Raw genomic sequence first — 57,671 nt, 5'->3', positions numbered from 1 at the left:
AAAGAATTCCTGCATTATGAGGTAAATGATAATTCATTCCGGTTTAACCGTTTGGCAGGCCCATGGCTGTTTGCAGACAATAGTACCGTTTCTTCTCCCAAACAGATCCGCCACTTTATTTTTGATAATAACACCATTACAAAATATGGAAATGGCACATGGGGAGGTCAGACCTTTATTTTGCAGGGAAAGAATGGTACCGGTATTATTCAGCCGGAGAAAGATGAGATTCATCTGTCTTTGAATAAAAATACATTCACAGGGTGGAATGGTTCAGTCATCACTACTCTGGCAGCTAATAGCCTTGTCATGAGTGATAACAATATAGATGCACCTTTACAGGCCATTGCCAGCACTACTTTCTGTGCAGCCACTTATATGGAAGATATTTCAGGTACCAATAATCAGTTGAAAACACAGTCGTTTGAGCCATCGGATCTCAGGACAAGGAGCTATTTTAAGAAGTCGGATGTTGAATTTATTTTTGACATAAAGGATGGAAAACTGTTGAGTGGTACCGGTATGTGCGTAATGCCGGTAGCCTACAATAAAACTTATATGAGGAAGTTTGAATTAACTTCGGCTGCATATGGTACGAAGACAGCTGAGTACAGTTTGAGCCTGGAATGGGAGGCTGCTACTTCCAGGAACTATCTTTCGTACCAGGATCTGATTACAGGGATAAATCACCGGGTGCTGATGGGGAATCCGACCATATTGGGTAATGGAACGGCTAGTCATAACGTATTAAATATTGCTGGTGTGCAGAATGCCAGGCTGCAATTGCTGGCTAGCCAGGATACGGTATTGCTGCATCTCAGCCTGCCAAAGGGAGATCATCTGGTGAAGATCAGGCAAGTGGAGGCGCTGGTGCCGTGAGAATGAGGAAGAACTCATTGGTGCAGGTATTATTGCTATTATTCGACGCATATTTTGCGTCGAATAATAGCAATAAGCAGATAATCTGCTGTTCATAAATTAATGACTTATGGAAAAGAAAAGGCTTCGGGAGGCCGAAGCTCTAGTGATGTGCTGGCGTGAGGACCATATAAAACGAAGAAACCCACTCATAGAGCGGGCTTCTTCGTTTGTTGCCTGACCTGGATTCGAACCAAGACAAACAGAGTCAGAGTCTGTCGTACTACCGTTATACTATCAGGCAATAGCAATTCAGGACCGCGAAATTAGAACTTTTCACATAATTAACAAATTTTAACCCCCTTTTTTTATAAAAAATTTCAGCGTTAAGTGATTGAATGCAAGCCTGTATTGAGAAATACCTAAAAATTAAACTCTCGCGGCTGTAAATTTACCCGGAAGCCAATTGTATAAAAAAAGGTGCTGCTGTTGGGGGCGCCCGCCACATTGTAGGTACGGTAAGTGGAATTCAGATCAATAAACATATTTTCAAATATCTCCCAGGAGGCGCTCAGGGCGGCGGTGGTACTCTTTACCGGGATACCGCTGCCAATAAAAAAGCCATTATCCCTCGGGCGGCTGTTATAGCTGCGGAACACATCGGCCCCGAAATTAATACCTGCTGAATCCAGGCCCTGTTTATGATACATCAGTTTGCCGGTCAGATAGAGTTTCGGGAGGGGCTGATAGTGTACGATACCGATAAATTCTTTCAGATTGGCGCCCAATGGATGAGCCAGCGGCTGGTTGTAATGCGTAAGATTGGTGGTGCTGTCGAAATTGGTATAGGTAAACGGGCGGATGTAGTTTACTTCTGCCTGCAGGTCCAGGTTGCGGATATGGAAGGCGTCTATATATTTTGCACCCAGCTGTAATGCCTGTTTGTTGGCAAAGTTGCCCCGGCTGTAATGCAATACCTCTTTGGTCACAAATTCATTGATCAGCAGCTGCCCGTAGAGTTGCACCGTTTTTGCAATATTAGCTTTAACATCAAATCCGACATTCGCTTTTCCTGCTGCGCCCAGTTGCTGTTCCACAGACCGGTAAAAGATGACCGGGTTGAGGTAACTCAGTTGCAGACCATACTTTCCTTCTTCCATAATATTTTCGTAGAAGCCGAGATTCAGCCAGTGGGTTACCTGTAGACTGAGATGGTGCATCATCATATAATTCTGTGGCCGCATATCCCTTTTACCATCAAGGCCATAGGGTGGAAAAGGAGCAATGGTTTGTGCAAAAATATTTTCATAATCAAATTTCCAGATACGGGTACTGATGCGCAGATAGAGATAGTTACTGCTGAAATCACTTAAGAAGAGGCTTCTGAAACCGTTGCCGATAAAGAGTTTGTCGTAGGCAAACTGCACATTGAAATATTTGGCCGCGTTAAAGGAAATACCACCACGGGCATCGAAGTAATCGTAACCATTGTTTTGGTAGAATTTGTAAAAGCCGGCACCGGGAACTGCATCATGTTGTGTTACAAAGTTCCGGACGAAAGCGGGATCACGTTCCTGGTTGTCGGTCAGGATGGTATAGAATCCCACTTTGTTGGCAATATTTCCCCGCAGAAAGATGCCTCGTGTGTTCTGGTAAATGCTGCCGGTACCATCGTTGGCGCCACCATATTGGAGATTTAGCAAGGGATTGATGACCAGTTTGAAATCCTTTGTATTAACAGCATAGAGATCTGCCGGTGTTTTATAAAAAGAACGAAAAACCGGGCGAACGTTGAAGGAGTCGGTATAGCCGGTAGTCCATTCCCAGTTATCCATCAGGAGGCGGCGGATATTGTACCTGTCGGTGGATGATAGGCTAAAAGGCAGTGCACCGGCTTTATCCAGGGAATCGATATACTGTACACTGGTGGTTACTTTTCTCCGGTCGTAGGGTTTCACTGTGCTGAAGCCCAGCAGGGAGTCGTGCTGCGTGCGTATATCCAGGCGGTCGATCAGCTGATATTGTTTATTACCTAAGCCGATATAATCAGACTGGGCGAATACCGGGATGGCTACAACGGTGAGCAAAATAATAATGAGGTGTTTCATAATACCGGATGATTGATGGAGGTGCACGAAGGTAATATGGTTGCTGAGAAGGGGAGATTATAATGCCATTAGAAATGAATAACATGGGAGAGGCTAAAAAATCAGGCTACTGAATTCCTGTTTCAGTTGCTTCTTTTATACTTGTATACAGGTATGCGACGCATTGCCAGGAAATGAATAACCCTCAAAAAACTGTTTCCCTCAGGATACAGCGAACACCGCATGAAGTAAAAAGTATCATTATGTTATTATCAGCTACCCCCTCCTTCGCTAGCCCTGCCCCCGGTTTTGGCGCCTTTGTATTTGCCAGCCGCCGCAACCGGCTCTTGCTGGCAGGAGCCCTCTTTGTTGCGATTATGAAGATGGTGGTATTCAAACATTTTTTTCCATACATTGATTTTACTTCAGATACCGGTTCCTATATGGAAACAGCGCTGCAAAACCGGAACTATAACCTTTGGCCCATCGGGTATTCCAAATTTCTGTGGTTGTTTCACCAGTTCTCCCGTTCGGAAACGGCTTTGGCGATTGTGCAGTTTGTATTGCTGGAAACGAGTGCCTTCTTTTTCTATTTCAGTGTATGCTATATCTATCAGCCGCAGAGTTATTTCAGGTATGGGTTTTATGCCTTCCTGCTGATTAACCCGTTATTTCCATTTTTGAGCAATTATTTCATTTCTGATGCGCTGTTTTTGTCGCTCGGACTTACCTGGATCACCTTACTGCTCTGGATCCTGTACAAACCTGCTACCTGGTTGCTGTTGGTACATGGGGTGTTGCTGGGCTATGCTTTTACAGTGCGGTACAATGCAATGTTTTACCCGCTGGTAGCGCTGCTACCAATTATGCTGTCTGCCTGCCGGCCCTGGCAGAAGATATTGGCCATATTGCTACCGGTAGTGCTAATTGCTTCTTTTGTGGTATTTACCCGGCAAAAGACCGCCGAGCATTCCGGTACGAAAATATTCTCTGCTTTTAGCGGCTGGCAGATGATGAATAACGCGATGTACATGATGCAATACCAGCACCTGGACTCAACCGGTGCGCCCGCGCCCTTTACCCGCCTGCATAAGCAGACCTATTATTACCTGACCGCTTTAAAGGCAGGACCACGAAAGATTATTCCTTCGGATGGATCTTATTTTATGTGGGATATGAATGGACCACAGAAGCAATTGATGGGAGAATATGCACAGCAACATCGGGGGATGGATGTATATGCTGCCTGGTGTGGGGTAGCCACCTTGTACGATAATTATGGAAAGTATATGATTGCGCAGCATCCGTGGGACTTCACCCGGTACTACCTGCTGGGCAATGCCAAGCTGTATTTCCTGCCGGAACTGGAGGTGTTGGGCGGCTTCAACCGCCCCATTATTAACCTGGTGAATAAAGATGTGGGTACCTTTTTCAGAGACGGGGAAAAGCCGAAGCCGGCTGGTAAGTACGGTGAGCTACAGGCTACGTTGATGTCGCTGTTTCCCTCGCTGATTGTGATCTGCCATCTGCTGTTTCTGGAAGAAACCATCCGCTACCTGTTGAAAAAAGGGATCCGGAAAACCAGGCGTAAATTTAATATTGCATTATTGTTATGCTGGACCTTTATCGGGCTCAATTTTGCGTTCAGTGTATTTGCTGCGCCCATTGTATTGCGGTACCAGGTATTACTGATCGTATTGCTGCTGGGATATACCCTGTTGCTCACTGAAATAACAGATGCTCCGGCGATATCGGAAGAAGAGGCTGCCAGGGAAGAAGAACACCTGGTACTGGGTATCTGAAAGGTTAACCCCCATAAATAATTTTTTTAGCAGTATCTTAACCACGCAAACGGGTAAGATAACGGTCGTCATGTGATGCCGGCTCCCGCAACAAAATAACGAGCTGTATAATATATGTCTTATGAAGAAGACAACAATAGTCATTGGGAGCGCCTGCGAAAGGGGGATAAACCCGCTTTATTTGCATTGTACAACAGCACTTACTCACACCTCCTTCGGTTTGGCCTCAAAATATGTGGCAACGACGAACTGGTAAAAGATTGTATTACCCAGCTGTTCCTGCAGCTATGGAGCAAACACCGGCAGTTGCCACCAGTAACCAATGTCCCTGCTTATTTATTCACTTCCCTGAAAAGACAACTTCTCGATCAGCTGGCCTATCAGTCAAAGATTCATGCCGCTATACACCGGGACACGGATAAAGACCCCGGGGTAGAGTTATCCTATGAAGAAATAATTATCCAGGTGCAGCACGATGAAGAAATGAAGCGCCGCCTGCAACAGGCCCTTAAAACGTTGACCCCTAGACAAATTGAGTTGGTACAACTGAAATTTTTTGAAGGACTGACCTATGAACAGATTGCTGCACAAACCTCTCAAACCGTGAAAACGGCCTACAATACCATTTATGATGCCATTAAAGCATTAAGAAAGATGCTGAAATAAGCAGATTCCTGTCTCCCGGAAAAAAAAGTTGAAAAACGCTTAGGAAAAATAACCGGTTCTCCCGTCTGTATAATTAAAGGCATTGCCCACATGAATTTCCAGGAATACGAAGTCATTGATTTTGCGTGTGATGAATCTTTCCAGCGTTACTGCCTGGAGGCGGACGACCGCGACCTGCATTTCTGGGAAAACTGGCTGACACAGCATCCGGAGAAACGGTTGACAGTGCAGGAAGCCAGGGAAATAGTGATGATATTATCGGCAAAGCAGGGTAACCGGCTGGAACAGTTAAAGCATCTGGAAGATGGTATTGCGCGGTACGACCTGCTGCAGGAGGCATTGGAAGAAGAGCAGCCACCGGTGGTATTGCGCCGCCGGCACATCTGGAAATACGCCGCTATCGCCACAGGTGTATTGTTGCTGGCCGGCAGCAGCTTCCTGTTTTTCCGGCATACACCGGCGCCCGCAGAAAAGCACCAGCTGGTAACGGCCGGACAGGATCCCCGTAAAACGCTTGTATTACCCGATGGGTCGTCAGTTATACTGCGGCAGCATAGCAGCCTGCAACTGGCGCCCGGCTTTAATAAAGATAACCGTAACCTTACCCTTACGGGAGAAGCTTTCTTTGATGTGACGCAGAATGCACAGCATCCTTTTATGGTACATACCGCCGCCCTGGATATAAAAGTATTGGGTACCGTTTTTAACGTGAGTGCCTACACGAATAGCCGTGAAACGGAAACCGCCTTGTTTAAAGGAAAAATTGAAGTAACACTGCCGGGACAACCGCAACAGAAGATCATATTGCAACCAAATCAAAAGCTGGTCACCCATGCGGCTACCCCTTTTGCGATAGCACCGCTGGATGCAGATCCGGTGAGTCATAAAGCCAGGGAAATAGCCTGGGTACGCAACCGCCTTGAAATTGAGAATGAGCCGCTGGAAGTGATCGCCGGTAAACTGGAGCAGTGGTACGGTATCCGGGTGGTATTTGCCGATGAAACGGTAAAACACTACCGGTATTCCGGCACCTTCGAGAGTGAAACGATTATAAAAGCACTGGATGCCCTGCAGTTATCTTATCCTTTCAGCTTTAAGATGGAACAGGGTGAAATTATTATCAGCAAATAAATAAAGACGTATATATCAACCAAAAAATAAAAGGGGAAGTGCTGGAACACCTCCCCTGGAATTAGGTCTGAAAATGTCAGGTATGATCATTTACTAAACCAACATCAAAGGTATGTTAAAACTTGTATTCCTGGAATGGAAAGGGAAACCTGTTCCCGCCGGCAAACTGCTGCTCACTATGAAATTGACACTTTTCCTTTTTTTAACCTGCCTTCAGGTGCAGGCTATTTGTTTCGCGCAGGAAACCATTACCCTGCAGGTAAAAGAAACAAGTATCAAACAGTTCCTGAAAACGCTGGAACACCAGACGGCTTACCGTTTTGTATTTCACGATAAAACATTGCCGGAAGACAAGAAAGTATCTGTCAACGCTAAAGAGGCGTCTCTTGATGCGGTGCTGACGCAGGCTTTTGCCGCTACCCATCTCGCCTATACGTTAAAAGAAGACGGACTGGTAGTTGTGTACGCTACCAACCCCACCGGGGCGGTTGCAGAAATTACTATCAAAGGAACCGTGCGGGGCGCAGATAATCTTCCTTTACCCGGTGTTACGGTGAGAGCCATGGGCACCAATGCAGGTACCCTAACCAGCGAAGGGGGCACCTATTCCCTGAATGTACCGGAAAATACCAGATCGCTCCAGTTCTCACTGGTAGGATATGTATCCCAGCAGGCAGAAATTGGCGCCAGACGCGAGATCAACATCACCCTCGCCGAAGATATCAAAACACTCAACGCCGTTACCGTTACCGGCTATACGAACTATACCCGCGATAAATCTACCGCCGCCTCCGGCGTGGTAGGCGCCGATAAAATTACCCAGGTTCCCATGGCCACCTTCGAACAGATCCTCCAGGGACGTGTACCCGGACTGGTGGTATCCGCCGGCTCCGGTCAGCCGGGAACCAGTGCATCCGTTACCGTTAGAGGTATCGGTACTATCAATGGTACTTCCTCCGTATTGTATGTAATGGATGGTATCCCCATTGAAGCCAATCAGTTCCAGGGGATCAACCCTTCTGATATTGCTTCCGTAACCGTACTGAAAGACGCCTCTGCCAAGGCGTTGTACGGTTCGCGTGGCTCCAACGGCGTTATCGTGATCACCACCAAAAAAGGACAGGCCGGTAAAATAGGCGTTTCCTATAAATCCCAATACGGATTTTCCAATATGACCACCCCGAAATTCCAGATGATGAACTCCGCAGAACACCTGCAGTTTGAAGAAGAAATCGGGCTGGAAACCGGCGCGGAACTAGGACCCGGTTGGACCTACTCCAAAAAGAACCCCGAATACGCCAATATGTCCCCACAGGAACAGCAGAATGCGGATCATATCCTCGATAGCTTGCGCAATACCAACACCGACTGGAGAAAGATCTTCTTCCAGACCGGTAAGTTCCAGGAACATCAGCTGAGCGCCAGTGGAGGTAATGATAATGTGAGATTTTATAGCTCGGTAAACTACTATGATCAGCAAGGTATCGCCAAACGTTCTGAACTGAAACGTTACAGCTTTAAAAATAACCTCGACTTCAACGCCGGCAGGTTAACCGCCAATATCAACATCGGACTGGCCTATTCGGAATCTTCCTTTATTGAAAGGGAAGCCTCTTCCAATGGCGCCAATACCCTGGCCGCTGTGTATTATGCATTGCCTTACGAATATCCTTATGCCGCCGATGGTACACTGGTTACCAATTATAACGATGACGTATACCCGGTGCTGGATCTCCGCGAAGGAAGTAATGCACTGGAAGCCATGCTGAATACCACCAGTAAAGATAACCAGCTGAAAAGCGTGATCGGTACTTCACTCAATTATACACTGGCAAAAGGCCTGGTAGCGAAAACGCGGTTGGGGATTGATTTCAGGGAAACGACCACAGAAAGATTCATCAACCCGGATTCTTATTCCGGTTATAAGGTAGATAATGGCAGTCGTGGCAGCTTCGGAGAAGGTGTTACCCGCAACGTTACACTGGTGAGTACTTCCGGCTTAACCTGGTCAAAGAATATCGCCGACAAACACGACTTTGAAGTATCCGGTTATTTTGAATTTACCAAAAATAACTACCGCGCCTTTGATTACACCGGCTACGACCTGGATGATCGTTTACCTGCCACACCAGCAGCCATTACACCGGGATCTCCTTACTCGCCACTGTTGGGTGGCTCCAGAACGAAGAGTGCGCTGGCTTCCTATATCGCCATCGGCCGTTATACCTTCAACGAAAAATATACACTGAACGCCAGTTACCGCCGCGATGGCGCCTCTACGGTTCCTGTTAATAACCGCTGGCATGGCTTCTACTCTGTAGGTCTGGGCTGGGAAGTAAAAAGAGAGAACTTCCTGAAAGACGTGAGCTTTGTGGATAACCTGCGCTTCCGCGCCAGCTATGGTACCTCTGCGAATCCTTTCTCTGCACTCGGTCCCTATGCTTATTTCAGAACGTTTAAAACCGACCAGTATGGCGGCGCACCGGCTATTATCCCGCAACAACCCGGCAACCCGGCGTACGACTGGGAATATGCTAAAGAAGCAAATATCGGTTTCGACCTGGGCATGTGGAATAACCGCATCCGCATTGTGACCGATGTGTATAATAAAGTAACCGACAACCTGTTTATTGATCAGCCGCAATCTATTACCTCCGGCTTTTACAGCATGTTCCTCAATTCCGGTTCTATGCGCAACAGGGGTATTGAAATGGATGTTCAGGGAGATGTGGTACGCGTGAAAGACTTTACCTGGACCGTAGGATTCAACTTTGCGTACAACAAAAACGTAATCACAGATCTGGGCGGCGCAGGCGAATTTACGCAAGGCCTGTCCAAGATCGTAAGAGTTGGATTGCCCTACGGTTCCCACTATGCACCCAAATGGGCAGGTGTGAACAAAGAAACAGGCGATCCGCAATACTACGACCGCCAGGGTAAGATCACTACCGATTACAATGAAACCACTTTAAGCGTGGCCGAATTTGGCACCTATATCCCGCCTTTCACCGGTGGCTTTAATACGGGCTTTACCTGGAAAGGATTTTATTTAAATGCCCTCTTCACCTTTGCGGATAAGACCATGCGTTATATGAATGAAGACTACTATAACGAAAATCCAAGCTTTGGCAGCAGTAATCAGTCTAAAAGAATGCTGTACAACCGCTGGAAGAAACCGGGTGATGACGCCATCCTGCCTAAGTTCGACGCCGACAGGAGATATTCTTCCAAAGACATCCAGGACGCATCTTACCTGCGTCTGAGAAACGTAAACCTCGGATATAATTTCCCGAAACAACTGCTTCGTCATATCAAATTTGTACAGGGCATCCAGGTGTTTGCACAGGGGCAGAATCTCTATACCTGGACAAAATGGAAAAGCTTTGATCCGGAAAATAATAACGGAGACGGGATGTTTGACTACCCGAGTGCCCGGACATACACCTTTGGTCTGAATGTTAATTTCTAAAAACTGCAATCATGATGATCCGTCATATAAAATACCTGGCATTGGTTGGCGTTTGCTGTTTATTTGCCTGCAACAAACAACTGGACCTTTCACCCACCGATGATATTATTGATCCGGAGAGAACCTTCCGCAACGTGGCCGACCTCAACGGCGGTCTGCTGGGCGCTTACACCGAACTTACCTACAATACCATTTACAGTGTATCATTGGTAACAGATGAATGTACATTGCCTTCTGAAAACGGTACCGGTGGCGGTGTGGCCACTTACCGCTGGCAGATAGATCCGAGCAGTACCACTATCACGGCGTCTTTTGGTGAATACTATATCACTATCGACCGTGCAAACCGGGTGCTGGCGGCAGCCAACCGCATCACCGCGAAAGGCGATTCCATTGTATTGAAGCAACAGTACCAGGGAGAAGCACTGGCGTTACGCGCCTATTGCCATTTCCAGCTGTTGCAGAGTTATGCGGAAGCTTATGAACCTGCTGCAATGGGGGTACCTTTTATGGATACTTCTAAAATTGGTTTCCCTGCCCGCAATACCTTCGGGGAAGTAATCGCTGCTATTGAGAAAGACCTGCAAACAGCCAGCACATTGATTCCTGCGGATGCAGACGATGATACCCGTATCACACTGCCTGCGGTAGCCGCCATCCGTGCACGGGTAGCGCTGTATGCAAAAAAATGGGATGATGCCATTACCTATTCCACGGAAGCTATCAACGCTTTACCACTGGCCGATAAAGGTGATTTTGCCGGTATCTGGAAAGATACCAAAACATCAGAAGTGATCTGGAAACTGAAACAGGTGGCTGGTAGTAGTGATGATCTGATCGGCAGTATTTATTTCAACCGTCGTGTAGCCTTATACGTACCGTCTTTTGAACTGATTAATCTCTTCGATAAAGCCAATGATGTGCGCTATCCTGCCTACATCCAGTTTGACGATACCCGTGGCAGCGGTAATTCCGAATACCTGGTAAATAAATACGCCGGCAACAGCAGTGGCACCCGTGGTTTGGCAGATATCAAATTATTCCGCACCGGCGAAATGTACCTGATCCGTGCAGAAGCACTGGCGGAAAAGAACCGCGTGGCAGATGGTGGCACCGATCTGAATGATCTCCGGGCAGCCCGTATTAACGGCTACACATCAGAAACATTTACCGATAAAGATGCATTGATCACAGCAGTGTATACCGAACGTTTCAAGGAACTGGCCTTTGAAGGACAGCGCATGTTCGACCTGAGAAGAAGAAGTCTGCCGGTTACACGTAACCCCGAAGATGCGGTGAATGCACTGGGCGCCGTACTGCTGAAACCTGGTCAGAAAGGATATGTATTTCCTATCCCCGACGCAGAAACAAAAGCTAACAAAAACATGAAACAAAATCCTGGTTACTGATGATACGAATAGGAATGAATTGGTTTGCACTAACGGCAACGGCTATCTGTATGAGTGCCTGTACCATGAAATCGGCACCACCCGCTATCCCCGGACGTCCCGCATCTATGGGCTTCATCGGTGATACGGCAGATGTAACTACACCGGTAAAAGGTGGTGTGGTATTGATTGGTGGCGGTGGTAATGTAGACGGTGCTTTTCAATGGATGATAGATCGCAGCGGTGGCGGAGATGTGGTGGTGCTCACCGCCTCCGGCAACTCGGGTTACAATCACGACATCGATTCCCTTGGGAAAGTAAACTCCGTAGAAACCCTGAATATCACGAGCCGGGAACTGGCGAATAATGATACCGTAGCTTACATTATCCGCCACGCGGAAATGCTGTTTATTGCAGGTGGGGATCAGTCGAGGTACATGCAACAATGGCGTGGTACCAAAGTAAACGACGCGATCAATTACCTGCTCAACGAAAAGAAAGTGCCGGTAGGTGGAACCAGCGCAGGTTGCGCCATCCTGAGCGGATTTTACTATAGCGGAGAAGGTGGTAGTGCAGTATCAGACTCCGTGCTGGCTAATCCTTACGACACACTGGTAAAAGTATACAACAACGATTTTCTTCACGCACCTTACCTGTCGTCCGTAATCAGCGATCAACACTACCTGAAGCGTGGACGGGAAGGAAGACATGTCACTTTTATGAGCCGTATCATCGCTGATGACAACGTTTTTCCACGAGGCATTGCACCGGATGAGAAAACAGCGGTGTGTATTGATGAAAACGGTGTAGCGAAAGTGTTTGGTGTGAGTAAGGCCTATTTCATTTTATCGGATAGCCTGAAAAAACCTGAACTTTGTGAAAAGGGAAAGCCCCTGCAATGGAACCATGGGGGCGAAGCATTGAAAGTATATGAAATTCCCGCCACTGCTACCGGCAATGGCAGTTTCCGGCTGTCTGATTTTGATGCGGCTTCCGCCAGCGGCGGTACCTGGTATTGGTGGTGGGTGGAAAACGGACAGTTGAAGAAGAAAGCAATTTGATTATTTGTTAATACAGTAGTTTATGAAAGGTTTTTTATTATCCGGTGTAATTTGGTTACTTTTTGTAGCGCCAGTAATGGCGCAGCAGAAAGCATCTTCCTATGTACTGGTGATCCATGGGGGAGCGGGTACCATTCTGAAAAAGAATATGACTCCTGAGAAAGAAGCGGCTTATAAAGCTTCGCTGAAGGCAGCGCTGGAAACGGGTTATAAGATCCTGCAATCCGGTGGCAGCAGCCTGGATGCGGTGGAGGCCACCGTGCGCGTACTGGAAGATGATTCCCTTTTTAACGCCGGCAAAGGCGCGGTGTTTACCCATGCAGGACGCAATGAACTGGATGCTGCCATCATGAATGGTAAAACAAAAGCGGCAGGTGCAGTGGCAGGTGTAACTACCGTGCGCAACCCGGTGAGTGCGGCAAGGGCAGTAATGGAGAAGTCTGAACACGTGATGATGGTAGGACCGGGAGCGGAACAGTTTGCAAAAGAGGCAGGACTTGAAATTGTAGATCCGTCTTATTTCAGAACGGAACAGCGTTGGAAGGATCTGCAGAATGCTATCCGGGAAGATTCTATCGCAGCGGCTAAATCCAATGCCTATACGAATCCAGGTAAACTCGGAACGATTAACCATGACTATAAATTTGGTACCGTGGGCGCGGTGGCGCTGGATAAGCAGGGAAACCTTGCTGCGGCCACTTCTACCGGTGGTATGACCAACAAGAAATATGGTCGCGTAGGTGATTCTCCTATTATTGGTGCAGGCACTTATGCCAATAACCAGACAGCGGCTATTTCCTGTACAGGCTGGGGGGAATATTATATCCGTAATGTAGTGGCTTATGATCTGTCTGCACTGATGGAGTATAAAGGATTTTCTGTGCAGCAGGCGGGAAATACCGTAATAAAGAAAGTAGGTGATATGGGCGGCGATGGCGGCCTGATTGCGCTGGATAAAAAAGGTAACATGACCATGTCTTTCAATACAGAGGGCATGTACCGGGGCGCGGTAACAAAGGATGGGAAAATTGAAATTGCTATCTACAAAAATTAATCATAACGAACGGATGCAGGGCGTAGTACCGGCATCCGTTCGTATTTTTTCCTCATTCCAAAGGTCTTTTGGGTGAGTCGTCTTCTTCCAGGGCATCTTCGTCTACGTCCTCATCGGTAATATCTTCTTCTTCCAGTAGCTCATCTATTTCTTCATCATCGTCTTCTTCGTCCAGTAATTCGTCGGAGGTATCCGGGCCTTGCCGGGATTGTTCGTCCTGGTTTCCTTTGGGAGACACAGGTTGTTGCTGGTTGCGGATCACGTCGTCCGGTTGGAGATCGTCTTCGCGGAGTGCCCCGGGTGTTTTAGGTTGAGTGCTCATAAGTTAAAGTTTAAGAGCAAGGGCCCAAACATCGCACCATGAAATAATGCCTGATTTACAAGGGGGAAATACAGAAGGCTGCGTAAATAAATACACAGAGCGGGTCAGTAACGGGAATATTTATTCGTTGATCACTTTGCTGTTACGGAAGACTGCGCTCCACTTGCTGACGAAATCTGCCGGCAGCGTTTCAGACTTTTTCGCAATAAACACGGCGTGAAAAGATCGGGGTCCCTGTACAACATAATACAGTTGGGATTCCGGTGTACCGGCCCCAGGTGTTTCCACTTTAAACAGCGCCCAGCGGCGTTTGGGGAGATTCTCTTTTCCCAGCAGGGTGGTCTTTGCCTGCGATGCCCGGCTGATGGCCGCGTTGGTAAAGTTTTTAATCGCCAGGTCAATATTATCCACGCGGGCATTTTCCATGGTCATGTTGGTGATGAGCAGGGACCATTGCTGCGGGGTTTCACTGGCCGGGAGGTATTGCCGGGTAGCCAGGTTATCCACTTCGGTATCCGTGATCATGGTCCATTGGCTGTTAGCCGGCAATGTGATTTTAAGGCGCTCTTTTAGGGCCGCTTTTCCTGTTTTGAAGGATTGGCCTATCTGGTGGAATATTTCCTTAAAACGGTCTGGAAATGGCAAAAAGGTGGACGCGGTGAGCAGGTAGGTTTTGCTATCGGCGTATGAGATAAAAATGCTGGAAAAAAAAGTATCAGTCCGGTTGGGCTCTACATGTATTTCATCAAGCCAGACAAGACGTTTGCCCTGGCTGATAATACTGCCGGAATCGATCAGTTTGAAATAGGGATTGCGGCTGATGAGAAAAAGTAATTTTTTTGCAACGTTGTCCACATTGGAATTGGGTTCCGGGAGTACATTTACAGTAACATGTTCCGGGAACGAATGCAGACCACCGCTGTTGGTACGTTGCGCCGCAAAGATGATATGATTCTTTTCATCGTTCCTGATGACCCGCCATTGATCAGGTACATCCAGGGAAAAATGATGGACTGTGTCACGGTAATTAATCATCTCCTGGCCTTCAGCAACATAAGAAAGTAGCAGTAAACAGTATATTAAAACATACTTCATCCGGAATAATTTGTCCGCAAATAAAACGAATAATTCTTAAGTATAATAAAAGCGATGGCCCCAGCTACCTGGAGCCATCGCTTTATGCGGGTTAACTTCCCAACAGATGAAGTATGTGTGGCAAGTATTATAGGCGGTTGTCTCTCGGATACCGGGGACCATAAAACCTTTCCTGGTTAAACTGGTCGTGGTTGTAGAAGTCGCCGTCTGACAGATGGTTATCAGGCGATACAAACACGTTGCGGATATCCTGTTCTGTTTCAGGAGTAACGATCACTCCCTTTTCATAAAATGGTAAGGTGCTGATCTGGATAGTGGTTACTTCCGGGAGCAATACCGTATCATTTTTTTCATGTAGTATAGCTACGCCGATAGGAAATAACACTTTACGTTCGGTCAGCCCAAGGCGGTTACCTTTCAGGTTGATGACCAGGTAGCGTACCCTGCGGGATGCGGGATTAAACAACAGGTCATCTATTTTACCCAGTTTGTGGCCCTGCAGATCTTCTACTTCCCAGTGGCGGATGTCGGGTTGCCCATCAACGATTTCAAAATTGCTGCCGCTTAGTTCTTCGAGGCGATTGGTTTCAGTTATAGACATGGTTATCATTTTTAGTGGATGAAAAAATTTATTTACCGGTGAAGGCTACTATTTCCACACTTCTGTTTTGTTGTCTGCCTGCCGCGCTGTTATTGCTGGCCAATGGTTTTGATTCGCCCAGTGAGTGAACGGAAATTTTGTTTTCACTGACATCTCCATGCTGGATCAGCCAGATCTTTACCGCTGCCGCACGTTCTGCTGCGAGTTGTGAATTATGATCAGCACTGCCTTTGGCGTCAGCGTGTCCATAAACACCGATCTGTGCATCAGGATAACGTTTATGCAGTGAAGTGGCGATCTGTTTCAGTTTTTCATCTGCGGTTCCTTCCAGTGCACTTTTGTCGCTGGCGAAAAGAATGTTTTCTCCCAACGTATAAATAGTATACTGATCATTGCTTCTTACAGCGATACCTTTATCAGTTACTTCTTCATAATTGGTATCTGGTGCATTGAAATCTACTTTGTCCCATGCTGGTGTGGGAGCAGCCACGGGCATGCCGGTGCTGGCAATGGTATCCGTAGTGGCAATAGTATCTGAACGGTCGTGATTACTGCTGCGCATCAGGAAGAACAGAATGGCGGCAATAACAATAAGACCTAATACCAGCCATAACCACGTCATGCTCTTTTTCCTGGGTTGAACTTCTAAGTGTGCCATAACAATTGTAATTAGGGTTTAAGTAATAATCCGGATGAGATTCATCCAAAAAGGTTCTCCTTCTTTAAAACAAGCATTATACCAATGCCGGAAGTCGTCAGTTTTTTCCTGATGTACAGCGGATTAGCCGATTGGAAGCGGGATAGGAGGTATAGATAGTTGGGGAATCGGGCGGGACTGTTAGGGTCTTTTTTCCCACGTATTGCGGAAATTATAATCCAGTGCAGATACTCATCGCCACCAGCAGCATACCGAGATAGTGTTCTTCTTTCAATTCCCTGCGTAATACCTGCAAGGCTTTGCTCATATGCTTTTCTACCGTTTTTACAGAGATGCCCATTTCCTGTGCGATGGCTTTATATCCCATATTGCCATAATAACTCAGCATAAATACTTCTCTGCATTTCAGTGGCAGTGTATTAATGCTGCGGGCAATCTTATTTTTTAGCTCATAATGCTCCAGTTGTACAGGTTGCACTACTTCCTGCTGATGTGCCTGTCTCATCAGCACCTGGTGATGATTTTCTTTCCGGAGTTTGTTGCGTAGCTGGTTGGAGACTTTATATTTGACGGCATTGTTCAGATAACCGTTGATGTTAACATCTGTGGGCAGTTCATCTCTCCGGAGATATAAACTGATAAAAACATCCTGGATAATATCTTTCACCTGTTCCCGGTCTTTCAGTATACGGAAAGCCTGGTTGCTGAGTGCTGTCACAGTGGTCTGGTACAGCTCCTCAAACGCTTTGGTATCGCCGTTCCTGGCCTGATGCCATAAATTGTCGCATATATGTAGACCAGCAGTGCAGATAAGTATCCAGATTTGCCAGCAAAGATATCTACTGGGAAAAAGTTTCTATGTTAACTTATGGTAAACAACTTATGCCCAATGTTAACTAAATATGAATTCCATCTTTTTTTCAAAAAAGGAGTGGGGGTAAATGTGCATTGAAGTGATAAGTATTGCAAACACCCATACTGATGACGCCATCGCGCCTGCAATATTTACTGGAACATTATCTCGACGGAACTGCTACGGAAGCGGAGCAGGCAGAGTACGATCATTGGTATGCACAACAGCAGGCGCCGGATACCGACGTATTTACACCCGCAGAGAAAAAGGAAATGTATCAGGTGATTGCATCCGGTATCCGGGAGAAAAAGCCGGTTGTATATCTCCGTTGGGTAGCCGCCGCAGCAGTGGTGGGAATACTGGCCAGCATATGGCTGTTCCGTACCACGCCACCGGCTGTACGAAAAGAAATAGCGATGCATACAGTAAAAGCGCCGGATACTACGGAGATCCGTAATGGAGAAGCCGGGCAACGGCGGTTACACCTGCCGGATGGCTCTTCCGTAATACTATATAAAGACGCCGCTATCCGCTTTGCTGCTTCCTTTGGTAAAAAAGACCGTGTAATTATGCTGGAAGGAAAGGGCTATTTTAATGTAGCCCCCCATGCCCCACAGCCATTTACAGTATGGAGCCAGGGCGTTTCCACCACCGCCTTGGGTACCTCTTTCACGATTACGAGTATACGAAAAGAGGTAAAAGTGATGTTGCATACCGGTAAAGTGGTAGTAAAAGCGGATAAAGAAACAAGGTATCTCACACCAGGGCAGTGGCTGATCTGTAATACCAGCACCGGAACAGCCCGTATGCAGCCAGCAGAAAAAATAACGCCCGCATCACCGGTGATCGCTTACGGCTCCCGGAACGGCTTTGCCGCTACGTTCGACCAGATGCCGCTGTCAGGGGTACTCGATACTATTTCAAAAGGATATCACGTGAACATACAAATGAAAGCAGCCGCTTTTGAGGATATCGCTTTCTCCGGTGTCATCAGGGATACTGATTCACTGGCACAGGTACTGCATCGTATTGCGATGCTGCATGATTTGAAAATTATATCAACTAACACAGGTTACCGGATAGAAAAAAATCACTAACTAAATATTTGCGTATTATGACACATCACTACCTGCTAGTGAAGGGCGGAGCTTTGCCCCTGAACCACGCCAACAGGTTATTGCACCGCTGTAAATTTATCGGCCTGCTGCTCCTGATGACTTTTATGAACCTGTTGCCATTACAGGCGCAAAATAGAGCCTGGATCAAAGGCCTGATAGAAGATGAAAAGGGACAACCTATCCCCGGCGCTTCTATACAGCTGAAAAGCGGTCCCGATAGCCTCAAAAGCTTTGCCATTACAGATGCCAAAGGGGTATTTACTTTTGATAACAGTCATCTGCAGGGACCTCATATATTTACTATTGCCTATGTAGGTTACCTCACACAGGTGATCACTAAAAATAACCTCGACCCACAGAAAGAACAATCTATTTATGTGGTGATGAAAGAATCCTCCTCTGCACTCGGAGAAGTAGTAGTAGTGGGATATGGTACCCAGAAGAAAGTAAATCTCACTGGTGCAGTAGACCAGGTAGGAAAAGAAGTATTTGAGAACCGGCCTATGACCAGCGCCACCAAAGGACTGCAGGGTGTATTACCTAACCTGAACATCCGTATCACCGATGGTAAACCTATCCGTGGCGCCACCTATAATGTAAGAGGTACCACCTCCATCGGCGCCGGTGGCAGCGCATTGGTACTCATTGATGGCGTACCCGGTGATCCGAACTTATTAAACCCAAATGATATTGAAAGCGTGTCTGTGCTGAAAGATGCTGCTTCTGCTGCTATCTACGGCGCCAGGGGAAGCTTCGGCGTGGTACTCATCACCACAAAAAATCCGGCAAAAAACAATACACAACTTACTTATTCCAGTAACTATTCCCTGAACGACCGCACCGTAAAACCAAAGTTTGTGACCAACGGATACGAATGGGCAAAGAACTTTGATGAAGCCTATTATGCCTGGAATGATTATAAATCGCATCCGGCCAAAGCCAACAGCGTATTTCCTTTTTCACTGGATTACCTGGATGAGCTGAAACGCAGGAACGACGATCCTTCCCTGCCCAAAACGGATATTGACCCTGCCACAGGCAACTACGTGTACTACGGCAACACCGATTGGTTCAAGGAATTGTATGCGGATCAGAACCCCGGTACCGAGCAAACTTTGTCGGCCTCCGGTGGTAACGCCAAATCCGAGTATTATCTCTCCGGCAGGTATATGTCGCAGAACGGTATTTTTCGCTACAACCCGGATAAATTCAAAATGTATAATGTGCGCGCAAAAGGAGCGGTACGGCCGTTCGACTGGCTGAAACTGGAAAACAATTTCGACTTTTCCCAGCGTACTTATTTCTTTCCTATTCTCAATCATCCGAGCAATACGCCCGTATGGAGAAGGATTTCCGATGAAGCCTTTCCTATAGCCATGCTGAAAAATCCTGACGGATCACTGACGGAAAATGCTGCCATTGTATTCGGTAGTTTCTTAACCGGCAATAACTATTCTGATCAGACGCAACTGCTGCTGAGAAATACTTCCCGTTTTACAACGTCTTTCCTGCATGACAAACTGCATGTAAACGGTGATTTTACCTACGCCTATACGTCAAGTGTGGAAACCCGGTTGTATACGCCGGTGCCTTACAGCAAAATCCCCGGACAAACACTCACCCGTGGTGAAAGCAAAATGAATGAGGAGAACGACAGGACTACCTACACCGGTATGAACCTGTATGCAGACTACGAACAACGGGTTGCAAAAAATACTTTCAAACTGCTCGTCGGCTACAACTATGAAAATACGCTGTTTAAATCGAGGTACTATCAGCATGATGGACTGATCAATTCGAGTTTGCCTGATTTCTCCCTGATGAATGGACTCAACTATATCCTCACCGGTGGTGGGTATGAGTGGCGCACCCTGGGCGGCTTCTTCCGCCTTAATTACAACTACGATGAGCGTTATCTCCTCGAAGTAAACGGCCGCTATGATGGTTCTTCCAAGTTCCCCGAAACCCAGCAGTTTGGTTTCTTCCCTTCCGCTTCTGCCGGATGGCGTGTATCAAAAGAGAAATTCTGGAACGTATCTCCGAAAGCAGTGAGCGATCTGAAACTGAGAGCTTCCTATGGTGCGTTAGGCAATGGTAATGTAAATCCTTACCAGTTCCTGCAAACTATGTCGGTGAGCAAGTTACAGATGTCTATCAATGGCGTGATACCCGATTATACACAACAACCCAATGTGATCCCCAATGGACTGACCTGGGAAAAATCCACTACGCTGAATGGCGGTATAGATGTGGCATTGCTGAACAGCCGCCTGAAAGTGAGCTTTGATAAATATACCCGTTATACTACCAATATGTTTACAGTAGGATTGCCCGTTCCTGCTGTGTTTGGCGCCAGTGTACCCAAAGGCAACTATGCTGATCTGAAAACAAAAGGCTGGGAATTATCGGTGAACTGGTCCGATCAGTTTAAAGCCGGAAGCAAACCATTCAACTATTCACTGGGCGTGGTGCTATCTGATTACCAGTCCTGGATCACGCGCTTCAATAACCCCAATGGACTGATCAATACTTACTATGAAGGCATGAAAGTGGGCGATATGTGGGGCTTTGTGAATGATGGTTATTTCCAGAGCCAGGATGAGATCAATAAGTACGATGTGGATCAGTCCTTCATCCGCGTGTCCAACGCAAATAAACTGATGCCGGGAGATATCCGCTTCAAGGACCTGGATGGCAACAAAAAAATAGATCAGGGAGATGGTACGGTAACCAATCCGGGCGATCAACGGGTGATTGGGAATACAGAGCCACGCTATGCATTTGGTATTACCGGCAGCGCCAATTGGAATAATTTCTTTATCAACTTCTTTTTCCAGGGCATCGGTAAGCGCGACTGGTGGCCGGGTACAGATGCGTCTCTTTTCTGGGGACAATACAACCGCCCATACAGCTGGATGCCGGAAGATATCATGGATAAACGCTGGTCCGAAAGCAATCCGGATGCGTATTTCCCGCGTTTTCGCGGATATACTGCCCTCAATTCCAACGCAGAGCTGGTGGTGCAGCAATCGAAGTATGTACAGAACGTGGCTTACATCCGCCTGAAAAATCTGACAGTAGGTTATAACCTGCCAACGGAATGGGCATCGAAGATCAAAATGAAAAATGCACGGGTGTTTTTCACTGGTCAGAACTTATGGACATGGTCGCCGCTGTACCGCATTATGAAAACCCTGGATCCGGAAGTGATCGAAGGTTCTGATCCGGAACTGAATAACAATGCAGCAGGTATCGGCGCCGGTAACGGAATGTCGTATCCCATGCTGAAAACATATACGGTTGGTTTGAGTGTTACTTTTTAATGATTAATGTTTACCAAGATGAAAAAAGCTGTTTACTTGTTATTGCTCCTGGCAATAGTATCCTGTAAGAAGGATCTCAACCTGAAGCCTTTTGATAAACTGAGTCCTGATAACGCCTTCAACACAGAGGCTGATCTGCAGTTGTATGCCACTTCTTTCTATAAAATATTACCCGATGGGAATGCTATTATCCGGGGAGATGTGATGAGCGACTATATGGCCGGTAAGGATGTGAATACGTTTATCCAGCCCAACGCCTACTCGGCGGTGCAGTCTTCCGGCTGGAGCTGGGGCGACCTGCGCAATATCAACTATTTCCTGGAGCATTACAGCCAGGCGAATGTTGCAGATGAAGCAAAGAATCATTATGCCGGCATTGCACGCTTCTTCCGGGCAATGTTCTATTTTGAGAAAGTAAAACGTTTCGGGGATGTGCCCTGGTATGATAAAACCATGGGCATCAATGATCCGGAACTCTATAAAGCCCGTGATCCGCGTGCCATGGTAATGGACAAGGTGCTGGCTGACCTGGATTTTGCCTGTGCCAATATCCGCAACAAAAAAGATAATACCTGTTCCCAGATCACCCGTTGGGTAGCGCTGGCCTATAAATCACGGGTATGTTTATTTGAGGGTACGTATCGTAAACACCGTACGGATGCAGGTGCTTCCGGCTATGCCACCTGGCTGAATGCCGCCGTTAGCGCGGCAGAAGAAGTGATGAAGAGTGGCCAGTACACCCTGAACATCGGTGGCGATGCTGCGATGAACTACCGTAACCTGTTTATCAATGAAACACCTGCCGCCAACGAAATCATCCTGGCCTATGTGTGTAATAAAAGTTTACGGGTATTCAATGATGCCAACTGGTTTTTCACCAGCGCCACCTATGGCAACCGTATCAGCCTGGTAAAATCATTTACCGATATGTACCTCAATCTTGATGGTACCCGTTTCACAGACAAAGCCGGTTATGATCAGCTGCCTTTCAATGAAGAGGTAAAGAACCGGGATCTGCGTTTGCAGCAAACCATCCGCATGGGAAAATATAGCCGTGACGGACAAATTGCACCACCTGATTTTACGTATACCTATACCGGTTATCAGCCCTTGAAATTTACGGTGGATTCAAAAGCCACAGATGGCGTAGCGGAAAATAATAACTCTGTTCCTATCATCCGTTATGCAGAAGTGCTGCTGAATGAGGCCGAAGCAAAAGCAGAACTGGGCATGATGAATGCAGAAGTGTGGAACAGCACCATTAAATTACTGAGAACCCGCGCAGGTTTGAAGAATACCGATCTGCCGGTAACAGCAGATCCTTATCTGGTTGATTATTTCAACAACGACAAAGATATTAAGGCGGAAGCACGTGTTACTGATGCAGCATTGCTGGAGATCCGCCGGGAACGCAGTGTGGAGCTGGTACTGGAAGGTTTCCGCTTTTATGATCTCGTGCGCTGGGGACTGGGACCTTTACTCCTGAAGCCCTACACCGGGTTATATGTACCGGCTATGGACGTACTGATGGATTTAAATGAAGATGGAAAACCGGATGTGTCCTTTGTGAAGAAAACGCCCGCTACAAAAGTTCCAGGAGTATATTATTTCCTCATCGACGATGACCAGACGAAACTATCAGGTGGTACCAGTGGAAACCTCATCTGGCTGACCAATATCGCCAGGGAATGGAAAGATTATAAATACCTCTATCCGATACCATTTAACGAAACGAAATTAAATCCGGCACTGGGTCAGAACCCCGGATGGAAATAATATTTAAATACAAGTAGTATGAAACAACTAACAGGCATCGCGTTACTGCTGATGATGGCGCTTTCTTCCTTTGCACAGAAAGCCTCGCATGTAGTGCTGATCACTATTGATGGCTTCCGGCCGGAATTCTATACCGATCCTTCCTGGGGAATGGTGAACCTGCGGATGATGAAAGACAGCGGGGCATATGCAGATGGGGTAAACAGTGTATTCCCTACTGTTACCTATCCCAATCATACTTCCCTGATTACTGGCGTAACACCGGCTAAACATGGCATTTATTACAATGCACCGTTTGAACCGAACGGCGCTACGGGTGTATGGTACTTTTATTACGACAGCATTAAAGTGCCTACCTTGTTTGATGCAGTGCATAAGGCAGGGAAGAAGTCGGCCAATGTGATCTGGCCGGTATCTGTAGGTGCGCCGATAGATTACAATGTGCCGGATATATGGACAGTAGGCTCGAAAGACCGCAGAGCGGTAATGGGTACTGTCACCAATCCGCTGTCTTTGTGGAAAGAAGTGCAGACACATGCTACGGGTGAACTCGGCGAAAAAGATTTTGCTATGGAAGATGGAGAGCTGATCATGGATGAAAACGTGGCGCGGATGTCTGCTTACCTGATCACGGCTTACAAACCGGCGTTTACCACTTTACACCTGGCCTGCACCGATCACTATGAACATGAGCAGGGCCGTGATGGCTTACTGGTGAGAAAGGCCGTGGCAGGCGCCGACAGGGCATTGGGTACTATCATAGAAGCATTGAAACGTGCAGGGATATACGAAAATACAGCGGTCATTGTTACCGGTGATCATGGCTTTGTGAACATCAGTCGTAGCTTTTGCCCGAATGTATTGCTGACACAAAACGGCTTGCTGAACAACATAAAAACGGGCGACTGGAAAGCGCAGTTCCATTCGTCCGGGGGCTCGGCTTTCCTGCACCTGAAAGATGCGAAGGATACAAAGACGGCGCAAAAAGTACAGGCTTTATTGAAGGCATTGCCAGCGGCACAGCAGCAGTTGTTCCGTATCATTGACCGTCAGCAGCTGAATACGGTGGGAGCAGATCCTCATGCAGCATTTGCCATCACGGCTACTGATGGGGCGACTATTGGCGGTGCTGTTACCGGTGAACTGGTGAGGGCAGCCAAAGGAGGTACCCACGGTTATTTCCCGGATTTCAGGGAGATACAGACCGGCTTTGTGGCTTATGGGGCGGGTATTCAAACAGGTGCGCACGTGAAGGAAATGAGTGTAACGGATGTAGCGCCGCTGGTAGCCCGGTTGTTGGGGTTATCACTGGAAAATACAGATGGAAAGGCACCGGAGAGCGTATTGGCAAAATAATTTAGAACATGAAAGTAAGGGGCGCCCTTGTGGAGAGGCGCCCTTTTTTTGTGTTACGCCCTGAATTTATCCCGGAATGTAAGCGGGAGTATACCGGTATGTTTTTTAAAGAATCGGGAAAAGGAAGCGTCATCTTCAAAGCCCAGTTCATAGGCTATTTCCTTGAGATGAAGTGCGGTATAGTATAGCATCCTTTTGGCTTCGTTGAGTACGGTGTCTGCCAGCCACCAGGATACGCTATGCCCGGTAACAGCTGTTACGCACTCGTTCAGGTATCCGGCACTGATTTCGAGTTCCCACGCAATGCTTTCGGGAGTGGGTTTGGCGCGGCCCTTATCTGCCAGTGCGGCTTTAAAGCGCCCCGTGATGCCGGCGGCTGTTACGAACGTACCAGTATAGAACTGGTCCGCAGGATAGCCTGCCACTGCAGTATTAAGCAGGGCATCGAAGAGGCTGTGCAGGATGTCGTTATGAAAAAAGGTGGGATGCTGTAGCTGCTGAAACAGCAGACGGGTAAGCTGTTCCGGCATATAAAGGCTGTCGGCTTCCAATGGCAGGCATTGTTGTGATACCGGCAAACTTTTGAATAGCGTGATCCCTGCTGCGGGCAGCAGGAAGGATTCGGCCGAAATAAGCCATCCCCGGAGATCGTTGGACTCTTTTAGTACATACTCCTGTCCGGGGTGAATAAAAGCGAAGGAAGGGCTGCTGATGTGCAGGGAATGCCCGGCTACTTCCAGGCGACAATGGCCGCTGGTAAACAGGAACAGCAGGTAAGCGTCTTCATGAGGTGGGATATCACCTACCCCGATCCTGCGGATATGGATACCGCCGCTGGTAACCGGCTGCTGCCGGAAAAGTGGGACAATGGATGTGTTCATCGGTAAAAATTTTTATACCTGCAGGGCAGGCAAACCTTCATAAGCTACCGGGGCTATGACTGCGGCATCGTCTGGTTTTACTTTCCGGACGGAGTTAACGGGCCAGCATTCCAGTTGAGTCGCCGGCAATTCATACTGTATTATTCCACGTATGTTCGTATCCGTTAATTGCGGTTGCAGCCATTGTTTAGCCAGTGCTGTTGTCAGCATCATGGGCATCCTGCCGGCATTGTCGCCACCGTTGTGGATCTGGGCCATCAATGGATTAGCAGCACGGGTTAGCAGCGTGAACGCCGGGATACGGTCGGGTTTATCTACATCCCAGGAGTTGGACATAGCCCATAATCCGGCAATAAAAAACAGTTCCTGTTCTTTGGGTTTGATATAGTAGGCCACTTTGTTTTTCCATCCCGGGATCTGCCGGTATTCAAAAAAACCGGTAGCAGGGATCAGGCAGCGCTGGTGCCGGATGGCATTCCACATGGTACCGTTTTCCAGTACTTTTTCACTGCGGGCATTCAGGAAAAGTTGTCTTTGCCGTTTTACTTTCTCCAGGGTGTCCAGCATTTTTGGTACAGGACCCCAGGTATATTTTTCCAGTTTCAGGCCGTTGTGATTAGTGACAACCGGCCATTGCGGGTAAGACATCCCGATCCTGTGCCAGGTAGGGTCGAAGTGAATATCCAGGCTGCCGGGGGCTTTGAGCCCGGGCAAATATTTGTAAATGCTCTCTATGCTGACAGTAAAGGCAATATCGTAACACATAGTAATTGATCCGGAGGTTATATCCGATAAAGGTACTTTTATTTCTTTATCTCCACAGGCGGCGCCACATATACCTGGTAGCCTGTTGGCTGTGAGGCGGCCATCAGTAGCTTGTCTATTTCTTCCGGGTGATGTGCCTGGTAAATATATTTTCTGCGGTCAAAACGGATATGCTGATAATGCTGGTTTGCCTCCCCGATGTCTTTGTAAGGTGTGATCAGGAATATTTCTTTTATGGTGGTATCTGCTGATGCGCTTCCCGCAGGATAACTCTGCCGGACAAATAATGTAAAGCCATTTTCAAGCAGCGCGTGTAACAGTGCTGCGGACAATAATGCCAAAGGAGGTTCCATACTGGTTCAATTTCACTATTTACGCATATCTACAATAACGGCGGTTACGACGCCCCATACCTGGAATTCGGCTTCTTCTGTAATGACGATGGGTTTGTAAAAAGGGTTCTCCGGATGTAATACCCAGCTACGTCCGGCTTTTACAAGCCTTTTTACGGTGTATTCCCCATCGAGCGACGCTACAATAATATCCCCGGTAGAAGGGCGGATAGAGCGGTCTACTACGGCCATGCAGCCATCGGGAATATTGGCTTCGGTCATACTATCGCCTTTTACCCTGATAATGAAGGAGGAGGCGGGATTGGGCTGCAGGATACGGGAAAGATCTATTTCTTCTTCCTCATAATCCAGGGCAGGAGTAGGAAACCCTGCGGGGATGCTGGTATTAAAGAATGGCAGGGTTATACCCAACTCATTCAGTTTCAATGCTTGCATATAACTATCGTTTTTGTGAATACTAATAATATTAGCAAAATAAAGCTAAAATTATTAGTTAATAAAATGAATTAACAGGTCGTTTGCAAAGCCGTGAGAACCGCGACGGTACTAAGTAACAGGGGATCAATGAAGTAGGGAGACCGGTTGCTAAAACAGGCGCAGTAGAATTTTTTTTGAAAAGATTGCCCATAAGTTGCCCTGTTTTTAATGGGAAATACCGACCTGGTTGTTAATCATTTGTTATGCAGATTCTTATGTTTTTTGTTTTTACAAAATGGGCGGAGTCCGTCTTTAATTTCGTGCGCCGTTAAATGACGGTCAGAATAATATCGTAAACCTCAAATAATCCTTATTTCTTATGGGTATCCAAATCAAAGCATGGTTGTTTTGCTGCATAGCTGCTTTTTTCTTTTTAACGCCTGAAGTAGCCGCCGCAAAAGTTAAATCCAAGAAAATTGTGATCAACACCGAAAATGACGCGCGGATCTTTGTGGATGGAAAGCTGGTGAATAATACTTCTACAGAAATTAAAATAGCCGCTTATGCGCAGGTGAATGTCCGCGTGGAGAAAGTGGGCTTCATTACCCAGGAAAGAAATTACATCAACGATGGAAAACACACATTGCCGTCCACTGATTACATCAAGCTGGAAAAAGATGATGCCTATGAAAACTCCATGGTTACCAACCTGGCCAACCAGGATATTGATGTACGTACCAATCATGATGAAGAAGAATCCTGGAAACTGATCAACCGTATTATCACAGGATACTTTGATGTGATTGCAGTAACAGATAAAGCCACCGGCTACATGTGTACTGCCTGGGTCGTGAAATCTTTTAAAGCGGCCACTATCCGTACAAGATTGATTATTAAAACAGGTAACACAGATCCGCTCACCTATAAGGCCAAACTGGTCAGTGAAATAGCACCTCCGGGCGTGTCTGCCAGTTCAGATGAATCTTTCCGTAACTGGGACCGCCTCCTGCGTACTTTTGAAAATGTAGTACCTGAATTGCAAAGCCGGTTAGGAAAGTAACAGTTGAAATTTTTCAGGAACGTGAATAGTAATTGCCGCAGCATCGTTGTATGTTGCGGCAATTAATATTTTATAGTACCCCCGACTGAATATGAATGACAACGTCTTTTGCCATGTCCGGTATATATAAGCGCTTATATTTAAATTTCTGGTTAATTCCAAAAAAAACCTTTGTTATTTCATTTTACTTCCTATTTTTGCACCTGAAATTATGATTACAAACACACATACACATCATCACCATCATATCTTACCACAAGGGTAGGCAGGGGATGATTTGTGTATATCACCATATTACATCATCAACAGGGGCTTACCGGAGAGGTAAGCCCCTTTTTTTATTTTATCCGGGATGAAACTGAAAATCGCAATCCAGAAATCTGGCCGCCTGCACGACGATTCCATCAAATTATTGAAGGAGTGCGGCATCGACATCAACAATGGTGTTAACAAGCTGAAAACAGAAGCCGCTAACTTCCCGCTGGAAGTGTTTTTCCTGCGTGATGATGATATTCCACAGTACATTGAAGATGGTGTAGCAGATATAGGTATTGTGGGTGAAAATGTAGTGCTGGAAAAACAAAAGCAGGTCAACATCGTACAGAAACTCGGTTTTGGTAAATGCCGTTTATCCATGGCCGTGGAAAAATCTGTCGATTATACTTCTGTAAAAGATCTGCAAAACAAAAGAATTGCTACCAGCTATCCGGTAATTGTAGAAGAATTCCTGCAACAACATGGTATCAAAGCAGAGATCCACGAAATTAGCGGCTCTGTGGAAATAGCGCCTGGTATTGGTTTGGCCGATGCTATCTGCGACCTGGTGAGCAGCGGTTCCACCCTGTTTATGAACGGACTCAAAGAAGTGGAAACAGTATTGAAATCAGAAGCGGTACTGGCTGCCTGTCATAACCTGCAACCGGAACAACAGCTGCTGCTCGATAAACTCTTATTCCGTATTCAGGCAGTAAGAAAAGCAAAGAATAATAAATACATTCTGCTCAATGCACCCAACGATAAACTGAATGAGATCATTGGTTTGCTGCCAGGTATGAAAAGCCCCACCGTACTGCCATTGGCAGAATCAGGCTGGAGCTCTGTACATGCTGTGCTGAATGAAAACGATTTCTGGGATATCATCGAAAGCCTGAAAGCAGCCGGCGCCGAAGGAATCCTGGTAGTGCCCATTGAAAAAATGGTGATCTGATAAACTGAGTAAAAGATGCAAACAACCAGATTTCCCGATAAAAATTCCTGGAGTACACTGTTGCAACGCCCTGTGATGGATACTTCCACGCTCGAAAAGAAAGTGAATGATATCCTGCAGGAGGTACGCAGCAACGGTGACAACGCTATCAGAAAGTTTGCCGCCGAGTTTGATAAAGTGACACTGACCGATTTACAGGTGCCGGCGACCGCTTTTGAGGAAGCAGCAGCGGCGCTGGACCCCTCACTGAAAGCGGCTATTCAGCAGGCTGCAAAAAATATCACCACTTTTCACCGCGCACAACAGGAGCAGTCAAAAGTAATAGAAACCATGCCCGGTGTACAATGCTGGCGTAAGTCAGTTGCCATACAAAAGGTAGGTTTATATATTCCCGGTGGTTCTGCACCGCTGTTCTCTACGATCCTGATGCTGGGTATACCCGCTATGATAGCAGGTTGTAAAGAAATTGTACTCTGCACGCCTTCCCTGCATCCGGCAATTCTGTATACGGCCCAGCTGATCGGCATTGAAAAAGTATTTACCATCGGCGGCGTACAGGCCATCGGAGCTATGGCTTACGGTACGGAAAGCGTACCACAGGTATATAAAATCTTTGGTCCGGGTAACCAGTATGTAACCTGCGCCAAACAACTGGTGAATAAAAGCGGTGTAGCGATCGATATGCCTGCTGGTCCTTCTGAAGTGGCTGTGCTGGCGGATGATAGCTGCGTGCCTGCTTTTGTGGCAGCTGATCTGCTGTCGCAGGCAGAGCATGGTCCGGATAGCCAGGTGGTACTGGTTACTACCAGCGAAGAGGTGCTCACTAATGTTACCAGGGCGCTGGATCAGCAACTGGCAGCGTTGCCCCGCAAAGGCATTGCTACGGCTGCACTGGAAAACAGTAAAATGATCCTGGTGAAAGATATGGATACCGCCATCGATATGTTGAACGCCTACGCCCCGGAACACCTGATCCTGGCTTGCGAAGACGCAGCAGCACTCGCAGAAAAAGTAACCGATGCCGGCTCTGTGTTCATGGGTAATTATACACCAGAAAGCGCAGGCGATTATGCCTCCGGAACTAACCACACCCTGCCCACAAACGGCTATGCCAGGGCTTATAGCGGCGTGTCGCTGGATAGCTTTGTAAAAAAGATTACTTTTCAGCAGATATCGCCCGAAGGGCTCCGGAATATTGGCGCTACCATAGAAGCCATGGCAGCGGCTGAAGGCCTCGATGCACATAAAAATGCCGTTACCGTAAGATTAACACAGCTGGATTATACCGGCTCTCTAATAACAGAATAATTACTACGATATGTTTAATCTCGATACCCTGGTAAGGGAAAACATAAAACGACTGGTTCCGTACTCTACTGCCAGAGACGAATTTAAAGGCGAAGCGTCTATTTTTCTCGACGCCAATGAAAATAACTTCGGCTCTCCGCTGCCGGTGAATTACAACCGCTATCCGGATCCGATGCAATGGCAACTAAAATACAAAATTGCAGATATCAAAGGCGTGCCTCCGCAAAACATCTTTATCGGTCACGGTAGCGATGAAGCCATAGACGTGCTTTACCGCTCGTTTGTAAATCCGGGTGTGGACAATGTGATTCTTTGTCCGCCTACCTATGGCATGTACGAAGTAAGTGCGCATATCAATGATGCCATCATCCGAAAAGTAACGCTGACAGAAGATTTTCAGCTGGATATCCCTGCATTGCAACAGGCTATTGACGAAAACACAAAGCTCATCTTTATCTGTTCCCCGAATAACCCGACTGGTAATTCGATCAACAGGTCAGATATTGAATTGCTGTTGAATAACTTCGATGGGATTGTAGTGATAGACGAAGCTTACATCAACTTCTCCCGTCAGAAAACTTTTATACAGGAACTCACAGAATATCCTAATCTCGTAGTGCTGCAAACCTTGTCCAAAGCATGGGGATTAGCCGGACTCCGCATCGGGATGGCGTTTGCCAGCGAAGATATTGTGAACACTTTTAATAAAGTGAAGCCTCCTTACAATATTTCGCAGGCCACCAACGAACTGGCTTTACAGGCATTGGAAAATGTAAACCAGGTCAATGAATGGATCCGCGAAATCGTGATAGAACGCGATCTGCTTTCTGGTGCGCTGTTGCAGCTGCCGGAAGTATTACACATCTATCCCAGCGACGCCAGCTTTATCCTGGTGAAAACTACCGATGCCAAAGGTATTTACAACTACCTGATCGAACAGGGAATTGTGGTACGCGACCGTTCCAAAGTGGAGCTGTGTATGGGTTGTTTACGCATCACTATTGGTACGCCGGCCGAAAACCTGCGCCTGCTGCATGTATTGAAATCTTTTAACCTGAAAACAGCCACAACTGCATCTGCATGAAACGAGTGCTCTTTATAGACCGTGATGGTACTTTGATCAAAGAAGTACCGCCAACTTACCAGATCGATAGCCTGGACAAAGTGGAATTTTATCCCAAAGTATTTGTGAATATGGCCAGGATTGCCGCTGAGCTGGACTATGAACTGGTGATGGTCACTAACCAGGATGGCCTGGGTACAGCTTCCTTCCCGGAAGATACGTTCTGGCCCGCCCAGCAAATGATCATGAAGGCGTTTGAAAACGAAGGAGTGAAATTTGATGAGGTGTTTATTGACCGCTCTTTTCCGGCTGATAATGCGCCTACCCGCAAGCCCCGCACCGGCATGCTTACCAGATACCTGGATGGCAGCTATGATCTGGAGAATTCGTTTGTTATCGGTGACCGTATCACAGATGTGGAACTGGCGAAGAACCTGGGCGCAAAAGCTATCTGGATCAATGAAGGCTCCGGGCTGGGTAATACAGAAATCAGTGATAATGCTGCCGCTTTACAGGCTGTGATTGCACTGGAAACCACCGACTGGAACCGCATTTATGAGTTCCTGAAATTGGGGCTGCGAACAGTAACGCACGTACGAAAAACAAATGAAACAGATATCAGCATTGAGCTGAACCTGGATGGTACCGGTAAAGCGGAAATACATACCGGTCTTGGTTTCTTTGATCATATGCTGGACCAGATTGCCCGTCATGGTGCAATAGACCTGAAAATCACCGCAAAAGGCGATCTGCATATAGATGAACATCACACCATAGAAGATACCGGTATTGCGCTGGGAGAAGCTATTGCCAAAGGTCTGGGAGATAAACGCGGTATTGAAAGATACGGTTTCTGTCTGCCGATGGATGACTGCCTGGCACAGGTGGGTATTGACTTTGGCGGCCGTAACTGGGTGGTATGGGACGCTACCTTTAAAAGGGAAAAGATAGGGGAGATGCCTACCGAGATGTTCTATCATTTCTTCAAATCTTTCTCAGACGGCGCTAAAGCCAACCTGAACATCAAGGCAGAAGGGGAGAATGAGCATCATAAGATAGAGGCCATCTTTAAAACCTTTGCCAAGTCCATTAAAATGGCGGTAAAGCGGAACCCAGCCAATATGCAGCTGCCTTCTACTAAAGGGGTATTATAAGTGGCGAAGGCGCAAAAAATAAATTTGCATTTTCTAAAAAAATGTTTCATTTTTGTTCTCGCTATGCAAAATATCATTACAAATAAACATTGGTGGTGGCACGGAATCAATTCCTGATCTGTGTTACAGTGCCATGTTTCGTTTAGAAATATATTTGGAAGGCCCGCTGTTACACAGCGGGCCTTCCGCTTTTTCAGCCCTTCCCGTTTTAAAAAAACAAACACTTCACCCAATACATCATGCGTACCATTCAAGTAAAAACGAGATCCAAACAGATGCTGGCAGACATTTTCACGCCAGTGGGAATATATCTGCGGCTCCGCGATAAATTCCCGGGTTCTATCCTCCTCGAAAGCACCGACTACAGGGCCAGTGACAATAGCTACTCCTTTATATGCGTGAAGCCGATTGCCGGTATTGAAGTGACTTCCACCTCGCATTTCGAATTCAAGTATCCCAACCTGCCTGTAGAAAAGAAAGAACTGAAAAATAAACAGCAGGTACTGGATGAAATGGAGAAGTTCCTCGGTAACTACTCCTTTACCGGAAAACACCCGGTACCAATGGCACAGAGCCTCTTCGGCTACACCACTTTCGATGCCGTTCAGTTCTTTGAAACCATCGAATTCAATAAGAAGAAACAGGATGCCGGTAACACCATCCCGCTGATGCGTTACCGCTACTATCAATATGTAATAGCGATCAATCACTTTAAAGATGAACTCTTTCTTTGTGAAAACCAGGTAGAGGGCATCGACAGCGAGTTTGAACTGCTCGAATCGCTCATCCGGCACAAAGATTCCCCCGGGTATCCTTTTGCCACTACCGGGGAGGAATCGAGCAATATGACGGATACGGAATATATGCAGATGGTAGAACAAGGCAAACAACACTGCTTCCGCGGAGATGTTTTCCAGGTAGTACTCTCCAGAGCTTTCCAGCAATCCTTCAAAGGCGACGAATTCAACGTATACCGCGCCCTCCGCTCCATCAACCCCTCTCCTTATCTTTTCTTCTTCGATTACGGCGATTACAAATTAATGGGTTCCTCACCGGAAGCACAGATTGTAATTACAGATGGTAAAGCCACCATTCATCCTATAGCCGGCACTTTCCGCCGCACGGGTGATGATGAACAGGATAAAATGCTGGCCAATAAACTGCTGGAAGATCCAAAAGAAAATGCAGAACACGTGATGCTGGTAGACCTGGCGCGTAATGACCTCAGCAGAAACGCTACAGAAGTGGAAGTGGCTTCCTACAGAAAGGTGCATTTCTACTCGCATGTGATCCACCTGGTGAGTGAAGTAACCGGTAAAGTGGATCCCCAAATGAATCCGTTTACGCTGCTGGCTTCTTCTTTCCCGGCAGGTACGTTATCCGGCGCACCGAAATACCGCGCTATGGAAATCATTGACCAGTATGAGCCCACTGCACGTGGCTTCTATGGTGGTTGTATCGGGGCAGTTGGCTTCAACGGCAACTTTAACCACGCCATTATGATCCGCTCCATACTCAGTAAAATGAATACCCTGTATTACCAGGCCGGCGCCGGTGTGGTCGCTAAATCAGTGGCTTCTTCAGAACTGGAGGAAGTGAACAACAAACTCAATGCGTTAAAACAAGCCATCCTGCTGGCACAAAAAATTTAGTATGAACATCCTCGTTTTCGATAACTACGACTCATTCACCTACAACCTCGTTCATCTCGTGGAAAAGATCATCAACGGTAAAGTAACCGTGGTACGTAATGATGAAATTCCATTGGAGAAAGTAAACGACTACGATAAAATCATTTTATCACCTGGTCCTGGTATTCCGGAAGAAGCCGGATTATTACTGCCGCTGATCAAAGAATACGCACCCAGCAAATCCATTTTCGGCGTGTGTTTAGGGCAGCAGGCCATCGGCCAGGCTTTTGGAGCTTCGCTCACTAACCTGAAGGAAGTATATCATGGTGTAGCTACCAATGTGGATATTATCCGGGAAGATGGACGCCTGTTTAACGGCTTACCCCGTCAGATCCAGGCTGGACGCTACCATTCATGGGTAGTCGATGAATCTACCCTGCCGGCAGAACTGATCATCACCGCAAAAGATGAAGACGGTTTTATCATGGCATTACAGCATAACAAATATGATGTAAGCGGCGTACAATTCCATCCGGAAAGCGTACTCACCCCGCAGGGAGAAAAGATTCTGAGAAACTGGTTAAGCATGTAAGTGCAACAGATACCGGTTTTAAAATTATCGAATACCCATTCCCTAAAAATCTTCCAAAAATGAAAAAGATTCTTAATTACCTTTTCGAACATAAAACATTTAGCCGCGAAGCCGCCAAGGATATTCTTATCAGCATTTCCAAAGGCATGTTCAATGACAGCGAACTGGCTGCATTCATGACCGTGTACCTGATGCGCAGCATCACCATCGATGAATTGCTCGGCTTTCGCGACGCCCTGCTGGAACTCTGCGTTCCGGTAAATCTCAATGGTTACGATGTACTGGATATCGTAGGAACCGGCGGAGATGCAAAAAATACTTTTAATATTTCTACCTTGTCGTGCTTTGTAGTAGCCGGCGCGGGCGCAAAAGTGGCCAAACATGGCAACTATGGCGTATCTTCCGTAAGCGGCGCCTCCAATGTAATGGAGCTGGTAGGGTATAAATTCAAGAATGATGATGCCAAACTGAAAACAGAGCTGGAAGAATCAGGTATCTGCTTCCTTCATGCACCACTGTTTCACCCGGCGCTCAAACATGTAGCCGGTATCCGCCGCCAGCTGGGTGTACGTACGTTCTTTAACATGCTCGGTCCCCTGGTAAATCCGGCCCTGGCAAAACATCAGCTGATCGGTGTGTACAGCCTGGAAATGGCAAGGGTGTACAACTACCTGTTCCAGCAAACAGATAAGCAGTTTGTGATCGTTCACAGCCTGGATGGATACGATGAAATATCCCTCACAGCAGATACCAAAGTGATCACCAACAAAGGCGAACAGGACTGGACCCCGGAACAGCTGGGTAAAAGGAAAGTACACCAGGAAGATATTTACGGTGGTAACTCTACCGAAGAAGCGGCAAAGATCTTTATGAAGATCCTGAAAGGAGAAGGCACCTGGGCTCAGAACTCCGTGGTATTTGCCAACGCCGCCATGGGGTTATACAGTCTTGGTACTTACCAGTCATATGATGATTGTTTTGCTGCCGCAGTAGAATCCCTGGAATCAGGCAATGCACATAATGCGTTTAAAAAACTGATTGCTTTGCAGTCGTAGTATCAGATAGTTTATCATGAAGAATATCTTAGCAGAAATAGTTGCTCATAAACACATCGAAGTAGCTGCCCGCAAACTGCAGCGCAGCGCGCAGGACCTCCAGCAATCGCCGGCTTTTTCCCGGGAAACATTATCACTCCGCCAGTTCCTGCAACAGCCGGGAAAAACGGGTATCATCGCGGAATTCAAACGCCGCTCCCCATCAAAAGGGTTGATCAACGGAGAGGTAACGGTACAACAGGTCACCACGGCGTATACCCGCTATGGCGCCTCCGGATTATCTGTACTCACCGATGAAAAATATTTCGGCGGTTCTTCCGACGATCTGCAGCAGGCCCGCAGCTTTAACCAGATCCCCATTCTGCGGAAAGACTTTGTGATAGATGAATACCAGATCCTGGAAGCAAAAGCGATTGGCGCCGACGTGATCCTGCTCATTGCAGAATGCCTCGATGCGGCTGAAGTGGCTCATCTGGCCGCTTTTGCGAATAACCTAGGACTGGAAGTATTACTCGAAGTACACAGCGAAGCACAACTGGAAAAGGTAACGGCACATACGCACCTGGTAGGTGTGAATAACCGGGACCTGATTACTTTCCAGGTCGATTTTAACCGCTCCTGCGAACTGGCGCCAAAAATTCCGGCAGATAAAGTAAAAGTGGCGGAAAGCGGTATCAATGATCCGGCTTCCATCGTTACACTGAAAGCTGCGGGCTTTGAAGGTTTCCTGATAGGAGAACATTTTATGAAACAGGAAGATCCGGCGCGCGCTTTTGAAAATTTTGTTCAAACACTCAGCGATCTGCAATCTAAATCATAACAACATGCGTATCAAAGTTTGCGGTATCACAAGGATGAACGACTTGCAGGCGCTTGTGGAAAATAAGGTGGATTACGCCGGGTTTATTTTCCAGGAAATATCCCCCCGCTTTGCCGGCAATAAAATAGATCCCCGCTCTGTAAGGGAAACAACCGGTATCAAAAAAGTTGGGGTGTTTGTAAACGCTACCCTGGCACAGATAGAACGCACTATCTGCGACTATGCCCTGGATATGGTGCAATTACATGGCGATGAAACACCGGAGTATTGTGCACTCATCCGCACCTTTCTACCGGTAGTAAAAGCTATTCGTATAGGCGAAAACGTGAACTGGCAAACAGACGTGGCGCCCTTTATCCCGGTAACCGATTATTTTTTATTCGATACCGCTTCTACAAAGTTGTATGGCGGTACCGGTGAACGGTTTAACTGGGAGCTGCTGGCCACCTATCCATTTGAGCATCCGTTCTTTCTGAGTGGAGGGATCACACCGGATCAGGCCACAGCCATCAGTGAATTACAACTGCCGGCTTTGTTTGCCGCAGATGTGAACAGTAAGTTCGAAGACAGTCCGGGTGTAAAAAATATCCCACTGGTAGAACAATTTGTAAAACAGATACATTCATCAATAATAAAATAAGCGGTCATGGATATTGCGATTAATACCGGCAACTCCAGGTATCAGGTGGATAAGAATGGCTATTATGGCAGATTTGGCGGGGCATACATCCCGGAGATGTTATATCCCAATGTAGCGGAGCTGCAATCCAGGTACCTGGAAGTACTCAGCGATCCCGGCTTTCAACAAGAATTTGAAGACCTGCTGAGAGATTATGTGGGAAGACCTTCCCCTTTATATTTTGCCAAACGCCTGTCTGAAAAGTATAAAGCAAAAATTTATCTCAAAAGAGAAGACCTGAATCATACAGGTGCACATAAAGTAAACAATACCATCGGGCAGATCCTGCTGGCGAAACGTTTGGGCAAACATCGTATCATCGCAGAAACCGGCGCCGGACAGCATGGGGTGGCCACTGCCACCGTATGTGCGCTGATGGGCATGGAATGCGTGGTGTACATGGGCAGCATCGATATCGAACGGCAAGCACCCAATGTAGCCCGCATGAAAATGCTGGGCGCCACCGTGGTACCCGCCACCAGCGGCAGCAAAACACTGAAAGATGCTACCAATGAGGCGATCCGCGACTGGATCAATAACCCGGTAGATACCCATTATATCCTCGGTACTGCTGCCGGTCCGCATCCTTACCCGGATATGGTAGCCAGGTTCCAGTCGGTGATCAGCGAAGAAATAAAAAAGCAACTGCTGGAAAAAACCGGTAGCGAAGATCCCAACTATGTTGTGGCCTGTATAGGTGGTGGCAGTAACGCCGCCGGTGCCTATTTTCACTACCTCGACAGGGAAAATGTGAAACTGGTAGCCGTAGAAGCCGGTGGTAAAGGCGTACATAGCGGTTTTTCCGCCGCTACCACACAGCTGGGCACCATTGGTATTATCCATGCCAGCAAAACATTGCTCATGCAAACAAACGACGGACAGATAGTAGAACCACATTCTATCTCCGCAGGACTGGATTATCCCGGTATCGGACCTATGCACGCACACCTGTATGAGTCGGGCCGTGCGCAGTTCCTGTCTGCTACGGATGAAGAAGCCCTGGCTGCGGCGTATGAACTGAGCCTGCTGGAAGGAATTATTCCTGCCATGGAATCAGCGCATGCCCTGGCCAAACTGAAAGACCTTACCCTGCAACCAGAGGATGTTGTGGTAGTATGCCTTTCCGGCCGTGGGGATAAAGACCTGGATACCTATATCCGTCACATGAATAAATAAAATGGATTATGCAAAATCGTATTGATCAACTGTTTGCTAAAAAGCAACACGGCGTTTTAAATATATATTGCACGGCTGGTTTTCCGCAATTAAATGATACCCTGCCGGTAATGACCGCTTTGCAACAACATGGTGCGGACCTCATTGAACTGGGTATGCCCTTCTCCGATCCGCTGGCCGATGGCCCTGTGATCCAGGACAGCAGCACTAAAGCGCTGCAGAATGGTATGAGCCTGCATAAGTTGTTTGAACAACTCAGCGGCTTCCGCGATCGTATACAGGTGCCCGTTATCCTGATGGGATACTTCAACCCGGTACTGACTTACGGCGTAGAAGCCTTTTGCGCCAAATGCGCGGAAGTAGGAGTAGACGGCATCATTGTACCAGACCTGCCGATGGCAGAATATGAAAACGAGTACAGACCCGTTTTTGAGAAATATAACCTGCATTTAATCTTCCTGGTAACACCAGAAACCAGCGAAGAGCGGATCCGTAAAATAGATAGCCTGAGCAAGGGTTTCCTGTATGCGGTATCATCTTCTTCCACTACCGGGAAAGACAAGGATATGGGCGATCAGCAGGCTTATTTTGAACGGTTGAAAAAGCTGCAGCTCAGCAACCCGGTTTTAATTGGTTTTGGTATAAAAGATAAAGCTACTTTTGAGGCAGCTTCGGCACATGCCAACGGCGCTATTATCGGTACTGCCTTTATTAAAGCCATTGAGCACAGCCAGAATATAGATGAAACGGTGAAAACGTTTATTTCGGGAATAATTCAGCAATAACATGAAAACGGTTATCATAAAATATAACGCCGGTAATATCCGCTCTGTGCAGTTTGCATTGGAGCGTTTAGGCGTAAACGGTACAGTGACAGATGATCACGAAGAGATCATGTCGGCCGATAAAGTAATTTTTCCTGGTGTGGGAGAAGCCAGTACGGCTATGCAATACCTGAAGGAAAGAAAGCTGGATACCGTGATTGCCGGTTTAAAACAGCCGGTGTTGGGCATCTGCCTGGGCATGCAGTTGTTGTGCAGGCATTCAGAAGAAAACGACACGCCTTGTATCGGTGTATTCGATGTGGACGTAAAACGTTTTCAGTCGCCTGTTGAAAACCTGCTGAAAATACCACAGATCGGCTGGAACAATATCACCGGTTTACACAGCGTGGTATTTGAGCATGTACCGGAAAATGCCTACATGTATTTCGTACATAGCTACTATGCCGCACTGGGCGCCGATACCGTAGCTATCACCAATTATGTGATCAACTACAGCGCGGCGCTGCAGAAGGATAATTTTTACGCCGTACAGTTTCACCCGGAGAAATCTGCAGAAGCTGGTGCGCGTATCATTGAAAACTTTTTGAACCTGTAAGATGAATATCCGGAAAATCAGTGCAGAAGATACACTCCAACTTCGCCGGGATGTGCTGTATCCGAACGAATCGCTGGCTGCTGTAAAAGTAGATCATGATGAAGACGGGTTACACTTTGGCGTTTTTGATAATGGAGAACTGGTGACCGTTGTATCTCTTTTCCTGGGCCGCGACAGCGCACAGTTCCGTAAACTCGCTACAGCGCCGGCAGCACAGGGCAAAGGCTTTGGTAAAGCCATACTGGCGCATCTGGTAGCTATCTGCAAAAAAGAAAAAATAAAACTGCTCTGGTGCAATGCCCGGGATACCGCAGAAACATTTTATGACCGGCTGGGCTATACCACAAAAGGTGACTACTTTATCAAAGGCGGGATCACTTTTATCAGGATGGAACTGCCATTGGATCAGGATATGACAACAAAGAAATTCGAAATAATACCCGCCATCGATATCATCGATGGTAAGTGCGTTCGGTTAACGCAGGGCGATTACAGCCAGCAGAAAATATATAATGAGCATCCGCTGGAAGTGGCAAAAGAATTTGAAGCAATCGGTGTGCGCCGTTTACATCTCGTAGATCTCGACGGGGCTAAAAAGGGTGCGGTGGTAAACTGGAAAGTACTGGAAAGCATTGCCGGTAAAACCGGTCTGGTGACCGATTTTGGCGGTGGTATCAAAACCGGTAAAGACCTCGATATTGTATTTGAAAGCGGTGCTGCTTTAGCAACCATCGGTAGTGTGGCAGTGAAGCAACCGGAATTATTTTTCAGCTGGGTAAAACAATACGGCGCTGATAAAATATTCCTGGGTGCAGATGTGAAGGAAGAAAAAATTGCCGTAGGTGGCTGGTTGGAAACAACGGAGCTGTCGGTGTTCGACTTCCTGGAAAGTAATATTGCACAGGGCGTTACCAATATCTTTTGTACGGATATCGCGAAAGATGGGCTTTTACAGGGCCCCTCCATTGATTTGTACAAAAAAATCATAGAACGCTTCCCGGGTATTAACTTTGTGGCCAGTGGCGGGGTGAGTAACATTGAGGATGTGGCCGCACTGCAGGAAATTGGCTGTAGTGGCGCTATTATCGGTAAAGCTATCTATGAGGGTAATATCTCCATGGAAGCATTAAAAACATTCCTGTAAACTAATTGCATATGTTGACCAAACGCATCATACCATGCCTGGATATCAAAGACGGACGTACCGTGAAAGGCATCAATTTTGAAAACATCCGTGATGCCGGCGATCCTGTGGAACTGGGTGCATTATATGCTTCGCAGGGAGCAGATGAACTGGTATTTCTCGATATAACGGCTACGAACGAACGGAGAAAAACACTGGCGGAACTGGTAACAGATATTGCCCGGCATGTGAATATTCCGTTTACCGTAGGTGGTGGTATTTCATCTGTAGAAGATGTATATGTACTGCTGCAATCCGGTGCGGATAAGATTTCCGTAAATACTTCTGCGTTTAAGGATCCGGCATTGGTAGACCGGTTGTCACGCGAGTTCGGCAGTCAGTGTATTGTGCTGGCGATCGACACGCGTTTTGAGGATGGCGACTGGTACGTATACCTCAACGGTGGCCGTGTGAAAACAGAGGTGAAGGCGTTCGACTGGGCCAAAGAAGCGGTAAGTCGCGGCGCCGGCGAAATCCTGCTGACTTCCATGAACAACGACGGCACCAAGAAAGGGTTTGCCCTGGATATTACCGGCCAGATGGCGCAAAACCTGAATGTGCCGGTGATTGCTTCCGGAGGAGCGGGCACCATGGAACATTTTACAGATGTTTTTGAAAACGCACAGGCAGATGCAGCCCTTGCAGCCAGCATCTTCCACTATAAAGAAATAGAAATTCCTGCGCTCAAAACCTTTCTCTATAACAAAGGTGTGAACGTAAGATTTTAGTGATCCCTGAAATAAGTAAACAATGCAGATAGATTTTCAAAAGTCGCCCGATGGTCTGGTACCGGCCGTAATACAGGATTCCGTGACCAACAAAGTGCTGATGCTCGGTTATATGAACCGGGAATCGCTCGAAAAAACCATGCTGGAAGGCAAGGTGACTTTTTTCAGCCGCTCAAAGAACCGTTTGTGGACAAAAGGAGAAGAGAGCGGTAATTTCTTGTTGGTAAAAGACCTGATGGTAGATTGCGACCAGGATACCATTCTCATCAAAGCCAGTCCTGTAGGCCCGGTATGCCATACCGGTGCAGATACCTGCTGGGATGAAAAGAATGTGGGCAACGATTTTCTGGCGTCTCTCGAAAATATTATCACCGACCGGAAAAACAATCCGTCAGATAAATCCTATACAGCCAGCCTGTTTGCCAAAGGCATCAACAAGATTGCGCAGAAAGTAGGAGAGGAAGCGGTAGAAGTAGTGATTGAAGCAAAGGACAACAACGATGAACTGTTTCTCAATGAATCCGCGGATCTGTTGTTCCATTACCTGATCCTGTTGCAGGCTAAAGGTTTCCAGTTATCAGATGTTATATCGGTGTTAAAACAGCGACATAAATAACGTACCGGCATCGCCGGTTTTTAGATTGTCTTACTCAGGATTTAACTGATTATCTTGATTTTTCTGATTTTATTTTTATTCATTATAGGTTGATAATTAACTTATAAGCCTGAGTTAAGAAAAAATGGCATCAGAAAATCAGTTTAATCATCAAAATCCGGGGTAAGACAATTTTGTTTGCCGGCGAAGCCGGCCCTCTCCTCCATGAAGAAATCTCTTCGTATATTACACCCCACTAACTAATTAAAATAATTCGTAATGAAACAGATGTTACTGTTAGCCGCTGCAGTGTTGGTTTTCACAGGTGTGCATGCCCAGCAGGTATCGGGTATTGTGAGAGGGGGCAACGGCAAAACCATTTATCTTTTTGATGACCAGGATAATAACCCGGATGATTCTGTGGTGATAAAGAATGAGCAGTTCAGTTTCCGTGTGAAAAGTGGCAAAGAGCCATCTGTGTATGCGCTTATCCTGAAGGATGTGAATTATCCGATGCTGTTTGTAACCGGTGGCAATGAGCCTATCCAGCTCACCACATCGGTGAGTACTTATCCCATTGCCACCTCAGTGAAAGGCAATGAGAATACGCAGGCAATGCAGGAATACCAGAAAGCATTTGAGCCGTTGATAAAAAAGGCGCAGGAGCTGAATGAAGAAGCCCAGACGGTGAATCCGGAAGATGAACCGGGAAAAAATGCATTCCGGAAGAAAGCAGAAGTATTTAGCAGGGATGTGGTGAATACGGGCAAGCAGTTTATTACTTCGCATCCGCGTAGTATTGCAAGTATCTGGCTGTTAATGAACGAATTGCGCAGCAGACTGGAGCCGGAAGAGTTCAGGGCTTTGTTTAATTCACTGGATAAGTCGGTGCAGGAAAGCCAATATGGCCAGAGCGTAACCGCCTATGTAAAAAGTTTGCAGGCAAATGTGCTGAATATCGCCGCAGACGATTTTTCCCAGCAGGATACCAAGGGAAACCCGGTGAAGCTGTCTTCTTTCCGTGGCAAGTATGTGCTGGTAGATTTCTGGGCCAGCTGGTGTGGTCCTTGCCGCCAGGAAAATCCTAATGTAGTAAAGGCTTATAACAGGTTCAAGGATAAAAATTTCACCGTGTTGGGAGTATCCCTGGATGATAACCGTGACCGTTGGTTACGGGCGATCAGTCAGGATGGACTACACTGGACCCAGGTGTCTGATTTGAGGGGTTGGGGCAATGAAGTGGCCGTTCAGTATGGCGTTCAGTCGATCCCTACCAACTTCCTGGTAGATCCGGATGGCAAGATCGTAGCCCGTAATCTGCGTGGTGAAGAGCTGGAGGCAAAACTGGAACAGCTACTGAAATAGCCGTTTATCAAAATCAGGTTGCGAATGAGCGGCCGATTTTACAAATTTGTTATTCGTAAAACAAAAACCAATGAAAAAAATTATTGCAGGTATTGCCCTTTTAGCCCCGGTGGCATTGTTTGCCCAGGACAAGAAAGGAACGGCTGCCGGTAAACCTTACACTATACAGGGAACTGTTTCCCAGCAACAAACCCCCGCTACCGTTTACCTCAGAATGCGTAAAGGCGGTGAAAATTTTGTAGATAGCGCCCAGATCAAAGAGGGTAAGTTTACCTTCAATGGTACGCTGGAAGAGCCGGCACTGGTAAGTTTGATGCTGGTGCAGAAAGGCAGCGAAAAACCGGTATCTATGGGCCGCGATATGCTGGCCGTATTTATGGATAAAGGAACGGTGAATATCAACACTACCGATTCTATCAGCAAAGCCACTGTTACCGGTTCCAAAGCCAACGACGACTATAAAAAGTTGAATGAGCAGCTGAAAGACGTGAATGAGAAAGGCGCCGCCTTGCAGAATCAATACCGTGAACTCGCCAAGAACAAGGACGAAGAAGGTATCAAGAAATTGGAAGCAGCATATGACGCCCTGGATGCAGAAGAGAAGAAAATAGAGAATGATTTTCTTTCTAAAAATACCAACTCCCCGATAGCGATGTTCGTATTGAACCAGGTAGCCGGATACGATCTGAAACCTGCTGAAATCACGCCGCTGTTTAAGAAACTGAGCAAAGAGGCAAAGAATTCTCCTTCCGGTAAAGAATTTTCCAAACGCCTGGAATCTGCCCGTAAAACGGCGATAGGCCAGCCTGCTATTGAATTTGCACAGGCAGATGCAACAGGCAAAAACATCAGTCTCTCTTCTTTCCGTGGCAAATATGTACTGGTAGATTTCTGGGCCAGCTGGTGCGGTCCCTGTCGTGCAGAAAACCCGAACGTGGTAAAGGCTTACGATAAATTCAAATCCAAAGGCTTCGAAATCCTGGGCGTTTCCCTGGATGATAAAAAAGACAAGTGGCTGGCAGCAGTTGATGCCGACAAGCTCACCTGGACACATGTTTCCGACCTGAAAGGCTGGAAAAATGCAGCAGCAGACCTCTACGGCGTTCGTGCTATTCCGCAGAATGTGCTGATCGATCCTAAAGGAAAGATCGTGGCTAAAAACCTCCGTGGCGATGAACTCGCGTCTAAACTGGAAGAAATTCTGAAATAATTATTCCCCCTTCGGGAGATAACATTATAAAAAGGTGCACAGGAATACATCCTGTGCACCTTTTTCTTTTTTCCCGAAAAAAATATTTGTTTATCTACGAAATGTTCGTAGATTTACGAAAGGATCGTAATTAAAATATAATGTTGTTTATGGAAAAACTGACCCAGCAAGAAGAAACAGCCATGCTGGCTATCTGGAAAGTAGGGAAAGGTTTTGTGAAAGACTTTCTGGAAGCGCACAGCGCTCCGGTGCCGCCGTATACTACGCTGGCTTCCACCATCAAGAACCTGGAAAAGAAAGGGTTCCTGGAAAGCCGGAAGATGGGTAACGTATATGAATACACGCCTATCATGGAAGAAGCCGCCTATAAACAACGTTTTATGAATGGCTTTGTAAAAGATTATTTCGAAAACTCTTACAAGGAGCTGGTATCCTTTTTCGCAAAGGAAAAGAAGATCAGTCCGGCAGAGTTAAAGGAAATTATCAGCATGATAGAAAAAGGTAAATAATAAACTACTGGCTATGGTACCTGCTATTTTAATATACCTGTTAAAGGCAAATATCGCACTGACTTTATTTTTTCTCGCTTACCGTTTTGGTTTGCGGAGGCTCACCTTTTATACCGGCAACAGGGTATTCCTACTCACGGGTATTGCATTTTCATCCTTGTTTCCCTTAGTACCTATCGATACCTTTATCAATAAACATGAAGTGCTGGCGGGCAGTGTCATGACCTATATCCCGGATTTGTCGGCCTGGCAGGCGCCAGCGCCGGTGTTCACCATCTGGACATTGCTGGTATACATTTTCTGGACAGGGGTATCAGTAATGGCTATACGCTTTGGTATCCAGTTGTTTTCCCTCTGGAAAATTCACCGGAGCTCACAGCACAGTAAAATAGCGGATACACCAGTGCAGGTATTGGAACAGCCGGTAAATCCTTTTTCTTTCTTCCGCAATATTTATATCAACCCCTCCCTGCATCAACCGGATGAACTGCCGTCTATTCTGCGTCATGAAATGGTACACGTAGGCCAATGGCATAGCGTGGATGTGGTACTGGGAGAGCTGAACAATATTTTTTACTGGTTCAATCCCGGTGCATGGCTCATGAAAACAGCTATCCGCGAGAACCTGGAATTTATTACAGACAGATACCTGCTCAAACAGGGCATCGATAAAACCGCCTATCAATACAATCTGATAAAAGTAAGTGGGATCCCATATGCGACGGCCATCGCAAACAATTTCAATTTCTCACATCTTAAAAACAGGATCATCATGATGAACAGCAAAAAGTCATCACGTTATCAGGTGGCACGTTACCTGGTATTAGGACTGCTGGTTGGAGGGACCGTGTTGTCGCTGAATTATACAAAAGCCACATCCGTTATTCCTTTTGCCAACGTCAAAGATACCGTTCCACCGCCGCCACCATCAGCACCGAAAACGCCACCGCCACCACCAAAGGCGCCAAAGCCACCAAAAGATGCAAAGCTGGCGCCGCCAACAGTTGTGAAAGATGTTGTATTACCTCCGCCGGTAATAGTAAAGGACCCCGTACCGCGAGGCAATGCGCTTACGCTCCGCGTGGACGACCCTTCCAAAGCACCGCTCTATGTAGTGGATGGTAAGGTGGTACCTTCTATTGAATCTATTTCACCCAACGGTATTGAATCTATCAATGTGCTGAAAGACCAGTCTGCGGTGGCCATTTATGGCGAACGTGGAAGAAACGGGGTCATACAGGTAACCACCAAGAAAGGCGCAATCACTGTGGTGCCTGTGCAACTGTCAGACCTGGGGTCCGATACTGCTAACAAGATCACTATCAGTTTAAAACCACAGGGCCAGGTAATCGGTTATGGAGGAAATAACAACGGAAAGGGGCAAGGCATTCCGGCTGGTGTGCTGGTAGTAGTAGACGGTAAAGAAACATCCCGCGAAGCTGCCAACGCCATACCTCCGGGTGAAATCAAAACAGTGAACGTTCTTAAAGGAGGCAGTGCTACCATGTTTAAAGGAAAGCCTCAGCCTAATGGGGTTATATTGATCACCACCAAAGGAAACTCCATAACGGTTTCTGATGATCATTCTATCAGCGCTGATACCATTTTCGTAAGATAATAATTGCTCTTTATAGCACAAAAAGCCACGGTCCGCCACCGTGGCATTTTTGTTTTTGCACAACATTATCCAGTCGCGGCTGTTTATATAGGTCTAACAATCCCACAGCTTATGTTACAGAAAGGAGATACCGCACCCGATTTTACTTTAAGCGCCACCCCGGAAAAAATGGTCCATTTAAAGGATCTCCGGGGAAAAAATGTGATCCTGGCTTTTTACCCGGCCGACTGGAGCCCGGTATGCAGCGATCAGATGGCTCTGTACAATGAGATGCTGCATTATTTCGATAAGTACAACGCCATACTACTCGGCATTTCCGTGGATGGCGCCTGGTGCCATGCTGCTTTCGCAAGTGCCCGGCAGATTCACTTCGATCTGCTCTCCGATTTTGAACCTAAAGGAGCTGTCGCAAAGCTTTATGGCGTGTATGAAGAAAAAAGAGGACTCAGTCAGCGGGCGCTGTTTGTGATCGACGCCAATGGCATCATTCAATGGAGCTATTTATCGCCTGTCAATGAAAACCCGGGCGCAGATGGTATCCTGGCCGCATTGGAAAATCTAAAAACCAACTGATATGCCCACCCTGATCCCACCCATAAATGCACTGGATCATATTATCGGGGCGCCTGACGCAACGATTGAAGTGGTAGAATACGGCGACTTTCAATGTCCTTATTGCCGGGAAGCCTTTTTTGTGGTAAAGCAATTGCAGGAACGTTTTGCGGACAAGCTCCGCTTCGTATTCCGGAATTTCCCTTTGTCAGAGGCACATGAATTTGCCATGGACGCAGCCCTGGCAGCCGAAGCAGCCGCAAAGCAAAATCGTTTCTGGGAAATGCATGATGCGATCTACAACCGCCAGCCTGAATTAAACGAGGCGTTCTTATTACGACTGGCGGCTGATTTTGACCTGGATCTGCGCAAATTTGCAGACGATATGGAGTCGCCGGCGCTGTTGAGCAGAGTGGAGGCCGACTTTGAAAGTGGCGTCCGCAGCGGGGTAAACGGTACGCCCACTTTTTACCTGGATGGCAAACGCTATAACGGCGACTACCGGGTATTATCTTCTTTTCTTGATAGCTGATATGCCCGTTTTCCGGAAATTATCCTCGTTTCCGGGCTGCCGATGCTATTCCGGCGATTATTTAGCATCCGCTGAACGCACACAACGGAAGCCCAGGTTGGCAAGGCCGGATTCCGGTGTACTTTTCATCCTGGCAGATACGCGATAACCACGGCAATATTCATCACTACACATAAAGGAGCCGCCCCTGATCACCCGTTTAGCCTGGCCGGGATCATCTGGGTCATTGGCCGTAACAGGACCTGCAGGTGCTTTCACGCCTTTTTCCCCCTGGACATAATAAGCGGCATCGTACCAGTCTTCACACCACTCCCATACATTTCCGGACATATCATACAGCTGATAACCATTAGGGCTATACGATTTTACCGGCGCCAGTCCATAGTAACCATCTGTTTTAGTATTATGATAAGGGAAATTCCCGTTCCAGGTATTGGCTTTTGGTTTGCCGCTGGTGAGGGCTTCTTCTCCCCAGGGATATATTTTACCGGACAGTCCGCCACGGGCGGCGTATTCCCATTCCGCCTCTGTAGGAAGGCGTTTCCCGGCCCATTTGGCATATGCCTGTGCATCGAGCCACGACACCTGTGTAACGGGCTCATTGTCCCGGTTATGGATGTTGCTGTTGGGTCCTTCCGGGTGTTGCCAGGTAGTACCCGCCACAAATGACCACCACTGGGAAATATCATTGAAAGGAACGGCATGGTCCGGTGGCGTAAATACCAGGGCGCCTGGGAGCGTCATACCGGCCAGCGTGGCGCTGTCGGGTTCTGGAGTGCCGGGAGGCAAACTGGCCATCAGTTCTTCTTTGCTGATGGGTTTTTCTGCTGTAGTAACATAACCGGTGGCGGCTACAAACTGGGCAAACTCTTTATTGGTCACTTCATGTTCATCCATCCAGAAGGAGGGAATAGCCACCGTGTGTTTAGGATATTCATCCGGCATACCGGTAGAATCGTCAGCGCCCATGGCAAAGCTGCCTGCCGGGATCAATACCATTTTATTCAATGAATCCTTGTCCGCTGCAGTGGTACCCTGTTTGCCAGGATTGCCCGCGCAGGCGCTTATCAGCGCTACTCCAAGCACCAGGTATATCTTTTTCATGTGATTGTCTATCGTTTTACTAGGGTATCAAAAATAATAAATTCAACCGATGATTTTTTTATTTTCGGCAGAAGTGGATCCCCTTTGCAGGTCATCCGGTAAAGTGTAAAAGTGGCCGTTAACAATTATATAATTAAATTTCCCCGAAAACTGTTGTAAACTGCACCCTGTTACGGGAAGCATTGGCCCCCGGATTACAGGTATTGCGTATGCAAAAAACTGCCGTTCCCTTTACACGCAAGGATTTCGGGGATGATTTTCTTTGGGGTGTTACTATTTCTGCTTTTCAGAATGAAGGTGCCTTCAATACAGATGGCAAAGGACCCTCTATTTGGGATACTTTCTCCGGCCGCAAGGGAAAGATCAAAGATAAAAGCCACGCGCAGACAGCGACCGACTTTTATAACCGCTACACACAAGATATACTGCTGGCCAAACTACTTGGCTTTTCGGTGTTCCGTTTTTCATTGTCCTGGTCACGTATCATGCCTAAGGGCACGGGTGCGGTGAACCCGGCCGGCATCGACTTTTACCACCGGGTAATAGACGCCTGCCTGGAACTGGGACTGGAGCCTTATGTGACCCTTTATCACTGGGATCTGCCCCAGGCGCTGGAACATAAAGGCGGTTGGGCCCACCGGGGGGTTGTTTTTGCTTTTGAAGAATTTGTACGGGTATGCGCCCGTGAGTTTGGCAATAAGGTAAAGAACTGGATCGTGATGAACGAGCCTTTTGGCTTTACAGCGCTGGGTTATATGCTGGGGGTACACGCCCCCGGGAAATTCGGTTTGTCCTGGTTTTTGCCGGCAGTGCACCATGCGGTGATGGCGCAGGCGGAAGGAGGACGGGTACTCCGGGAGGAAGTATCCGGCGCCAATATCGGCACCGCATTGTCCTGTTCGCAGATTATTTCGAATACCAATAGTGAAGCGGATGTAAAGGCGGCCCGCCGTGCAGATGCGTTGTTTAACCGCCTGTTTCTCGAACCCTCCCTGGGTATGGGCTACCCGACAGATGATTTCCCCCTGCTCAAACGTATAGAGCGGAGATATGCGCTGTGGCGTGATTGGGACCGGCTGGCCTTTGATTTTGATTTCATCGGCGTCCAGAATTATTTCCCCCTGGTCGTGAAGTACAATACTTTTATGCCAGTGGTTAAAATATCGGAAGTAAAAGCACGGTACAGGAATGTACCACTCACAGGATTGGGCTGGGAGATTAACGGCAACGGGCTGTACGAAGTGCTCCGTCAGTTTGCCGCCTACGATGGCGTTAAAAAACTGATCGTTACAGAAGGCGGCGCCGCTTTTCCTGATTTACCCGGCACTGATGGCCGTATTGCGGATACCGCACGTATCAGTTATTTCCAGGAATACCTGGCTGCTGTATTAAAAGCCCGGCAGGAAGGAATTCCGGTAGATGGCTATTTTGCCTGGACCCTTACCGATAACTTCGAATGGGCCGAGGGCTACCGTGCCCGCTTCGGCCTTGTATATGTGAATTTCGAAACACAACAACGGATGATCAAAGACTCCGGTTACTGGTTCCGGGAGTTGCTGTCGCCGGAGGAATAAGATATTTACAAAACAAAAAAGGAAGACCATCGGTCTTCCTTTTTTGTTGCTGGTGTATAGCCGGCTATTGCGCCAGGCGCTTAAAGAACCAGATATCGCGTAAACTGAAATTAAATACTGCATTTACATAGGTCTCTTTTACCAATGCGCCGCCAGTAGCACCCCGTTGCCCCGCTTCCAGTCCTACATAATACCTGAGTTGCCCGTTTTTATTAGGCAATGATACGCCCAGTGTACCGGAAACGTCCGAGATTTGTGTGTCGCCTATTACCAGGGGCGTTTTTGTGTAGCTGAATCCGGCCTGTAACACCGCGCCTTCAAAACTCTGATTATAGTACTGGCGTTTGATGGCGTATTCTAAACCGGTAGAATAACGTTCGCCATCCTGGTAGCGATAGGTAGTACCTTTTTCATTCAGGCTGTTCCAGAGCTGGTGGCGGTAATCAGCTACCCAGGTAATAGTACCGTTGGTAAGACTTAATCCTGCACCATATTCTGCCGGCAGTGTAAACCAGGAAGGCTCACCATCTTTGGTATATAATACCGTACCATCCTGGTTCACGATATTCAGTTTATCCTGCAGCTTCATTTTGGTTTCGAAGCGGTAGGTGCCGCCGATTCCCAGTTGCCAGTCTTTGGTTATTTTACCGGTGTATTGTGCACCCGCGGTGAAGTTGGGTTTGAAGCCGTATTTATTGTGTTGTGTTTGTGTGGAATCGGAACCAACATAGTTGGTAACATTCAGCGGGCCAAAGAGGAAGGCGGTGGATACGCCTACAGAAAAATGTTTGTTAAGCTGAAATCCATTGGAAATATAAGCCCGGTTAAAACCGCCGGTACCGGTGGTTGTAGCAGTAACCGGTGTACCCGTTCCCGTTATGAACTGCTGATTCAGCAGTTTGTAATCGATGGTGCTGAATGGCGTAATACCCGCACCAATGCCCCACCAGGAGGCTGCTTTAAATCCCAGTGCTGCCCGTTTGAAATTGATATCGCCTGCACTTTGAGAAATATTGGTACCGGTATAGTTTACCTGTTGTGCTTTCAGTGATACATCAAACATAAAGTTCTGTGTTGGAAGTGCACTGTAGGAAGCAGGATTGAGTTCGTTCAGATAACCGGAGTGGCGACGGGCAATACCCGTGCTTCCCAACCCGAAATTGCGGCTGTAATCCCTTGTTTCCAGGTCTCCTATGCCATAAGCAGAGTAAATGGAATTAAGGCCACGTTGTGCTTTCACGGTCGCAGCGCACAACAGGATTATTACTAAACTGCTATATATTTTTATTCGCATGAGTTCCTTTATTTATACAACAGGTAGTATAACTGTATTTTGAGCTGGTTCTGTAAATTTTTCTGATCACCGATCACAAGTCTGTCGAGGGATGTTCTGCCATCTGTCGCGCTTGGACTGAGCAGTAATCCACGGGAATTTAAATCCGATACAGTTTGCTCTTTGATAACATAGTTGGTGATGTCGAAAGTATAGTTGGTATTTTTGTCATACAGTTTATCTACTGTCAGCTGGCCATAGGCAAGGGTATCGGTTACCTGGTTCAGTTTATTCACTTCTGAGAGCACCATTCTGGGCGGCAGCCGGTCGTTGATATCGTAGGTGCCGGTAACCGGTTTGAGTGTCATATATACTTTCATGACTTTAAAGAACTGGCCGAGGTATACCAGGTTTTTGATATAGGGAATATCCAGTCGTATAGCCGATCCCGTGAGTGTTTGGGTATAGGCAATATTGTTGGTGTTTTCTGAAGGCAGTTCCCTGACATTACCAGTGAGTGCCGCCAGTGGTGTGCCGGTACGGTCCACAATCACCTGGTTAAATTGCAGGTTGGAAGCCTGCATTTTGAAATCTACGTATTTAACGGTGGTAATGGCTTCGTTGATGTGGTAATATAACCGCATCACGAGGCCGGTATCTGTGGCTGCGAAGCCGGTAACGGCCTGGCTGCCCGGACCTCCTCTTACATTCAGTCCTTTAAAGAATTCGATAAATGTATTGTTGGCAGTAATATCAGGACTCTTATCACGCAGCATGGTAAAGAGCTGGTTACCCAGTTGATCCGACATGGGAATGGTCACTATTTTATCCGTTTTAGGGCGGATAATACCACTGTAACTTCCTATGGGAGTGCTTTCTGTGGAGAAGTTGCTGTTATTATACAGATAATAGTAAGTCGGAGGGATTACAATGTTGGAAGTAACCCGGTAAACCTGGAGTTGCTGCGGTACCGTTGAATCTCCGGCTACATATCCATTGGGGTGCATAATAAGCACCATGGAATCATATTTTGAACCGTTAGCGGGTATATCTATCGTCGCCGGCTGTGCAATCTGGAAAAACGACTGTATCGTGGACGTTCCAAAAATCGGATCGGCCCTTTTACCCGCCAGCAGAATGTTCTGGCTGGAAGTAGGTACAGAATCCTGCTGGATGGTTTTTACCCTTACGGTAAGGGTATCGGTGAGAATATAATCTGTATTCTGATTATTATCAACAATATTGTTATAAGAAAACCCCGTTTTCTGGCAGGAGGAGATGGCGGCCACCACTAAAATTACCGGAAAGTACCTTCGCATACTCCCTGTTAAACGCCTGAAAAATAAATGATACATGGTATTGTTCATGGTGCGCAATTTTAGACAGGATCGATACTTTCAGTTCCTTTAATATGCCAACAGCCAAAATTTATCGATGAATAACGAAATATATCCTTTATGCCGCCAATAGCACTGCAACCAGCATTTCGGGCCAAAGAATCCAACTGGTAGATGAAATAACGTTATCCGTCCGCTAAAAACAGGGGAACAGCTATTTCCTGTTTGCCGGAATGCTCCTGCGGATAATTTTGGCTATAGTAAAAAGAACATGCTAATGCGATATTTAAAAGGTTATAGTTTATTATTGATGGCTTCCCTGGCGGCCTGTTCGAAAGGTTCAAACTCCACTACACTGGTTGGGAACTGGATTAAGCGGGGGCAATATGATGGTGTAGCCAGAAGTTCAGCTGCTTCGTTCGTAATTGATAATAAAGCCTACGTTGGAACCGGGTATGATGGTACAGAAAGAAAACAGGATTTCTGGGTGTACAATGTAGACACGAACTTATGGACAAACATCACATCATTTAAGGGCGTTGCCCGTAATGGTGCGGTGGGTATGGCAATGGCAGGAAAAGGCTACGTGGGTACAGGGTACGACGGATTAAACAAACTGAAAGACTTCTACGAATATGATCCGGCTACCAATGCCTGGACGGAAAAAGCCGCATTTGGTGGTACTGCCCGCTATGGTGCGGTGTCTTTTGCACTGAAAGATAAAGGATATATCACCACTGGTTACGATGGTAACTGGTTAAAGGACAACTGGCAATATGATCCGGCTACCAATACCTGGAACCAGGCGCAAAGCTTCAACAGCGGTAAAAGAACAGATGCTTCCGCTTTTGTGATCGGTAACAAGGCATATGTTTGTATGGGTACTGCCAACTCTTCTCCTGTAACCGATTTCTACGCATTTGATGGCGATGCACAAACCTGGACGCAGCTCAACCCGATTGCCAACGTAAGCGATGACAGCTTCGATGATGCCTACAATTTCGCAGGTAGCAGCGCCGCCGCTTTCGCTATAAAAGGTAAAGGATACATCGTTTCCGGTATTAAAGGTGGTTATTCCGCCGCTGTGTGGGAATATACACCAGGCACCGACCGCTGGATACAGAAAACAGACTTTGAAGGAGCTGCACGTTCAGGATCTACCGGCTTTAACGTAAAAGACCGTGGTTTTGTAACACTGGGTACCAGTTCCAGCCAACCGTTCGATGATACCTGGGAATTTGATCCAAACGCAGAGTATAATAAAAATGACTAAACGTAATATCATCACTTTTTGTGGCATCACGCTGATCGTGCTGGCAGTAGTAACAGGGTTTTCCTATCAGCGTACCAATCATGACGCTGATATGGTACCCATAGAGGCGGAAGCCTTCCAGATCCGTGATGGATGGGGATACCAGGTGAAAATCGACGGACGCCCCTATATCTACCAGGATATGATTCCGGGTGTTGATGGCCACCGCACTTTCCGTTCAAAGGAAAATGCGCTGAAGGTGGGAAATGTAGTGGTACAGAAATTAATGAACCACAAAATTCCATCTATGTCGCAGGAAGAATTACTAGCCCTGCACATACCGGAAGCCCAATAAGTGAAGCATTAAAATATTTGAATGCGGGTTTTGTCTTTCCGTTTTATACCGGGAAAGACAGGGCCCGTATTTAGCTATTTTAAGCTGTTTTTAATTTCTTTATTAAATTTAACAATCCCTTATAGCGGATTAACAAACTTTAACACAAGCCTAACCCTATCTGGTGTAAGTTTATCGCATCAAACAATACGATGCTGAATTTTAAACGGATTATCAAAAGTCGTCCCTTCCTCATTTCACTGCACATCCTGGGCTGGACGTGCTTTCTGTTTTTCCCCTTTTTCATCTATCGTATCCAGATTCTTCATACAGGTTTCTTTATAAAGGAACTCATTGATAACCTCTTTCTCATTGGTATTTTTTACCTGAATATTTATGTACTGATCCCCCGTTTCTTCAACGGAAAAAAGATCATGATCTATCTCTGCAGCATTGTTTTGCTGATCGTTTTTATTACAGCGCAACAGGCAGCCTTAAATTATTATTTCTTCCGAAACATATCGCACCGGCTTCCTCCGATGATGACTTTGCGGATGGACAAAAGATTTAACAATTCAGAAGTAACATCTGATAACTTTCCACCGTTTCACCGTCGTCGTATGATGATGAGGAATGCGGACCTGAACGAGGAACCAGTACCAGCAGGAGATGCCATTCCTGCTAAACTGGCCACCAGAGACGCTACTGCGCCTGCTACCGGAAGCCTTGCCTATGGAGCCGTACAACCAGTGGTTCCTACCCTCGTGGAAGCGGACGCACCAAGCCTGCTGGAATATCTTTTTTTCCCGGAAGTATTGAGACGATCGGGATTCTTTGCTTTGCTGATGTTGTTTATGAGCGGATTTATAAAGATAGCGCTCGAATGGTTTAAAAGCGAGAAACAACGGGAGGAACTGAAAGTGGAGAAGTTGAATGCGGAATTAAAATTTTTAAAGTCGCAGATTAATCCTCACTTCCTTTTTAACTGTCTGAATACTATTTACTCGCTGGCACATAAACAGTCGGCGCAAACGGAACACGCGATTCTGAAGTTGTCAACCATTATGCGGTACATGATTTATGAGTCCAATGAAGCCCGGGTGTTATTGTCGCATGAACTGAAATACCTGCATGATTACATCGAGATTCAACGTTTGCGGTTGCCGAAGGATATAGAGATCAACTACCGGTTAAGTGGCAATGCCGATGGAGTGCAGATAGAACCGATGCTGCTGGTGCCTTTTGTGGAGAATGCCTTTAAACACGGAATCAGTTACACCGAAGATTCCTTTATAGATATAGATATTGCTACAACTGAAGATATGATCAGATTAACGGTTAAGAACAGTCACTTTAAAGAACGGGTGGCCGAAAGGGGCGGAATTGGCCTGGATAACGTATTAAAAAGATTGGCGCTGCTCTATGAGCATGAACATGAGATCGATATGACGGAAACGGAAAACCAATTTATTGTTGATCTTAAAATTGTGTTGAACAAATGATAAAGTGTATTGCAGTGGATGACGAGCCGCTGGCGCTGGAAATCATCGAAGATTACATCCGTAAGGTACCTTTTCTTACCCTGGCTGGTAAATTCGAAAATGCAGCCACCGCGTTGCGTTTCATCCAGGATGAACCGGTAGACCTGGTATTTCTCGACATTAAAATGCCCGATATTACCGGTATCCAGTTTTTGAAATCCCTCAAATATCCGCCCATGGTGGTATTTACTACCGCTTATGGAGAATATGCCCTCGATGGCTTTAACCTGGACGTAGTAGATTACCTCCTGAAACCCGTGCCTTTTGAACGCTTTCTGAAAGCGGCCGCCAAAGCCAGCGAAACCTGGTCGGTGTCCCAGCAGAAAAACGTCAGCGCCGGTAATAACGCCATCCCCATGGACGCGGCCTGGGTCAACGATTACATCTTCATCAAAACAGAATATAAGATCATTAAGATCAACCTGGAAGATATTCTTTTCATCGAAGCACTTAAAGACTATACGAAAATTTATACGCATAATCTGCCCGTACTCACACTGCGCAGCCTGAAATCATTCGAAACCCGTTTACCCGCCGATAAATTTATCCGGGTACACCGTTCCTACCTGGTTTCACTCAATAAAATAAACTGTGTGGAAAAAAATACCGTGATGATCGCCAACCAGTCCATCCCCATTTCAGATGGCTACCGCGACCGGTTTTATGATGTGATTAACAGAAATTCCTAATATATTTCCCCTCCGGGGATGCCAATAAAGGGGGAACAGCGTGCTGCACGCTGTTCCCCCTTTTCTTTCCGTTTAAAAAAATGCGAAATGCAAAATCCCAAAATTTTCGGAACTTT

At 46.8% G+C, this 57,671-nt stretch carries 52 protein-coding genes and 1 tRNA gene (1 of these 53 cut by a window edge); 39 read left to right on the top strand and 14 right to left on the bottom strand.

The features are described 5' to 3' along the window. On the top strand, positions 1-879 hold the 3' portion of the coding sequence (locus tag BMW79_RS31040; RefSeq protein ID WP_089902772.1) for a hypothetical protein. The gene continues 1,329 nt to the left of window position 1, outside the view; only the last 879 of its 2,208 coding nucleotides appear in the window; the start codon falls outside the window, past its left edge; its stop codon occupies positions 877-879. A 212-nt stretch (positions 880-1,091) separates the two neighbouring features. Here BMW79_RS31040 and BMW79_RS31035 read toward each other — a convergent pair. Then, positions 1,092-1,162: transfer RNA gene (locus tag BMW79_RS31035), tRNA-Gln, on the bottom strand. 118 nt (positions 1,163-1,280) lie between these two features. Continuing rightward, positions 1,281-2,966 carry a hypothetical protein gene (locus BMW79_RS31030; RefSeq protein WP_089902769.1) on the bottom strand — a complete coding sequence of 562 codons (1,686 nt, stop codon included), beginning with the start codon at positions 2,964-2,966 and terminating at the stop codon, positions 1,281-1,283. 242 nt (positions 2,967-3,208) lie between these two features. Here BMW79_RS31030 and BMW79_RS31025 point away from each other — a divergent pair, with 242 nt between their 5' ends. The 7 genes from BMW79_RS31025 (at position 3,209) to BMW79_RS30995 (ending at position 13,516) form a co-directional block, all read left to right on the top strand. Continuing rightward, a complete protein-coding gene (locus BMW79_RS31025) occupies positions 3,209-4,747 on the top strand; it encodes a hypothetical protein (protein ID WP_089902765.1) in 1,539 nt (512 codons plus the stop codon). A gap of 114 nt (positions 4,748-4,861) precedes the next feature. Beyond that, the gene (locus tag BMW79_RS31020) at positions 4,862-5,413 is read left to right on the top strand and encodes an RNA polymerase sigma factor (protein ID WP_089902762.1); all 552 of its coding nucleotides are present in this window, start codon (positions 4,862-4,864) and stop codon (positions 5,411-5,413) included. A gap of 90 nt (positions 5,414-5,503) precedes the next feature. After that, positions 5,504-6,544, top strand: a complete 1,041-nt coding sequence (locus tag BMW79_RS31015; protein WP_089902759.1) for a FecR family protein — start codon at positions 5,504-5,506, stop codon at positions 6,542-6,544. Between the two features lie 112 nt (positions 6,545-6,656). After that, on the top strand, positions 6,657-10,013 hold the full coding sequence (locus BMW79_RS31010; protein ID WP_218150483.1) for a TonB-dependent receptor: 3,357 nt from the start codon (positions 6,657-6,659) through the stop codon (positions 10,011-10,013). Positions 10,014-10,024: 11 nt separating this feature from the next. Next, positions 10,025-11,422: a RagB/SusD family nutrient uptake outer membrane protein gene (locus BMW79_RS31005; protein WP_218150482.1), complete on the top strand. Its 1,398-nt coding sequence runs from the start codon at positions 10,025-10,027 to the stop codon at positions 11,420-11,422. After that, complete coding sequence (locus BMW79_RS31000; protein ID WP_089902756.1) at positions 11,422-12,462, top strand: cyanophycinase; 1,041 nt, start codon at positions 11,422-11,424, stop codon at positions 12,460-12,462. The genes BMW79_RS31005 and BMW79_RS31000 overlap by 1 nt, the downstream gene beginning before the upstream one ends. Positions 12,463-12,484: 22 nt before the next feature. After that, the gene (locus BMW79_RS30995; RefSeq protein ID WP_089902753.1) at positions 12,485-13,516 is read left to right on the top strand and encodes an isoaspartyl peptidase/L-asparaginase family protein; all 1,032 of its coding nucleotides are present in this window, start codon (positions 12,485-12,487) and stop codon (positions 13,514-13,516) included. Between the two features lie 52 nt (positions 13,517-13,568). Here the strand turns inward: BMW79_RS30995 and BMW79_RS34035 are convergent, their stop codons facing one another. From BMW79_RS34035 to BMW79_RS30970, 5 genes are all read right to left on the bottom strand, one after another. Continuing rightward, positions 13,569-13,838 carry a hypothetical protein gene (locus BMW79_RS34035; protein WP_177192400.1) on the bottom strand — a complete coding sequence of 90 codons (270 nt, stop codon included), beginning with the start codon at positions 13,836-13,838 and terminating at the stop codon, positions 13,569-13,571. Positions 13,839-13,958: 120 nt separating this feature from the next. Then, positions 13,959-14,933, bottom strand: coding sequence for a hypothetical protein (locus BMW79_RS30985; protein WP_089902748.1), 975 nt, complete (start codon positions 14,931-14,933; stop codon positions 13,959-13,961). Between the two features lie 127 nt (positions 14,934-15,060). Then, entirely contained in the window at positions 15,061-15,534 is a 474-nt protein-coding gene (locus BMW79_RS30980; protein ID WP_177192399.1) for a PRC-barrel domain-containing protein, read from the bottom strand. A 28-nt stretch (positions 15,535-15,562) separates the two neighbouring features. Further along, positions 15,563-16,192: an OmpA family protein gene (locus BMW79_RS30975; protein WP_089902743.1), complete on the bottom strand. Its 630-nt coding sequence runs from the start codon at positions 16,190-16,192 to the stop codon at positions 15,563-15,565. A gap of 211 nt (positions 16,193-16,403) precedes the next feature. Next, the gene (locus BMW79_RS30970) at positions 16,404-16,982 is read right to left on the bottom strand and encodes an RNA polymerase sigma-70 factor (protein WP_262487519.1); all 579 of its coding nucleotides are present in this window, start codon (positions 16,980-16,982) and stop codon (positions 16,404-16,406) included. 191 nt (positions 16,983-17,173) lie between these two features. Here BMW79_RS30970 and BMW79_RS30965 point away from each other — a divergent pair, with 191 nt between their 5' ends. Genes BMW79_RS30965 through BMW79_RS30950 form a run of 4 tightly spaced genes read left to right on the top strand, consistent with a single transcriptional unit; the run spans position 17,174 to position 24,618 of the window. After that, on the top strand, positions 17,174-18,142 hold the full coding sequence (locus tag BMW79_RS30965; protein WP_089902737.1) for a FecR family protein: 969 nt from the start codon (positions 17,174-17,176) through the stop codon (positions 18,140-18,142). A 17-nt stretch (positions 18,143-18,159) separates the two neighbouring features. Beyond that, positions 18,160-21,486 (top strand): SusC/RagA family TonB-linked outer membrane protein, encoded by a 3,327-nt coding sequence (locus BMW79_RS30960; RefSeq protein ID WP_089902734.1) that lies wholly within the window; start codon positions 18,160-18,162, stop codon positions 21,484-21,486. Positions 21,487-21,504: 18 nt separating this feature from the next. Further along, complete coding sequence (locus BMW79_RS30955; protein ID WP_089904476.1) at positions 21,505-23,262, top strand: RagB/SusD family nutrient uptake outer membrane protein; 1,758 nt, start codon at positions 21,505-21,507, stop codon at positions 23,260-23,262. A gap of 18 nt (positions 23,263-23,280) precedes the next feature. Then, positions 23,281-24,618 (top strand): alkaline phosphatase family protein, encoded by a 1,338-nt coding sequence (locus BMW79_RS30950; RefSeq protein ID WP_089902730.1) that lies wholly within the window; start codon positions 23,281-23,283, stop codon positions 24,616-24,618. 53 nt (positions 24,619-24,671) lie between these two features. Here BMW79_RS30950 and BMW79_RS30945 read toward each other — a convergent pair whose 3' ends face one another. The 4 genes from BMW79_RS30945 to BMW79_RS30930 are packed head-to-tail and all read right to left on the bottom strand — an operon-like array spanning position 24,672 to position 27,052. Continuing rightward, the gene (locus BMW79_RS30945; protein ID WP_089902726.1) at positions 24,672-25,499 is read right to left on the bottom strand and encodes an AraC family transcriptional regulator; all 828 of its coding nucleotides are present in this window, start codon (positions 25,497-25,499) and stop codon (positions 24,672-24,674) included. Between the two features lie 12 nt (positions 25,500-25,511). Beyond that, positions 25,512-26,264: an SOS response-associated peptidase gene (locus tag BMW79_RS30940; protein ID WP_089902723.1), complete on the bottom strand. Its 753-nt coding sequence runs from the start codon at positions 26,262-26,264 to the stop codon at positions 25,512-25,514. 38 nt (positions 26,265-26,302) lie between these two features. Beyond that, on the bottom strand, positions 26,303-26,617 hold the full coding sequence (locus tag BMW79_RS30935; RefSeq protein WP_089902720.1) for a hypothetical protein: 315 nt from the start codon (positions 26,615-26,617) through the stop codon (positions 26,303-26,305). Between the two features lie 15 nt (positions 26,618-26,632). Next, the gene (locus BMW79_RS30930) at positions 26,633-27,052 is read right to left on the bottom strand and encodes a LexA family protein (protein WP_089902717.1); all 420 of its coding nucleotides are present in this window, start codon (positions 27,050-27,052) and stop codon (positions 26,633-26,635) included. 361 nt (positions 27,053-27,413) lie between these two features. Here BMW79_RS30930 and BMW79_RS30925 point away from each other — a divergent pair, with 361 nt between their 5' ends. The 22 genes from BMW79_RS30925 (at position 27,414) to BMW79_RS30820 (ending at position 48,451) form a co-directional block, all read left to right on the top strand. Further along, positions 27,414-28,094 (top strand): hypothetical protein, encoded by a 681-nt coding sequence (locus BMW79_RS30925; protein WP_089902714.1) that lies wholly within the window; start codon positions 27,414-27,416, stop codon positions 28,092-28,094. 352 nt (positions 28,095-28,446) lie between these two features. After that, entirely contained in the window at positions 28,447-29,301 is an 855-nt protein-coding gene (hisG, locus tag BMW79_RS30920; RefSeq protein ID WP_089902711.1) for an ATP phosphoribosyltransferase, read from the top strand. 15 nt (positions 29,302-29,316) lie between these two features. Beyond that, complete coding sequence (hisD, locus tag BMW79_RS30915; protein ID WP_089902708.1) at positions 29,317-30,609, top strand: histidinol dehydrogenase; 1,293 nt, start codon at positions 29,317-29,319, stop codon at positions 30,607-30,609. A gap of 10 nt (positions 30,610-30,619) precedes the next feature. Beyond that, positions 30,620-31,693, top strand: coding sequence for a histidinol-phosphate transaminase (hisC, locus tag BMW79_RS30910; protein ID WP_089902705.1), 1,074 nt, complete (start codon positions 30,620-30,622; stop codon positions 31,691-31,693). Next, positions 31,690-32,826 carry a bifunctional histidinol-phosphatase/imidazoleglycerol-phosphate dehydratase HisB gene (hisB, locus tag BMW79_RS30905; RefSeq protein WP_089902702.1) on the top strand — a complete coding sequence of 379 codons (1,137 nt, stop codon included), beginning with the start codon at positions 31,690-31,692 and terminating at the stop codon, positions 32,824-32,826. The genes hisC and hisB overlap by 4 nt, the downstream gene beginning before the upstream one ends. 239 nt (positions 32,827-33,065) lie before the next feature. Continuing rightward, complete coding sequence (locus BMW79_RS30900; protein WP_089902699.1) at positions 33,066-34,478, top strand: anthranilate synthase component I family protein; 1,413 nt, start codon at positions 33,066-33,068, stop codon at positions 34,476-34,478. A 1-nt stretch (position 34,479) separates the two neighbouring features. Continuing rightward, positions 34,480-35,049, top strand: a complete 570-nt coding sequence (locus BMW79_RS30895) for an anthranilate synthase component II (RefSeq protein ID WP_089902697.1) — start codon at positions 34,480-34,482, stop codon at positions 35,047-35,049. A gap of 59 nt (positions 35,050-35,108) precedes the next feature. After that, positions 35,109-36,104 (top strand): anthranilate phosphoribosyltransferase, encoded by a 996-nt coding sequence (gene trpD / locus BMW79_RS30890; RefSeq protein WP_089902694.1) that lies wholly within the window; start codon positions 35,109-35,111, stop codon positions 36,102-36,104. 16 nt (positions 36,105-36,120) lie between these two features. Continuing rightward, positions 36,121-36,924 (top strand): indole-3-glycerol phosphate synthase TrpC, encoded by an 804-nt coding sequence (gene trpC, locus BMW79_RS30885; protein WP_089902691.1) that lies wholly within the window; start codon positions 36,121-36,123, stop codon positions 36,922-36,924. A gap of 4 nt (positions 36,925-36,928) precedes the next feature. Then, on the top strand, positions 36,929-37,564 hold the full coding sequence (locus tag BMW79_RS30880) for a phosphoribosylanthranilate isomerase (protein ID WP_089902688.1): 636 nt from the start codon (positions 36,929-36,931) through the stop codon (positions 37,562-37,564). A 6-nt stretch (positions 37,565-37,570) separates the two neighbouring features. Then, positions 37,571-38,779, top strand: a complete 1,209-nt coding sequence (trpB, locus tag BMW79_RS30875; protein WP_089902685.1) for a tryptophan synthase subunit beta — start codon at positions 37,571-37,573, stop codon at positions 38,777-38,779. 8 nt (positions 38,780-38,787) lie between these two features. Further along, complete coding sequence (trpA, locus tag BMW79_RS30870; RefSeq protein ID WP_089902682.1) at positions 38,788-39,564, top strand: tryptophan synthase subunit alpha; 777 nt, start codon at positions 38,788-38,790, stop codon at positions 39,562-39,564. Position 39,565: 1 nt separating this feature from the next. Then, positions 39,566-40,159, top strand: a complete 594-nt coding sequence (gene hisH / locus BMW79_RS30865; protein ID WP_089902679.1) for an imidazole glycerol phosphate synthase subunit HisH — start codon at positions 39,566-39,568, stop codon at positions 40,157-40,159. Between the two features lies 1 nt (position 40,160). After that, positions 40,161-41,303: a 1-(5-phosphoribosyl)-5-[(5-phosphoribosylamino)methylideneamino]imidazole-4-carboxamide isomerase gene (gene hisA / locus BMW79_RS30860; protein WP_089902676.1), complete on the top strand. Its 1,143-nt coding sequence runs from the start codon at positions 40,161-40,163 to the stop codon at positions 41,301-41,303. A gap of 11 nt (positions 41,304-41,314) precedes the next feature. Next, positions 41,315-42,070: an imidazole glycerol phosphate synthase subunit HisF gene (gene hisF / locus BMW79_RS30855; RefSeq protein ID WP_089902673.1), complete on the top strand. Its 756-nt coding sequence runs from the start codon at positions 41,315-41,317 to the stop codon at positions 42,068-42,070. Between the two features lie 22 nt (positions 42,071-42,092). Next, positions 42,093-42,686 carry a bifunctional phosphoribosyl-AMP cyclohydrolase/phosphoribosyl-ATP diphosphatase HisIE gene (hisIE, locus tag BMW79_RS30850; protein WP_089902671.1) on the top strand — a complete coding sequence of 198 codons (594 nt, stop codon included), beginning with the start codon at positions 42,093-42,095 and terminating at the stop codon, positions 42,684-42,686. 258 nt (positions 42,687-42,944) lie between these two features. Next, complete coding sequence (locus tag BMW79_RS30845; protein ID WP_245752753.1) at positions 42,945-44,030, top strand: AhpC/TSA family protein; 1,086 nt, start codon at positions 42,945-42,947, stop codon at positions 44,028-44,030. Between the two features lie 70 nt (positions 44,031-44,100). Beyond that, positions 44,101-45,240 (top strand): redoxin domain-containing protein, encoded by a 1,140-nt coding sequence (locus BMW79_RS30840; RefSeq protein ID WP_089902670.1) that lies wholly within the window; start codon positions 44,101-44,103, stop codon positions 45,238-45,240. A gap of 149 nt (positions 45,241-45,389) precedes the next feature. Next, complete coding sequence (locus BMW79_RS30835) at positions 45,390-45,749, top strand: BlaI/MecI/CopY family transcriptional regulator (RefSeq protein ID WP_089904470.1); 360 nt, start codon at positions 45,390-45,392, stop codon at positions 45,747-45,749. A 13-nt stretch (positions 45,750-45,762) separates the two neighbouring features. Further along, positions 45,763-47,367 carry a M56 family metallopeptidase gene (locus BMW79_RS30830; RefSeq protein ID WP_089902667.1) on the top strand — a complete coding sequence of 535 codons (1,605 nt, stop codon included), beginning with the start codon at positions 45,763-45,765 and terminating at the stop codon, positions 47,365-47,367. A gap of 111 nt (positions 47,368-47,478) precedes the next feature. Continuing rightward, positions 47,479-47,940 (top strand): peroxiredoxin, encoded by a 462-nt coding sequence (locus BMW79_RS30825; RefSeq protein ID WP_089902664.1) that lies wholly within the window; start codon positions 47,479-47,481, stop codon positions 47,938-47,940. Between the two features lies 1 nt (position 47,941). Beyond that, a complete protein-coding gene (locus BMW79_RS30820; RefSeq protein ID WP_089902661.1) occupies positions 47,942-48,451 on the top strand; it encodes a DsbA family protein in 510 nt (169 codons plus the stop codon). Between the two features lie 57 nt (positions 48,452-48,508). Here BMW79_RS30820 and BMW79_RS30815 read toward each other — a convergent pair whose 3' ends face one another. Beyond that, entirely contained in the window at positions 48,509-49,555 is a 1,047-nt protein-coding gene (locus tag BMW79_RS30815; RefSeq protein WP_089902658.1) for a formylglycine-generating enzyme family protein, read from the bottom strand. 209 nt (positions 49,556-49,764) lie between these two features. On the opposite strand from BMW79_RS30815, the gene BMW79_RS30810 reads away from it, so the two are divergent. Continuing rightward, positions 49,765-51,129, top strand: coding sequence for a GH1 family beta-glucosidase (locus BMW79_RS30810; RefSeq protein ID WP_089904467.1), 1,365 nt, complete (start codon positions 49,765-49,767; stop codon positions 51,127-51,129). A gap of 64 nt (positions 51,130-51,193) precedes the next feature. Here BMW79_RS30810 and BMW79_RS30805 read toward each other — a convergent pair whose 3' ends face one another. Together BMW79_RS30805 and BMW79_RS30800 are read right to left on the bottom strand one after the other, a co-directional pair. Then, positions 51,194-52,423: a porin family protein gene (locus tag BMW79_RS30805; RefSeq protein WP_143059305.1), complete on the bottom strand. Its 1,230-nt coding sequence runs from the start codon at positions 52,421-52,423 to the stop codon at positions 51,194-51,196. A gap of 8 nt (positions 52,424-52,431) precedes the next feature. Continuing rightward, positions 52,432-53,721: a DUF4270 family protein gene (locus BMW79_RS30800; protein ID WP_177192398.1), complete on the bottom strand. Its 1,290-nt coding sequence runs from the start codon at positions 53,719-53,721 to the stop codon at positions 52,432-52,434. Positions 53,722-54,016: 295 nt separating this feature from the next. Here BMW79_RS30800 and BMW79_RS30795 point away from each other — a divergent pair, with 295 nt between their 5' ends. From BMW79_RS30795 to BMW79_RS30780, 4 genes are all read left to right on the top strand, one after another. Continuing rightward, positions 54,017-55,012 carry a Kelch repeat-containing protein gene (locus BMW79_RS30795; RefSeq protein ID WP_177192397.1) on the top strand — a complete coding sequence of 332 codons (996 nt, stop codon included), beginning with the start codon at positions 54,017-54,019 and terminating at the stop codon, positions 55,010-55,012. Beyond that, positions 55,005-55,346 carry a DUF4907 domain-containing protein gene (locus BMW79_RS30790; protein ID WP_177192396.1) on the top strand — a complete coding sequence of 114 codons (342 nt, stop codon included), beginning with the start codon at positions 55,005-55,007 and terminating at the stop codon, positions 55,344-55,346. Before BMW79_RS30795 ends, BMW79_RS30790 begins: the two co-directional genes overlap by 8 nt. Before the next feature lie 191 nt (positions 55,347-55,537). Then, positions 55,538-56,827, top strand: coding sequence for a sensor histidine kinase (locus BMW79_RS30785; RefSeq protein WP_089902643.1), 1,290 nt, complete (start codon positions 55,538-55,540; stop codon positions 56,825-56,827). Then, the gene (locus tag BMW79_RS30780; protein WP_089902640.1) at positions 56,824-57,555 is read left to right on the top strand and encodes a LytR/AlgR family response regulator transcription factor; all 732 of its coding nucleotides are present in this window, start codon (positions 56,824-56,826) and stop codon (positions 57,553-57,555) included. Before BMW79_RS30785 ends, BMW79_RS30780 begins: the two co-directional genes overlap by 4 nt. The last annotated feature ends 116 nt before the right edge of the window (positions 57,556-57,671 follow it).

Origin of the sequence: Chitinophaga arvensicola, from assembly GCF_900110835.1 — a bacterium.
In the GTDB taxonomy this organism is placed as follows: Bacteria; Bacteroidota; Bacteroidia; order Chitinophagales; family Chitinophagaceae; genus Chitinophaga; species Chitinophaga arvensicola.
This window is presented reverse-complemented; position numbering and strand designations above follow the sequence as displayed.

What these genes read in the sequence shown, in the direction of transcription:
- BMW79_RS31030 (WP_089902769.1), bottom strand. Translation starts at nt 2,966, where the DNA reads ATGAAACACCTCATTATTATTTTGCTCACCGTTGTAGCCATCCCGGTA.
- BMW79_RS31025 (WP_089902765.1), top strand. Translation starts at nt 3,209, where the DNA reads ATGTTATTATCAGCTACCCCCTCCTTCGCTAGCCCTGCCCCCGGTTTT.
- BMW79_RS31020 (WP_089902762.1), top strand. Translation starts at nt 4,862, where the DNA reads ATGTCTTATGAAGAAGACAACAATAGTCATTGGGAGCGCCTGCGAAAG.
- BMW79_RS31015 (WP_089902759.1), top strand. Translation starts at nt 5,504, where the DNA reads ATGAATTTCCAGGAATACGAAGTCATTGATTTTGCGTGTGATGAATCT.
- BMW79_RS31010 (WP_218150483.1), top strand. Translation starts at nt 6,657, where the DNA reads ATGTTAAAACTTGTATTCCTGGAATGGAAAGGGAAACCTGTTCCCGCC.
- BMW79_RS31005 (WP_218150482.1), top strand. Translation starts at nt 10,025, where the DNA reads ATGATGATCCGTCATATAAAATACCTGGCATTGGTTGGCGTTTGCTGT.
- BMW79_RS31000 (WP_089902756.1), top strand. Translation starts at nt 11,422, where the DNA reads ATGATACGAATAGGAATGAATTGGTTTGCACTAACGGCAACGGCTATC.
- BMW79_RS30995 (WP_089902753.1), top strand. Translation starts at nt 12,485, where the DNA reads ATGAAAGGTTTTTTATTATCCGGTGTAATTTGGTTACTTTTTGTAGCG.
- BMW79_RS34035 (WP_177192400.1), bottom strand. Translation starts at nt 13,838, where the DNA reads ATGAGCACTCAACCTAAAACACCCGGGGCACTCCGCGAAGACGATCTC.
- BMW79_RS30985 (WP_089902748.1), bottom strand. Translation starts at nt 14,933, where the DNA reads ATGAAGTATGTTTTAATATACTGTTTACTGCTACTTTCTTATGTTGCT.
- BMW79_RS30980 (WP_177192399.1), bottom strand. Translation starts at nt 15,534, where the DNA reads ATGTCTATAACTGAAACCAATCGCCTCGAAGAACTAAGCGGCAGCAAT.
- BMW79_RS30975 (WP_089902743.1), bottom strand. Translation starts at nt 16,192, where the DNA reads ATGGCACACTTAGAAGTTCAACCCAGGAAAAAGAGCATGACGTGGTTA.
- BMW79_RS30965 (WP_089902737.1), top strand. Translation starts at nt 17,174, where the DNA reads ATGACGCCATCGCGCCTGCAATATTTACTGGAACATTATCTCGACGGA.
- BMW79_RS30960 (WP_089902734.1), top strand. Translation starts at nt 18,160, where the DNA reads ATGACACATCACTACCTGCTAGTGAAGGGCGGAGCTTTGCCCCTGAAC.
- BMW79_RS30955 (WP_089904476.1), top strand. Translation starts at nt 21,505, where the DNA reads ATGAAAAAAGCTGTTTACTTGTTATTGCTCCTGGCAATAGTATCCTGT.
- BMW79_RS30950 (WP_089902730.1), top strand. Translation starts at nt 23,281, where the DNA reads ATGAAACAACTAACAGGCATCGCGTTACTGCTGATGATGGCGCTTTCT.
- BMW79_RS30945 (WP_089902726.1), bottom strand. Translation starts at nt 25,499, where the DNA reads ATGAACACATCCATTGTCCCACTTTTCCGGCAGCAGCCGGTTACCAGC.
- BMW79_RS30940 (WP_089902723.1), bottom strand. Translation starts at nt 26,264, where the DNA reads ATGTGTTACGATATTGCCTTTACTGTCAGCATAGAGAGCATTTACAAA.
- BMW79_RS30935 (WP_089902720.1), bottom strand. Translation starts at nt 26,617, where the DNA reads ATGGAACCTCCTTTGGCATTATTGTCCGCAGCACTGTTACACGCGCTG.
- BMW79_RS30930 (WP_089902717.1), bottom strand. Translation starts at nt 27,052, where the DNA reads ATGCAAGCATTGAAACTGAATGAGTTGGGTATAACCCTGCCATTCTTT.
- BMW79_RS30925 (WP_089902714.1), top strand. Translation starts at nt 27,414, where the DNA reads ATGGGTATCCAAATCAAAGCATGGTTGTTTTGCTGCATAGCTGCTTTT.
- hisG (WP_089902711.1), top strand. Translation starts at nt 28,447, where the DNA reads ATGAAACTGAAAATCGCAATCCAGAAATCTGGCCGCCTGCACGACGAT.
- hisD (WP_089902708.1), top strand. Translation starts at nt 29,317, where the DNA reads ATGCAAACAACCAGATTTCCCGATAAAAATTCCTGGAGTACACTGTTG.
- hisC (WP_089902705.1), top strand. Translation starts at nt 30,620, where the DNA reads ATGTTTAATCTCGATACCCTGGTAAGGGAAAACATAAAACGACTGGTT.
- hisB (WP_089902702.1), top strand. Translation starts at nt 31,690, where the DNA reads ATGAAACGAGTGCTCTTTATAGACCGTGATGGTACTTTGATCAAAGAA.
- BMW79_RS30900 (WP_089902699.1), top strand. Translation starts at nt 33,066, where the DNA reads ATGCGTACCATTCAAGTAAAAACGAGATCCAAACAGATGCTGGCAGAC.
- BMW79_RS30895 (WP_089902697.1), top strand. Translation starts at nt 34,480, where the DNA reads ATGAACATCCTCGTTTTCGATAACTACGACTCATTCACCTACAACCTC.
- trpD (WP_089902694.1), top strand. Translation starts at nt 35,109, where the DNA reads ATGAAAAAGATTCTTAATTACCTTTTCGAACATAAAACATTTAGCCGC.
- trpC (WP_089902691.1), top strand. Translation starts at nt 36,121, where the DNA reads ATGAAGAATATCTTAGCAGAAATAGTTGCTCATAAACACATCGAAGTA.
- BMW79_RS30880 (WP_089902688.1), top strand. Translation starts at nt 36,929, where the DNA reads ATGCGTATCAAAGTTTGCGGTATCACAAGGATGAACGACTTGCAGGCG.
- trpB (WP_089902685.1), top strand. Translation starts at nt 37,571, where the DNA reads ATGGATATTGCGATTAATACCGGCAACTCCAGGTATCAGGTGGATAAG.
- trpA (WP_089902682.1), top strand. Translation starts at nt 38,788, where the DNA reads ATGCAAAATCGTATTGATCAACTGTTTGCTAAAAAGCAACACGGCGTT.
- hisH (WP_089902679.1), top strand. Translation starts at nt 39,566, where the DNA reads ATGAAAACGGTTATCATAAAATATAACGCCGGTAATATCCGCTCTGTG.
- hisA (WP_089902676.1), top strand. Translation starts at nt 40,161, where the DNA reads ATGAATATCCGGAAAATCAGTGCAGAAGATACACTCCAACTTCGCCGG.
- hisF (WP_089902673.1), top strand. Translation starts at nt 41,315, where the DNA reads ATGTTGACCAAACGCATCATACCATGCCTGGATATCAAAGACGGACGT.
- hisIE (WP_089902671.1), top strand. Translation starts at nt 42,093, where the DNA reads ATGCAGATAGATTTTCAAAAGTCGCCCGATGGTCTGGTACCGGCCGTA.
- BMW79_RS30845 (WP_245752753.1), top strand. Translation starts at nt 42,945, where the DNA reads ATGAAACAGATGTTACTGTTAGCCGCTGCAGTGTTGGTTTTCACAGGT.
- BMW79_RS30840 (WP_089902670.1), top strand. Translation starts at nt 44,101, where the DNA reads ATGAAAAAAATTATTGCAGGTATTGCCCTTTTAGCCCCGGTGGCATTG.
- BMW79_RS30835 (WP_089904470.1), top strand. Translation starts at nt 45,390, where the DNA reads ATGGAAAAACTGACCCAGCAAGAAGAAACAGCCATGCTGGCTATCTGG.
- BMW79_RS30830 (WP_089902667.1), top strand. Translation starts at nt 45,763, where the DNA reads ATGGTACCTGCTATTTTAATATACCTGTTAAAGGCAAATATCGCACTG.
- BMW79_RS30825 (WP_089902664.1), top strand. Translation starts at nt 47,479, where the DNA reads ATGTTACAGAAAGGAGATACCGCACCCGATTTTACTTTAAGCGCCACC.
- BMW79_RS30820 (WP_089902661.1), top strand. Translation starts at nt 47,942, where the DNA reads ATGCCCACCCTGATCCCACCCATAAATGCACTGGATCATATTATCGGG.
- BMW79_RS30815 (WP_089902658.1), bottom strand. Translation starts at nt 49,555, where the DNA reads ATGAAAAAGATATACCTGGTGCTTGGAGTAGCGCTGATAAGCGCCTGC.
- BMW79_RS30810 (WP_089904467.1), top strand. Translation starts at nt 49,765, where the DNA reads ATGCAAAAAACTGCCGTTCCCTTTACACGCAAGGATTTCGGGGATGAT.
- BMW79_RS30805 (WP_143059305.1), bottom strand. Translation starts at nt 52,423, where the DNA reads ATGCGAATAAAAATATATAGCAGTTTAGTAATAATCCTGTTGTGCGCT.
- BMW79_RS30800 (WP_177192398.1), bottom strand. Translation starts at nt 53,721, where the DNA reads ATGCGAAGGTACTTTCCGGTAATTTTAGTGGTGGCCGCCATCTCCTCC.
- BMW79_RS30795 (WP_177192397.1), top strand. Translation starts at nt 54,017, where the DNA reads ATGCGATATTTAAAAGGTTATAGTTTATTATTGATGGCTTCCCTGGCG.
- BMW79_RS30790 (WP_177192396.1), top strand. Translation starts at nt 55,005, where the DNA reads ATGACTAAACGTAATATCATCACTTTTTGTGGCATCACGCTGATCGTG.
- BMW79_RS30785 (WP_089902643.1), top strand. Translation starts at nt 55,538, where the DNA reads ATGCTGAATTTTAAACGGATTATCAAAAGTCGTCCCTTCCTCATTTCA.
- BMW79_RS30780 (WP_089902640.1), top strand. Translation starts at nt 56,824, where the DNA reads ATGATAAAGTGTATTGCAGTGGATGACGAGCCGCTGGCGCTGGAAATC.